The organism is Saccharothrix sabaoui (genome assembly GCF_051756985.1).
Lineage (GTDB): Bacteria > Actinomycetota > Actinomycetes > Mycobacteriales > Pseudonocardiaceae > Actinosynnema.
In genome coordinates, this window is sequence record NZ_JBPKJK010000028.1 from 1 (window position 1) to 57,671 (window position 57,671).

At 74.0% G+C, this 57,671-nt stretch carries 45 protein-coding genes (1 of these 45 running past the window's edge); 18 read left to right on the forward strand and 27 right to left on the reverse strand.

Annotation, left to right across the window (positions count from 1 at the left end; translation table 11 throughout):
* Nucleotides 1-69: 69 nt before the first annotated feature.
* The 11 genes from ACR807_RS11300 to ACR807_RS11350 all read left to right on the forward strand — a co-directional run bounded on the left by ACR807_RS11300 (nucleotide 70) and on the right by ACR807_RS11350 (nucleotide 19,738).
* Nucleotides 70-558 (forward strand): YbaK/EbsC family protein, encoded by a 489-nt coding sequence (locus tag ACR807_RS11300; RefSeq protein WP_438921202.1) that lies wholly within the window; start codon nucleotides 70-72, stop codon nucleotides 556-558.
* Nucleotides 559-921: 363 nt separating this feature from the next.
* The gene (locus ACR807_RS11305; protein WP_438921203.1) at nucleotides 922-8,637 is read left to right on the forward strand and encodes an alpha/beta fold hydrolase; all 7,716 of its coding nucleotides are present in this window, start codon (nucleotides 922-924) and stop codon (nucleotides 8,635-8,637) included.
* A gap of 37 nt (nucleotides 8,638-8,674) precedes the next feature.
* Nucleotides 8,675-9,898, forward strand: a complete 1,224-nt coding sequence (locus ACR807_RS11310; RefSeq protein ID WP_438921204.1) for a hypothetical protein — start codon at nucleotides 8,675-8,677, stop codon at nucleotides 9,896-9,898.
* A complete protein-coding gene (locus ACR807_RS11315) occupies nucleotides 9,895-11,772 on the forward strand; it encodes an FAD-dependent oxidoreductase (protein WP_438921205.1) in 1,878 nt (625 codons plus the stop codon). The genes ACR807_RS11310 and ACR807_RS11315 overlap by 4 nt, the downstream gene beginning before the upstream one ends.
* 9 nt (nucleotides 11,773-11,781) lie before the next feature.
* Nucleotides 11,782-12,762 carry an NAD(P)-binding domain-containing protein gene (locus ACR807_RS11320; RefSeq protein WP_438921206.1) on the forward strand — a complete coding sequence of 327 codons (981 nt, stop codon included), beginning with the start codon at nucleotides 11,782-11,784 and terminating at the stop codon, nucleotides 12,760-12,762.
* Between the two features lie 15 nt (nucleotides 12,763-12,777).
* On the forward strand, nucleotides 12,778-14,190 hold the full coding sequence (locus ACR807_RS11325; RefSeq protein ID WP_438921207.1) for an aminotransferase: 1,413 nt from the start codon (nucleotides 12,778-12,780) through the stop codon (nucleotides 14,188-14,190).
* A 47-nt stretch (nucleotides 14,191-14,237) separates the two neighbouring features.
* Complete coding sequence (locus ACR807_RS11330; RefSeq protein ID WP_438921208.1) at nucleotides 14,238-15,650, forward strand: diaminopimelate decarboxylase; 1,413 nt, start codon at nucleotides 14,238-14,240, stop codon at nucleotides 15,648-15,650.
* Nucleotides 15,651-15,697: 47 nt separating this feature from the next.
* On the forward strand, nucleotides 15,698-16,621 hold the full coding sequence (locus tag ACR807_RS11335; protein WP_438921209.1) for a hypothetical protein: 924 nt from the start codon (nucleotides 15,698-15,700) through the stop codon (nucleotides 16,619-16,621).
* 18 nt (nucleotides 16,622-16,639) lie between these two features.
* Entirely contained in the window at nucleotides 16,640-17,695 is a 1,056-nt protein-coding gene (locus ACR807_RS11340) for a TauD/TfdA family dioxygenase (RefSeq protein WP_438921210.1), read from the forward strand.
* A 79-nt stretch (nucleotides 17,696-17,774) separates the two neighbouring features.
* Nucleotides 17,775-18,965 carry a phosphoserine transaminase gene (locus tag ACR807_RS11345; protein WP_438921211.1) on the forward strand — a complete coding sequence of 397 codons (1,191 nt, stop codon included), beginning with the start codon at nucleotides 17,775-17,777 and terminating at the stop codon, nucleotides 18,963-18,965.
* Complete coding sequence (locus ACR807_RS11350) at nucleotides 18,962-19,738, forward strand: inositol monophosphatase family protein (protein WP_438921212.1); 777 nt, start codon at nucleotides 18,962-18,964, stop codon at nucleotides 19,736-19,738. The genes ACR807_RS11345 and ACR807_RS11350 overlap by 4 nt, the downstream gene beginning before the upstream one ends.
* Nucleotides 19,739-19,742: 4 nt before the next feature.
* Here ACR807_RS11350 and ACR807_RS11355 read toward each other — a convergent pair whose 3' ends face one another.
* The 8 genes from ACR807_RS11355 to ACR807_RS11390 all read right to left on the reverse strand — a co-directional run bounded on the left by ACR807_RS11355 (nucleotide 19,743) and on the right by ACR807_RS11390 (nucleotide 26,341).
* Nucleotides 19,743-20,207 (reverse strand): Lrp/AsnC family transcriptional regulator, encoded by a 465-nt coding sequence (locus ACR807_RS11355; RefSeq protein ID WP_438921213.1) that lies wholly within the window; start codon nucleotides 20,205-20,207, stop codon nucleotides 19,743-19,745.
* Between the two features lie 50 nt (nucleotides 20,208-20,257).
* Nucleotides 20,258-21,685 carry a gamma-aminobutyraldehyde dehydrogenase gene (locus tag ACR807_RS11360; protein WP_438921214.1) on the reverse strand — a complete coding sequence of 476 codons (1,428 nt, stop codon included), beginning with the start codon at nucleotides 21,683-21,685 and terminating at the stop codon, nucleotides 20,258-20,260.
* A 90-nt stretch (nucleotides 21,686-21,775) separates the two neighbouring features.
* Nucleotides 21,776-23,185, reverse strand: a complete 1,410-nt coding sequence (locus tag ACR807_RS11365) for an APC family permease (protein WP_438921215.1) — start codon at nucleotides 23,183-23,185, stop codon at nucleotides 21,776-21,778.
* Nucleotides 23,186-23,225: 40 nt separating this feature from the next.
* Nucleotides 23,226-23,609: an STAS domain-containing protein gene (locus ACR807_RS11370; RefSeq protein WP_438921216.1), complete on the reverse strand. Its 384-nt coding sequence runs from the start codon at nucleotides 23,607-23,609 to the stop codon at nucleotides 23,226-23,228.
* Between the two features lie 79 nt (nucleotides 23,610-23,688).
* Complete coding sequence (locus ACR807_RS11375) at nucleotides 23,689-24,075, reverse strand: response regulator (RefSeq protein WP_438921217.1); 387 nt, start codon at nucleotides 24,073-24,075, stop codon at nucleotides 23,689-23,691.
* Nucleotides 24,072-25,172, reverse strand: a complete 1,101-nt coding sequence (locus ACR807_RS11380) for a PAS domain-containing sensor histidine kinase (RefSeq protein WP_438921218.1) — start codon at nucleotides 25,170-25,172, stop codon at nucleotides 24,072-24,074. The genes ACR807_RS11375 and ACR807_RS11380 overlap by 4 nt, the downstream gene beginning before the upstream one ends.
* 46 nt (nucleotides 25,173-25,218) lie before the next feature.
* The gene (locus ACR807_RS11385; protein ID WP_438921219.1) at nucleotides 25,219-25,629 is read right to left on the reverse strand and encodes an ATP-binding protein; all 411 of its coding nucleotides are present in this window, start codon (nucleotides 25,627-25,629) and stop codon (nucleotides 25,219-25,221) included.
* A gap of 70 nt (nucleotides 25,630-25,699) precedes the next feature.
* The gene (locus ACR807_RS11390) at nucleotides 25,700-26,341 is read right to left on the reverse strand and encodes a response regulator transcription factor (RefSeq protein ID WP_438921220.1); all 642 of its coding nucleotides are present in this window, start codon (nucleotides 26,339-26,341) and stop codon (nucleotides 25,700-25,702) included.
* 291 nt (nucleotides 26,342-26,632) lie between these two features.
* Between ACR807_RS11390 and ACR807_RS11395 the strand changes: the two genes are divergently transcribed.
* Nucleotides 26,633-27,220: an Rv1733c family protein gene (locus ACR807_RS11395; RefSeq protein ID WP_438921221.1), complete on the forward strand. Its 588-nt coding sequence runs from the start codon at nucleotides 26,633-26,635 to the stop codon at nucleotides 27,218-27,220.
* A gap of 4 nt (nucleotides 27,221-27,224) precedes the next feature.
* Here the strand turns inward: ACR807_RS11395 and ACR807_RS11400 are convergent, their stop codons facing one another.
* The 3 genes from ACR807_RS11400 to ACR807_RS11410 form a co-directional block, all read right to left on the reverse strand.
* On the reverse strand, nucleotides 27,225-28,031 hold the full coding sequence (locus tag ACR807_RS11400; RefSeq protein ID WP_438921222.1) for an endonuclease/exonuclease/phosphatase family protein: 807 nt from the start codon (nucleotides 28,029-28,031) through the stop codon (nucleotides 27,225-27,227).
* Between the two features lie 58 nt (nucleotides 28,032-28,089).
* The gene (locus tag ACR807_RS11405; RefSeq protein WP_438921223.1) at nucleotides 28,090-29,889 is read right to left on the reverse strand and encodes a hypothetical protein; all 1,800 of its coding nucleotides are present in this window, start codon (nucleotides 29,887-29,889) and stop codon (nucleotides 28,090-28,092) included.
* Nucleotides 29,890-29,972: 83 nt separating this feature from the next.
* On the reverse strand, nucleotides 29,973-31,592 hold the full coding sequence (locus ACR807_RS11410; protein WP_438921224.1) for a hypothetical protein: 1,620 nt from the start codon (nucleotides 31,590-31,592) through the stop codon (nucleotides 29,973-29,975).
* Between the two features lie 331 nt (nucleotides 31,593-31,923).
* On the opposite strand from ACR807_RS11410, the gene ACR807_RS11415 reads away from it, so the two are divergent.
* Complete coding sequence (locus ACR807_RS11415) at nucleotides 31,924-32,451, forward strand: GrpB family protein (protein ID WP_438921225.1); 528 nt, start codon at nucleotides 31,924-31,926, stop codon at nucleotides 32,449-32,451.
* 25 nt (nucleotides 32,452-32,476) lie between these two features.
* Here the strand turns inward: ACR807_RS11415 and ACR807_RS11420 are convergent, their stop codons facing one another.
* The 3 genes from ACR807_RS11420 to ACR807_RS11430 all read right to left on the reverse strand — a co-directional run bounded on the left by ACR807_RS11420 (nucleotide 32,477) and on the right by ACR807_RS11430 (nucleotide 40,475).
* Nucleotides 32,477-33,748 (reverse strand): RICIN domain-containing protein, encoded by a 1,272-nt coding sequence (locus ACR807_RS11420; protein WP_438921226.1) that lies wholly within the window; start codon nucleotides 33,746-33,748, stop codon nucleotides 32,477-32,479.
* Nucleotides 33,749-34,005: 257 nt separating this feature from the next.
* The gene (locus tag ACR807_RS11425) at nucleotides 34,006-39,039 is read right to left on the reverse strand and encodes a PDDEXK-like endonuclease domain-containing protein (RefSeq protein ID WP_438921227.1); all 5,034 of its coding nucleotides are present in this window, start codon (nucleotides 39,037-39,039) and stop codon (nucleotides 34,006-34,008) included.
* Nucleotides 39,040-39,539: 500 nt separating this feature from the next.
* Nucleotides 39,540-40,475 carry an AraC family transcriptional regulator gene (locus tag ACR807_RS11430; RefSeq protein WP_438921228.1) on the reverse strand — a complete coding sequence of 312 codons (936 nt, stop codon included), beginning with the start codon at nucleotides 40,473-40,475 and terminating at the stop codon, nucleotides 39,540-39,542.
* Nucleotides 40,476-40,548: 73 nt separating this feature from the next.
* Between ACR807_RS11430 and ACR807_RS11435 the strand changes: the two genes are divergently transcribed.
* Nucleotides 40,549-41,568, forward strand: coding sequence for an SDR family NAD(P)-dependent oxidoreductase (locus ACR807_RS11435; RefSeq protein WP_438921229.1), 1,020 nt, complete (start codon nucleotides 40,549-40,551; stop codon nucleotides 41,566-41,568).
* Between the two features lie 16 nt (nucleotides 41,569-41,584).
* Here ACR807_RS11435 and ACR807_RS11440 read toward each other — a convergent pair whose 3' ends face one another.
* The 4 genes from ACR807_RS11440 to ACR807_RS11455 are packed head-to-tail and all read right to left on the reverse strand — an operon-like array spanning nucleotide 41,585 to nucleotide 45,628.
* Nucleotides 41,585-42,604: a LacI family DNA-binding transcriptional regulator gene (locus ACR807_RS11440; RefSeq protein ID WP_438921230.1), complete on the reverse strand. Its 1,020-nt coding sequence runs from the start codon at nucleotides 42,602-42,604 to the stop codon at nucleotides 41,585-41,587.
* 7 nt (nucleotides 42,605-42,611) lie between these two features.
* On the reverse strand, nucleotides 42,612-43,433 hold the full coding sequence (locus ACR807_RS11445) for a carbohydrate ABC transporter permease (protein WP_438921231.1): 822 nt from the start codon (nucleotides 43,431-43,433) through the stop codon (nucleotides 42,612-42,614).
* Nucleotides 43,430-44,308: a carbohydrate ABC transporter permease gene (locus ACR807_RS11450; RefSeq protein WP_438921232.1), complete on the reverse strand. Its 879-nt coding sequence runs from the start codon at nucleotides 44,306-44,308 to the stop codon at nucleotides 43,430-43,432. The genes ACR807_RS11445 and ACR807_RS11450 overlap by 4 nt, the downstream gene beginning before the upstream one ends.
* A gap of 36 nt (nucleotides 44,309-44,344) precedes the next feature.
* Complete coding sequence (locus tag ACR807_RS11455; RefSeq protein WP_438921233.1) at nucleotides 44,345-45,628, reverse strand: extracellular solute-binding protein; 1,284 nt, start codon at nucleotides 45,626-45,628, stop codon at nucleotides 44,345-44,347.
* 170 nt (nucleotides 45,629-45,798) lie between these two features.
* Here ACR807_RS11455 and ACR807_RS11460 point away from each other — a divergent pair, with 170 nt between their 5' ends.
* The 4 genes from ACR807_RS11460 (at nucleotide 45,799) to ACR807_RS11475 (ending at nucleotide 51,381) form a co-directional block, all read left to right on the forward strand.
* A complete protein-coding gene (locus ACR807_RS11460) occupies nucleotides 45,799-47,838 on the forward strand; it encodes a beta-galactosidase (protein ID WP_438921234.1) in 2,040 nt (679 codons plus the stop codon).
* Between the two features lie 41 nt (nucleotides 47,839-47,879).
* Nucleotides 47,880-49,394, forward strand: coding sequence for a glycoside hydrolase family 53 protein (locus tag ACR807_RS11465; protein ID WP_438921235.1), 1,515 nt, complete (start codon nucleotides 47,880-47,882; stop codon nucleotides 49,392-49,394).
* A 164-nt stretch (nucleotides 49,395-49,558) separates the two neighbouring features.
* The gene (locus ACR807_RS11470; protein WP_438921236.1) at nucleotides 49,559-50,233 is read left to right on the forward strand and encodes a GntR family transcriptional regulator; all 675 of its coding nucleotides are present in this window, start codon (nucleotides 49,559-49,561) and stop codon (nucleotides 50,231-50,233) included.
* Nucleotides 50,230-51,381 carry an MFS transporter gene (locus tag ACR807_RS11475; protein WP_438921237.1) on the forward strand — a complete coding sequence of 384 codons (1,152 nt, stop codon included), beginning with the start codon at nucleotides 50,230-50,232 and terminating at the stop codon, nucleotides 51,379-51,381. Before ACR807_RS11470 ends, ACR807_RS11475 begins: the two co-directional genes overlap by 4 nt.
* Before the next feature lie 54 nt (nucleotides 51,382-51,435).
* Here the strand turns inward: ACR807_RS11475 and ACR807_RS11480 are convergent, their stop codons facing one another.
* The 9 genes in view from ACR807_RS11480 to ACR807_RS11520 are tightly spaced (at most 2 nt apart) and all read right to left on the reverse strand, a layout consistent with a single transcriptional unit that may run on beyond the window.
* Nucleotides 51,436-52,956: an FAD-dependent monooxygenase gene (locus ACR807_RS11480; RefSeq protein WP_438921238.1), complete on the reverse strand. Its 1,521-nt coding sequence runs from the start codon at nucleotides 52,954-52,956 to the stop codon at nucleotides 51,436-51,438.
* A complete protein-coding gene (locus tag ACR807_RS11485; RefSeq protein WP_438921239.1) occupies nucleotides 52,949-53,278 on the reverse strand; it encodes a TcmI family type II polyketide cyclase in 330 nt (109 codons plus the stop codon). The genes ACR807_RS11480 and ACR807_RS11485 overlap by 8 nt, the downstream gene beginning before the upstream one ends.
* Complete coding sequence (locus tag ACR807_RS11490; RefSeq protein WP_438921240.1) at nucleotides 53,263-53,721, reverse strand: SRPBCC family protein; 459 nt, start codon at nucleotides 53,719-53,721, stop codon at nucleotides 53,263-53,265. The genes ACR807_RS11485 and ACR807_RS11490 overlap by 16 nt, the downstream gene beginning before the upstream one ends.
* 2 nt (nucleotides 53,722-53,723) lie before the next feature.
* Nucleotides 53,724-53,966 (reverse strand): phosphopantetheine-binding protein, encoded by a 243-nt coding sequence (locus tag ACR807_RS11495; protein ID WP_438921241.1) that lies wholly within the window; start codon nucleotides 53,964-53,966, stop codon nucleotides 53,724-53,726.
* Between the two features lies 1 nt (nucleotide 53,967).
* Nucleotides 53,968-55,194, reverse strand: coding sequence for a beta-ketoacyl synthase N-terminal-like domain-containing protein (locus ACR807_RS11500; RefSeq protein ID WP_438921242.1), 1,227 nt, complete (start codon nucleotides 55,192-55,194; stop codon nucleotides 53,968-53,970).
* Nucleotides 55,191-56,453, reverse strand: a complete 1,263-nt coding sequence (locus ACR807_RS11505; RefSeq protein ID WP_438921243.1) for a beta-ketoacyl-[acyl-carrier-protein] synthase family protein — start codon at nucleotides 56,451-56,453, stop codon at nucleotides 55,191-55,193. The genes ACR807_RS11500 and ACR807_RS11505 overlap by 4 nt, the downstream gene beginning before the upstream one ends.
* Nucleotides 56,450-56,839, reverse strand: coding sequence for a cupin domain-containing protein (locus ACR807_RS11510; RefSeq protein ID WP_438921244.1), 390 nt, complete (start codon nucleotides 56,837-56,839; stop codon nucleotides 56,450-56,452). Before ACR807_RS11510 ends, ACR807_RS11505 begins: the two co-directional genes overlap by 4 nt.
* Nucleotides 56,836-57,453 (reverse strand): SchA/CurD-like domain-containing protein, encoded by a 618-nt coding sequence (locus ACR807_RS11515; protein WP_438921245.1) that lies wholly within the window; start codon nucleotides 57,451-57,453, stop codon nucleotides 56,836-56,838. The genes ACR807_RS11510 and ACR807_RS11515 overlap by 4 nt, the downstream gene beginning before the upstream one ends.
* A protein-coding gene (locus ACR807_RS11520; RefSeq protein WP_438921246.1) for an antibiotic biosynthesis monooxygenase family protein crosses the window boundary here: on the reverse strand, nucleotides 57,450-57,671 show its 3' portion. Its footprint extends 120 nt past the window's final position; only the last 222 of its 342 coding nucleotides appear in the window; the start codon falls outside the window, past its right edge; the stop codon is at nucleotides 57,450-57,452. Before ACR807_RS11520 ends, ACR807_RS11515 begins: the two co-directional genes overlap by 4 nt.

Sequence of the window (57,671 nt, forward strand, 5' to 3'; positions counted from 1 at the left end):
CGGACCGACCACCGGGGTCTGGCATGATGCCGTGCACCCCCCGCGCCGCCGAGAGAAGTTGGCCGACAGATGAGTTCCGACAGCGCGCACGACAAGCTGATCGCCCTGCTGGACGAGCACGACGCCACCTACCGGGTGATCGAGCACGCGCCGGAGGCCGTGACCGAGGTCGTCAGTCAACTGGCGGGGTACGACCAGCGGCAGGCCGCGAAGTGCATCGTCGTGATGGTCAAGGTGGGCAAGAAGGTCACCCGCTACGCGGCGGCCGTCATCCCGGGCCACAAGCGCGTCGACTTCACCAGGGTGAAGGCGCTGTTCGGCGGGACCTACGCCGGGTTCGCCTCGCCGGAGGCCGCCGAGGAGCTGGCCGGCACCCCGGTCGGGACGATCCCCCCGTTCTCGTTCGACGAGCGGATGGAGCTGTTCGTGGACCCCGAGGTGCTCCAGCACCCCGAGGTGTTCTTCAACGCCGCCCGGTTCGACCGCTCGATCGCGCTGGCGACGAAGGACTACGAGTCCATCGCCAAGCCCCGGGTCGAGCCCATCGCCCAGGTCTGAGCCGGCGCGTCCCGGAGCATTCCCGCAGCTTCGGGATCACGCACGGTCATCGTGCCACCGCGTCACCGGTCGCCCTTGTCAAGGGCACCCCTATGGCGCCCCCAAGACTTCTTGAATGCGCCGGGGTCCGGACAGCCGCTTGACGCGGCCGGGGCACGCTGCTACTTTCATTTATCGCGACATATATTCACATTTAAATACCGCAAGAGCTTTCTGACAGACATTTGTCAGCAGTCGGCGGCACATCGGGACAGCGGTGTCCTGGCGATTAACGGACACCCGCTCCGGTGCAGTGACCTTGAATTCGGTGCCCGACTTTTCCGCACGGGAAGAGGCCCGTCGATTTCGCGAGGGAGCTGTTGCTTGCTGCACGCCACGACAGGACCCAGCGCCACGAGCGGCGTCGAGGCCGTCGTCCTCGCCCGGCGCGAGGGCGCGGCACTGCGCCTGTTCGCGTTCCCGCACGCCGGCGGCGGCCACCAGGGCTTCGCCGACTGGCCGGACGGGCTCGCCGAGGACGTCGAGGTCGTCTCGTACACCCTGCCCGGCCGCGGCCGTGACCAGGGCGGACGACCCCACACCTCGTGGGCTTCCCTGGTCGGGGACCTCGCCGACCTCGTGACCCGGCACCACGACGGCGCGCCGTTCGCGTTCTTCGGCCACAGCTTCGGCGCGCTGGTCGCGTTCGAGGTGTGCCGCCGCCTGGCCGACGAGGGCCTGCGCACGCCCGAGGTGCTGTTCCTGTCCGCGCACCGAGCGCCGCACCTGTCGTGGGCGGGCCCGGAACGGCATTCCTTACCCGAGGCCGCGTTCCCGGACCTCGTGCGGGAATGGGGACTCGTGCCGGCGGACCTCCTGGCCGACGACGACCTGCTCCGGCTGATCCTGCCGCCCCTGCGGGCCGACCTGCGGCTGGACGAGGAGCACGTCTGCGGGACCGGCGACGCGACCGGTCGCCGGCTGCCCGTCCGGTGCGTCGTGTACGGCGGTTCCGAGGACCGCACGGTGACCGCCGGAGAACTCCGGGCGTGGCGGCAGCACTTCGACGGCGCGGCCGACTTCGACGTCGAGGTCCTTCCCGGTGGTCATTTTTTCACGATTGACTCGCGGGCCGCCCTGCTGGGCAGCGTCAACGCGCATCTCGATCAGGTTAAAAACAACCTCGGCCCGTCGGTCGCCATCACGGGAACGGCCTACCCGAACCCCGATCGGACGATCTGGGCGCGTTTCCAAGAACACGTGGCGTCACGTCCGGACGCACTCGCCCTCATTGATCACCCGAGGCAGTGGTCCTACCGCGAACTCGACGCGGACGCGACCGCCCTCGCCGCCGACCTGCGCGCCGCCGGGATCACGCGCGGTGACGTCGTCGGCCTGCTCCTCCCCCACTCGGCGGAGTACTGCGTCGGCCTGCTCACCTGCTTCGGCCTCGGCGCGCCGGCCTGCCTGCTGGAGAAGAACTGGCCGGCCTCCCTGCTGGCGCAGTTCCTGGAGAGCGCCGACGTCCGGGTCGTGCTGACCACCCCGGAGCTGGTGGAGCTGCTGCCGGCCGCGTTCCGGGAACCCGGGCGGGTGCTCGTGCTCGACCGGGACCGCCCGCCCGCGCGCGAACCGGTCGCCCCGGTGGGGTTCCCCGACGTCGCGCCGTCCGACATCGCCCTGATCTCGATGACCTCCGGCACGTCCGGCACGCCGAAGGCCGTGCTCAACAACCACCTGGGCTGCCTGTACTGCTTCGACGCGCGCTACGAGCTGTACCCCTACCGGGAGGACTCGCGCGAGGGCCTGAACGCGTTCTTCGCCTGGGAGTGCCTCCGGCCGCTGCTGGAGGGCAGGTCGGCGGTCGTCGTCCCGGACGACCACATCTTCGACCCGGTGCGGCTCGTGGACACGCTGGAGGGCTTCGGCATCACCCGCGCCGTGGTGCCGCCCTCGCTGTTCGAGAGCCTGCTCGACCACCCCGTCGTGGGCCCGACGCTGGTGGACCGGTTGGCGCACATGGAAGCCTGGTTCCTGATGGGCGAGGTCGTGCCCGCCCGGGTCGTCGACAAGGCCGCCGCCCTGCTGCCGCCGCACGTGCGGCTGGTCAACTCCTACAGCACGTGGGAGTGCCTGGACGTCTCCTTCGCCGACCTGCTCCCCCGGCCGGCGGGTGCCGTCCCGCGCTCCGCGTTCGCGCCGGTCGGGCGCGTCCTCGACGGCAGCGCGGCGGTCCTGCTCGGCGCCGACGGCGAACCGGTGCCCCTCGGCGCGGTCGGCGAGCTGCACTTCGCCGGTCCCGGTGTCGCGGACGGCTACCTCGACGACCCGGTGAAGACCGCCGAGCGCTTCGTGCCGTGCCCGCCCGCGCTCGCCGGCACGGCCTTCGCCGGGAGCACCTTCTACCGCACGGGCGACCGCGCGCGGTTCCTGCCGACCGGCGACCTGGAGATCCTCGGCCGCACCGGCGACCAGGTGAAGGTGCGCGGGTTCAAGGTGTCGCTGCGCTCCGTGGAGCACGTCCTGGAGGGCGAGGACGGCGTCTCGCGGGTGATCGTGCGCCCCCTGCTGGACAGCCGCACGAACCAGCCGACGGGCCTGCTGGCCTACGTCCTGGGCGAGGGGGGCCGCCCCTCGGAGACCGTGCTGGCCCGGACCCGGCGCAGGGCCGGGCGCGACCTGCCCGAGTACGCGCGGCCCCGGCACTTCATCGGCCTCGACTCGCTGCCGATCGGCAAGGGCGACTCGCGCAAGCTCGACCTGTCCGCCCTGCCCCCGCCGCCGGCGGAGGAGGACGCCGGGCCCGCCACCGGTGCCGCGCCCACCTCGATGGAGCAGCGCGTCGCGCGGGCGTGGCAGGAGGTGCTGGGCGTGCCGCGGGCCGAGCCGGACGACAACTTCTTCGACCTGGGCGGCGACTCGCTCAGCGCGGCCCGGCTGTCGGGCGTGCTGGCCGAGCGGTTCGGCATCACCCTGCCCGTCATCGACGTCTTCCAGCACAGCACCGTGCGCGCCATGGCGGAGCACTGCTCGCGGAGCGCGGCCGGCGTCGCCACCGCGCCCCGGCGCGCACCCCGCCCGGAGACCACCAGGCTGGCCGTCGTGGGCGTGGCGGGGCGCTTCCCCGGCGCGGCGGACGTGGACGCGTTCTGGGAGAACCTCAAGAACGGCGTCGACTCGCTGACCACGTTCCCCGCGCGGCGGTTGCGGGACAAGGGCGTCCCGGAGGACGTCCTGGCGCACCCGGAGTGGGTGCCGGTCGGCCAGGTGATCGACGACGCGGACAAGTTCGACGCGGGCTTCTGGGGCATCGGGCGGCGCGAGGCCGTCGTGATGGACCCGCAGCACCGGGTGTTCGTCGAGACGGCGTGGGCCGCGCTCGAACAGGCGGGCTACGCGCGGCGCGGCAACCCCTACGCGCGGCGCACCGGCGTGTTCGCGGCGTGCGGCATCGACGGGTACCTCATCCACCACCTGGAGGGCGGCGGCCTCAAGGACCCGCTGGACCCGGCCGGGCTGTTCCTCACCGAGATCGGCAACGAGAAGGACTACATCGCCACCAGGGTGGCCTACCTGCTCGACCTCGGCGGCCCGGCGGTGACCGTGACGTCGGCGTGCAGCAGCGCGCTGGTCGCGGTGGCCCAGGCCGCGCAGTCGATCACGTCCGGCCAGTGCGACATGGCGGTGGCGGGCGGGTCGTCGATCACCTTCCCGAACTTCGGCTACCGCTACGAGGACGGCCTGGTGGGCAGCGCGGACGGCCGCGTCCGGCCGTTCGACGACGCGGCGAGCGGCACCCTCTTCGGCGACTCGGTCGGCGCGGTCGTGCTCAAGCGGCTCGACCTGGCCGTCGAGGACGGCGACCACGTCTGGGCCGTGCTCACCGGCTTCGGCGTGTCCAACGACGGCCGGATGAAGGCCGGGTACGCCGCGCCGAGCGCGCGGGCGCAGGCCCAGTGCATCTCGGACGCGATCACCATGGCGGGCATCGGCTCCGAGCAGGTCTCCTACGTGGAGTGCCACGCGACCGCCACGCACGTCGGCGACGCCATCGAGGTCAAAGGGCTGCACGACGCGTTCGCCGAGCACCGGGGCGCCGACGTGCCCCCGGGCGCGCGCACCGCGCTGGGCAGCGTCAAGGGCAACATCGGCCACGCGAACTGCGCGGCGGGCATCACCGGGTTCATCAAGGCGGTGCTGTGCCTGCACCACCGGACGCTGGTGCCCACCGTCAACCACGAGACGCTCAACCCGAAGCTGGTCGACTTCGTGGACGCCGACGGGTCGCCGTTCACCGTGCAGCGGGAGCTGGCGGAGTGGACCGTGGCCGACCCGGCGACGCAGCTGCCCCGGCGCGCCGGGGTGTCGAGCTTCGGCATCGGCGGCACGAACGCCCACGTCGTCCTGGAGGAGGCGCCGCCCACCGGACCGGCGGGGACGCCCGACCGGCGCGCTCTGCACCTGGTCACGGTGTCCGCGCAGGCCGAGGGCGCGTTCCGGCGCAACGCCGACGCGCTGGCGCGGTTCCTGGGCGGGCTGCCCGCCGACGAGGTGGGCCCCGCGGTCCGGTCCCTGCACCTGCGCCGCGAGTCGCACCCGCTGCGCGCCACCGCCGTGGTCGCGGCGGACGACCTCGGGGCGCTGCGCCGGCTGCGCGACGAGCCGCTCGGCGCGCCCGTGCCGCCGGGGCGCGCGGCCACCGTGGCGTTCACGTTCTCCGGCCAGGGGTCGCAGACCGCCGGGATGGCGCGCGGCCTGTACCGGGGCGGGGCGGACGGCGGGCGGTTCCGCCGCCACTTCGACGCGGCCTGCGCGGAGCTGGGGCGCCACCTGCCCGACGACCCGGCCGCGCTGGTCCTCGGCGCGGATGACGCGTCGGTGGCGCGGCCGACGACGACGCAGTGCGGCCTGTTCGCGGTGGAGTACGCGCTCGCGAGCACCCTGGTGGACGTCGGCGTCACGCCGGTCGCCGTCGCCGGGCACAGCATCGGCGAGTACGCGGCGGCGGTGGTGGCGGGCGTGCTGGCGCTGGAGGAGGCGGCCGAGCTGGTGGCCGTGCGGGCGCTGGCCACCGAGTCCCTCGTCGGCGCGGGCGGCGGGCGCCTCGGTGGGATGCTCAGCGCGGTCGGCGACGAGGAGCGGATGCTGGACCTGGTCGACAGCCGGGAGGGCGTGTGGCTCGCCGCGGTCAACGCGCCCGGTCGGATTGTTCTGTCGGGGACAGAGCCCGCCATCCGGGAGATCGCGGAAGCGCTTGCGCGAATCGGCGCGACGTGCAGGGCGGTGCCCGTGTCGCACCCCTTCCACAGCGACCTGATGACCCCGGTCGCCGACCGGGTCGCCGCCGCGGCGGAGCGGTTCGACGCGCGCGTGCCCGCCGTGCCGCTGGCCGCCAACCTGACCGGCACCTGGCTCGACCCCCGCTACCGGCCCGGCGCGCACTGGGGCGCGCACGTGACGTCGACCGTGCGGTGGCGCGACGACGTGGCCGCGCTGCTGAAGTGGGAGCCCGACGTCGTCCTGGAGATCGGTCCGGGCGCGGTGCTCACCTCGTTCACGCACAAGCTGCTCAAGCACCGCGGCGACGCGTCGACGACGCCCGTCGCGACCCTGCCGGGGGCGAAGGACCCCGACGCGGACGACGAGGTGGCGTTCCTGGAGGCCCTCGGGCAGCTGTGGCGGCACGGCGTCGAGCTGGACTTCGCCGCGTTCCACGACCACCCGGGGGCGGGGCGGCCGACGCACCGCCCGCTGCCGACCTACAGCTTCGAGCGGACCAGCTTCTGGGTGAAGCCGGAGGCGTCGATCCACGTCGACGCCGAGGTGCCCGCGGCGGTGGCCGGGGACGCGCCGGGTCCGCTCGTCCGGTACGCCGCCAAGCCGGACGCGCGGGTCACCCTGTACTGCTTCCCCTACGCGGGCGGGGGCGCGACCGCGTTCCGGTCGTGGGCGGGGTCCGCGCCGGCGTGGCTGGACGTGGTCGCGGTCGAGCCGCCCCGGTCGGGCGACGACACCGCGGACCTGGCCGGGCTGGCCGCCGCGCTGCGGGCGGACGCGGGCCCGCGCGCGGTCGCGTTCTGCGGCCTGAGCTTCGGCGCGTCGCTCGTGCTGGACCTGCTGGGCGGGCCGCTCGCCGACTGGCGCGACCGGGTGCTGGCCGTCTCCGTCGTCGGCCGCGCGCCGATCACCGGCGAGGCGGGCGGGACGGACGCGGTGGACTCGGCGGACGTCGGGTCGTTCCTGATGGTCCCCGACGAGCTGCGCGAGGACGCCCGGTGGCGGCGGGAGGTCCTGCCGCTGCTGCGCGCCGACCTGGGGGCCGACGCCCGCGCGGCGCGGCGGGTGGCCGGGCGGCCCGGTCCGGTGCTCGACTGCCCGCTCCAGGTGCAGTGCGGGACGGACGACCCGTCGTTCCCCGCCGCGTCGGCGCACGGGTGGGCGAGCGCCACGACCAGCCCGGTCGTGGACGTGCGCCTGCACGAGGGCTCGCACGACTTCATGCTGCACCGGCGCGACCGCGTCCTGGCGGCGCTCGTCGCCTTCCTGGACCGCCTCGACCCGGTGGACACCACCTCCGGCGGGCTGCACGAGGTGCGCTGGACGCCCGTCGCGCCGACGGCCACCCCGACGACGACCACCCCGACGACGATCCCGTGGACCGACCTCGACCGCACGGGGACGGCCGCGACCACCCGGTTCCTGCTCGACGCCCTGACCGGCCCCGACGCCGGGGCGGCCGTGCTGCTGCGGCTCGCGCCGGACGTGCCGGCGGGGCGGCACTGCGCGCGGCTGCTGGACCTCGCGCGATCCCTGGTCACCGGCGGGGCCCGCGGCCGGCTGGTCCTGGTCGTGCCCGCGGAGCCGCACAGCGGCCTGGTGGCCGGCCTGACCCGGTCGCTCGTGCTGGAGGAGCCCGGCCTGGTCGTGCAGCGGGTCCACGTGCGCGGGTGGCCGGGGGACGACGACGTCCCCGCGCTGCTGCGCGCCGCGAGCCGGCACCCGGCGGAGACCGACCTGCTCACGGGCGGCGGCCACCTCGGCGGCCCCCTGCTGGGCCGACGCCTGCTGCCCGCCCCGCTGCCGGACCTGCCGCGCGGCGCGCTGGGCGCGACCGGGGGCGGCTACCTGGTCACCGGCGGCTCGGGCGGCATCGGCCGGGTCGTCGTGGACTGGCTGCTGCACCACCAGGGCGTCAGCCCCGACCGGGTGGTCGTGACCGGCCGCGCGGAACCCGACGACCTGCGCCGGGGCGTCCGGTTCGTCGAGGCCGACCTCACCGGGCCGCTCGACGCGGTGGCCGACGCGGTCGGGCCGCTGGCCGGGGTCGTGCACCTCGCGGGAGCGCTGGACGACGGCGTGCTGACCAACCTGGACGCCTCCCGGTTCGACGCCGTGCTCGCGCCCAAGCTCGCGCTGTCCGCGCTGGTCGACCTGGGCCGCGCGTGCGGCGCGCCGTGGATCGCCGCGTTCTCGTCCACCAGCGCCCTGCTCGGCTCGGCCGGCCAGGCCAACTACGCGGCGGCCAACGCCTGGCTGGACGCCCGCGCCGCGTGGCCGCCACCGGACGGCGGTCCGACCGTCGTGTCCGTCGCCTGGGGCACCTGGGGCGAGGTCGGCATGGCCACGCGCAGCGCCAGGGCCCTCGACGCGGCCCGGGACGGCGGCGAGGCGCCGTTGGGCACGGGCAGCGCGCTGGCCCTGTTCGGCCGGGTCGTCGGCTCGCTGCTGTCCGGCGCGCCCGCCGGCCGCTGCTTCGCGGCCTGCGACGTGGACTGGGACCGCACGCCGTGGGCGGGCACGCCGCTGCTGTCCGCCCTGCCCGCCGCGCGACCGGCCGCCCGGCCGCGCGCGTCCGGGGTCGTGCTCGGCGCGCCGAAGTCGCCCGCGCCGGTCGACGACCCCGTGCACGCGTTCCTCACCGGCTACGTCCACCAGTGGGACGAGTCGAAGCAGCTCGTCGACCTGGGACTGGACTCGCTGGACTTCGTCCGGATGCGCGGCGACTTCGCCCGCCGGTTCGGCAAGGACGTGCCGCTGACCGCGATAGCCAAGCCCGACCAGCGCCTCGGCGAGCTGCGCTCGCTCCTCTCGGACTACTGATCACGCGTACCCGCTTGCTGGGGGAAGGGGGCAGTTCATGCCCGTGAGCGACACGGAGCACCGGACCACGACGCGCGCCGCCGACGTGGCCCGCGCCTACGACGCCGCCGTGCGCCGATTACCGGACGCGGAGTTCGAGCGCCTCGCGGCGGCCTCGGCGCGCTACCGGTCGGCCGTCGGGGAGCACCTGTCCCTCGCGCTGCGGGACCTCGCCACGGACGGGGCGGTGGACCCCCGGCGGTTGCGCGCGCTGGCCGCGACGACGGCCCTCGACCCGCTGCACCGGGCGTTCGCCCCGGCGGACCCGCCGGCCGCGGAGGACGACGTGCTGGAGCGGCTGCGGCTGGTGCAGCGCGTGTGGGAACCGTTCGCGGACTGGTGGAGCGGCTACTTCGCCGACCGCGACGGCGCGACCGTGCCGCTGGTGGACCTGTGGCAGCTCTACCTGCCGTTCGCCCGGTGGATCGTGCGGGAGAAGCGCGAGCGCCGCCCCGACGGGCTGTTCGTGGTCGGCTTCAACGGCAGCCCCGGCGCGGGCAAGACGGTGCTCACGACGGCCCTGTCGGTCGTGCTCAACCAGCTCCTGGACCCCCGCGCCGAGGGACGGGCGGTCGCCCGCAGCGGCGACGACTGGTACCTCCGCCGGGCCGACCGGGAACCGCTGCGCGCCCTCGGCTACGACGCGGGCGTGCCGGGCGTGTCGAACCGGTCCCTGCCCGGGACGCACGACCTCGACTGGTTCCTGCGCAACCTGGCGGAGATGGAGCGCAGCGGCCACGACTCGGTCATCCGGATGGGCAACTTCGACAAGGGGACCGATGACCAGCCCACCGGGCCGGACGGGTGCTTCGAGGTGTGCGGCAAGGTCGGCGTCTTCCTGTTCGACCTGTGGTTCGCCGGCGCCGCGACCGACGTGGACCCGCTGGAGCTGCCCGAGGGCCTGCGCCGCCGGGTCGCGGAGCACCTGCGGCGCTGGGCGCCCGCCTTCGACCGGGTGGACGCGCTGTGGGCCTACGGGTGGGACTCCTACGAGCGGCTGCTGGCCGACCGCGAGGCGCAGGAGCGCCTGGTCGAGCAGCGGCGCGGCAGGCGCGGCATGAGCCGCGAGGACGTGCGCACGTTCATGGCCTACATGGTCGAGCGGGCCTGGGACTGGCGGACGACGTCCCCGCTCCCGGCGGAGGACGGGATCACCTTTCGCGCCTGGCGCGACACCAACCACCGCGTGATCGCGGTGCACCGAGGAGGTCGGGCTTCGTGACGCAGTCGTCTTCGCACCCGCCGGCGGGGCGGACGTTCGCCATGCCGGACGTGGTCCGCCAGTTCCGCGAGCTGGTCGAGGAGCAGTCGCGCGGGGACCGCGTCCACGACACCGTCGTCATCGGCGGCGGGGCGGCCGGCGCGGGCGTGCTGCGCGACATCGCCTCCCGCGGCAACGGCAGCGCCGTGCTGGTCGACCGCGGCCCGTTCGGCGGCGAGACGTCGAGCAAGACGGGCAAGGCGATCCACCCCGGCATCCGCTACCTGCGGATGTGCTTCCACCGCCTGCTGCTGGCGTTCGGCCTGCGCCGCGACCCGAAGATCAAGCAGACGCCGGTGCAGAACCTCCGCTCGGCCTGGCTGGACCTCAAGCTGGTCTGGTACGGCACGCGGGAGCGCAAGATCCTGCTGGACACGACCCCGGACACCGTCCAGGAGATCCCCAACGTCGTGTTCGTGCTGCCGGACAGCCCGGAGAAGAAGTGGGCGGTCTTCTTCGGCATCTCGCTCTACGACCTGTTCACCGCGCTGTGGGCGTGGGTGGGCCGCACACCCCGGGGCAGCCGGGTGAAGCTGTTCTTCGACAAGCGCGCGCTGCACCGCGAGCTGCCGCACCTGGCGGCCGACTCCCCCGCCCTGGCGGGCATCCAGTACTGGGACGGCAAGGCCAGCAACGACAAGGTGCTGGTGCTCAAGGCGATCCGCGACGCCTACTACCGGGGCACGGCGGCCAACCCGATCCGGGCGCTGAGCTTCGTCGAGGTCGAGCACTACGAGTGGCGGCCGGACGGCGGGCACTTCCTGGTGACCCTCGTGCGGCGCTTCGAGCACGACGAGCTGCCCGAGCGGGTCACCGTGAAGGCGCACACGATCACCAACGCCGCCGGCCCGTGGCTGGACCGGGCGCGCAACCGGACGACGGAGCCCGACGGCCGCACGTCCGTCGTGTACTCCCGGGGCTCGCACCTGGAGGCGACGAACCGGTTCATCCACGAGAGCCTGTCGGCGGACCCGAAGCTCCAGGTGGGCCTGGTGCCGCTGAACGCCGAGCGCCAGCACTACCTGCGCCCGTTCCACCAGAACGGCATCTGGTACGTCCAGTGCACGACCACCGACCGGCCGCACGCGGACCCGGACCTGGTCGTGCCGATGGAGGACGAGATCGAGGAGCTGCTGCACTCCTACAACGAGCTGGTCGACGACCGCTGGAAGATCACCCGCCGCGACGTCTTCCACGTGTTCTGCGGCATCCGGCCGCTGGCGGCGGCGGCCGGCGGCGAGATCGCGGTCAAGGACCTGACGCGCATGTTCCGCATCACCCGGCACGACCGGGGCGGCCCGGTGTTCGACATGGTCAACATCAAGCTGACCGAGTTCCGCTGGGCCGGCCGCGAGGTGGTCGGGCTGATCGCGAAGGAGCTGCGCCGCAAGGGCGTCAAGGCGCTCGGCGCGTCCACCACGCACCGGCTGCCGTTCCTCACCCTGGAGGGCGAGGGCAGGTTCGCGATCCACCGCGCCGACCACCCGCGCGGCGACCGGGAGTTCCTGCGGGAGAAGGTCGCGCACCACGTGGACCACCAGATGGTCAACAGCTACGAGGACTACCTGATGAACTCCGGCGGCATCCGGGACGCGGTGGTGTTCGACGAGGACGGTCGCTGCGACCTGGACCTCGGCGTGCTCGACCTCGTGCTGGCGGAGATGGCGGACCGGCTCGGCTGGGGCGCCGCGCGGCGCGACCGCGAGTGGGACCGGTTCGCCGAGGTCTACACCCGCAACATGGCGCACTGCGACCTGCGGGTCCGCGTGCGCGACCACCGGCGTCCCCGGGACGTCGCCGAGATGCAGGACGCCAACGCCGGCGCGGTCGACTGAGGAGCGGGCATGTACTTCGAGAAGGACGCGAGTCTGCACCACGTCGAGGAGGAGGTCGTGGCCGTCGTCGGCTACGGCATCCAGGGCAAGGCGTTCGCCGCGAACCTCCGCGACAGCGGGGTGCGGGTCGTCGTCGGCAACCGGGAGGACGAGTACCGGGAGGCCGCGGTCGCGGACGGCTTCGACACGCGGTCGATCGCCGAGGCCGCCGCCGCCGCGTCGATCGTGCTGCTGCTGATCCCGGACGACGCGCACCCGGCGGTGTTCGCCGAGGACGTCGCGCCGAACCTGCGCGACGGCGACCTGTTCGTCCTCGCGCACGGCTTCTCCATCCGGTTCGGCCGGATCACGCCGCCGGCGGGCGTGGACGTGGCGCTGCTGGCGCCGAAGATGTTCGGCAAGCCCATCCGGCAGCACTACCTCGACGGCTCCGGCGTGCTGGCGTTCCTCGACGTCGTGCGGGACGTGACGGGGTCGGCGCTGGCGCGGACCCTGTCCGTGGCCAAGGCCGTCGGCTTCACCCGCTACGGCGTGATGCCGGTGTCGCTGGCCACCGAGACCGAGCTGGACCTGTTCCAGGAGCAGTTCCTCACGCCGCTGCTGATCGACGCGGTCCGGATCGCCTACGAGGTGCTGGTCGAGTCCGGGTGCGAGCGCGTGCCGTCGCTGCTGGACATGCACGCCTCGGGCGAGATGGCCGAGATGCTCGTGGAGGCGATGTCGGCGGGCCTGTACGAGGTGATCGAGCAGCAGGGGTCGCCGACGTGCCGGTTCGGCGTGCAGCGGTACCTGGGCAAGCTGGTCGGCGACGACCTCAAGGCCAAGGGCCGGGAGATCCTCGCCGACATCAGGGACGGCGGTTTCGTCGCGGCGCTGGACGAGGAGGCCGGGGCCGGCTACCCGAGCCTCGACGACTACCGGGCGGCCTACCTGGCGAGTGACGTGACCAAGGCGCACGACGAGCTGCGGGCGATGCTCCGCTCCTCCTGAGGGAAGGCCAGGGACTTGTTACCAGACGTCCAGCACATCGGGCACGCCCTGCCCGACCACGAATCACTGGTGGCGCGGGACACCCGCCACGTGCTGCACCCGTGGGCCGACCTGTCGACCCTGGGCACGCAGGAGTCGCTGATCATCACCGAGGCGCACGGCATCGAGGTGTCCGACAGCAAGGGGAAGACGTACCTCGACGCCATCGGCGGCATGTGGTGCGTCACGGTGGGCTACGGCCACCCGGAGCTGGTCGGGGCGATGGCCGCCCAGGCGCGGAAGATGGCGTACTTCACGCCGTTCGGGGACGTCTCCAGCGAACCCGCCGCGCGGCTGGCCGCGATGCTCGCGGACCTCTCCCCCGGCGACCTCAACCGGGTGCAGTTCACCACCGGCGGCTCGACCGCGGTGGAGTCCGCGGTCCGGATCGCGCACTACTACTTCGCCTCGCGCGGGCAGGCGTCCAAGCGGCACGTGCTGTCCCGGGTGAACGCCTACCACGGCGGCACGTACCTGACGGCGTCGCTGTCCGGGAAGTCCGCGGACCGCACGCTGTTCCACTACGAGAGCGACTGGGTGCACCACCTGGAGAGCCCCGGCTACGACCCGGACACCTCGCCGGTGTCCGCGGCGGAGCGGCTCGACGGCCTCGTCTCCGGCATGGAGCGGGCCATCGCCGAGATCGGCGCGGAGAACATCGCGTGCTTCGTCGCCGAGCCGGTCCTCGCCTCCGGCGGCGTGCTCGTGCCCCCGCCCGGCTATCACGAGGCGACGCTGGAGCTGTGCCGCCGCAACGACATCCTCTACGTCTCCGACGAGGTGGTCACCGGCTTCGGCCGGCTGGGGCACTTCTTCTCGTCCGAGGCGCGGTTCGGCGTCGTGCCGGACATGATCGTCACGGCGAAGGGCCTGACCTCCGGCTACCAGCCGCTGGGCGCGGTGCTCGTGTCCGACCGCGTCGCCGAGTCCCTGGCCGCGCACGCCGACCGGGACAAGCCCGTGTTCTCCAACGGGTTCACCTACTCCGGGCACCCGGTCGCCTGCGCCACGGCCGTCGCGAACATCGAGGTGATGCGGCGCGACGACGTGTGCGGCCACGTGCGCGAGGTGGGCCCGTACTTCATCCAGCGGCTGCGCGAGCTGCGCTCCTCCCCGATCGTCGCCGCCGTGCGGGGCGACCACCTGATGGCGTGCGTCGAGTGCCACGTGCCGGGCGAGGTCGGCCCCACCGCCCGCAACCAGGCGCTGGCGCGCCGCGTCGACGCGCACTGCGAGGAGGCGGGCCTGCTCGTGCGGCCCTACGAGAACCTCTGCATCATGTCGCCGCCGCTGGTCATCACCCGCGGCGAGGTCGACCGGATCGTGGACATCATGGCCGACTCGCTGGCCCGCGCCGAGCACGACCTGCGGACCGGCGCGGTCGAGTAGCACCGGAACTCCCCCGACGAGACACCGGAAGACCTGGAAGTGGTGCCATGGAAGCATCCTCACCGACCCTCGACTGCCGCGGCCTGACCCCGGCGCTGACGGTGCTGCGGATCAAGCAGGCCATCTCCTCGGGCCGCGACGCGCACGCGCCCGTGCGGGTCGTGCTCGACTCGGGGTGCGGGCGCGACCACGTGTCCGGGGCCCTCGGCGAAGCCGCCGGGCGCCTCCGGTACGCCGACGACGACCCGGTCGCCGACCCGGCGCGGCCGTGGTGGCAGCGGCCCGACCTGCGCTACCGGGACGGCCGCCTGCACCTGGGCGGCACCGACGTGGAGGAGCTGGCCGAGCAGGTGGGCACGCCCGCCTACGTGCTGCGGGCCGACCGCGTGCGGGAGAACGTCGAGCGCCTGTCCGGCGCGATGGCCGCCGCCGGCCTGGACCACCGCGTCTACTACGCGATCAAGGCCAACCGGTCGCCCGGCCTGCTGTCCTACCTGCGCACCACGGGGCTGGTGGGCGTCGACGTCTGCTCCACCGGCGAGCTGCTGCACGTGCTCGGCGCCGGGTTCCCGCCCGACGCGGTCTCGTTCACCGGCACGTCCCTGTCCCGCCAGGAGGTCGAGGCGCTGGCCCGCTTCCGCGGCCTGCGCGTCAACTTCGACTCCGTGTCCTCCTTGGACGCCTACGGCCGGCTGCGGCCCGGGTCCGCGGTCGGGCTGCGGATCAACCCCGGCATCGGCGTCGGCTACCAGGGCAACGAGCGGCTGAACTACAGCGGCGCCCCGACCACCAAGTTCGGGATCTACCGCGAGCACGTGGACGAGGCGAAGGCCGTCGCCCAGCGGTGGGGCCTGGACGTCGTCCGGCTGCACTTCCACGTCGGGTGCGGTTTCCTGGACGCGGAGCTGTCCCAGTTGGAGGAGGCGCTCGACGCCGCCGACGCGTTCACCGCGCACTTCCCCGGCCTGCGCGAGATCAACCTGGGCGGCGGGCTCGGCGTGCCGCACACCGCGACCGACCGCGCGCTCGACCTCGACCGGTGGGCGGGCGCGGTGGCCCGCAGGTTCGCCGGGCGCGGCCTGCGGGTCGCGGTCGAACCCGGCGACCACCTCGTGAAGGACGCGGGGCTGCTGCTCACCACCGTCACCTACGTGGAGCAGCGCCGCGACGTGCTGTTCGCCGGCCTCGACGCGGGCTTCAACCTCGCCGTGGAACCGGCTTTCTACGGGTTGCCCTGCGAACCGGTCGCGGTCGTGCCGCGCCGGGACGAGGGCACCGAGACCTACACCGTCGTGGGCAACGTGAACGAGGCCCTCGACAAGTGGGCGTCCGACCACCGGATGACGCGGCTGCGGGAGGGCGACCACGTGGCGCTCATCAACTCCGGCGGCTACGCGGCGTCGATGCGCTCGGACCACTGCCTCCGCGGACAGGCCCGCGAAGTGCTGCTGATCGACTGAATCCACGACGGTCCCGCCGGCCGTCCGGCTCACTTGGGGGTCTACCAATGCGATCAGAGAGCATGCTGTCGGCGCGGGCGCACACTCCCGACGCCGCCGGTGACGTCGTGCCCAGTTTCGCCTTCAACCCGACCGACCCGTGGACGACGACGTTCCAGGCGGCCCTCGAACGCGCCGACCTCGCCGGCCGCCGCGTCTACGAGGTCGGGGTGGGCACCGGCACGAACATCGCGTTCATGCTTCAGAAGTGCGGCGCGTCCATGGTGCTGGGCAGCGACCTGGACCCGCGGTTACCGCTGCTCGCCCAGCGCCTCATCGGGGAGATCGCCCCCGACCTGCTGGAGCGGTTCCGCCCGATCGAGGGCTCGGTCAACCTCATCGACACGCCCGACGCGCGGGCGGAGGTGGCCCTCGCCGACGTCGTCGTGGGCTGCCTCCCCCAGGTGCCCGACCCGGACGACGCGATGTACCTGGACTTCCACGACGCCCAGCTGAAGAGGGCGGCGCTGGTGGGCGGGCGCACGGACGACCACATCGCGCACTACTACCCGTGGTCGGCGTTCAACGACTACCCGTTCAACGCGGTGGGCCTCGGGCTGATCGAGGCGCTGCTGCGGCGGGTCAGGGCGGCCTCGCCGACCGCCCAGGTCGTGCTGACCTTCGGGTGCCGGATCGGCCGGGCGCCCATCCTCCAGCTGTTCCGGGCCAACGGGTACCGGCCCGAGGAGCTGGTCTCGCGCGTGGTGCGGCAGAACGAGCGCACCGACATCTCGTTCTTCGTCGCCCTGGAGGCCGCCCTGCGGGGCACCGCCTACGAGGGCGACTTCACCTGCGAGTTCTACGCCGACCCCGACGGCCGGGTGCCCCTGTCGGCCCGCGAGGCCAAGGAGCGGCTGGACACCGACCCCGCGCTGCCGGTGTTCCACGAGATCTGCGTCCTGCGGGGCCACCCGGGGCTCGCCGCGGACTGACCAGTTGGAGGTATAGCTGTGGACACCAGATCAGGTAGCGGCGCGCCGGCCTTCCGCCTCGTCGAGCCCGGCCCGGCCTTCACCGTCCCGGTGCGCGGGCGCGCGTTCCTGGCCGGCTCGGCGCACCGGAACTTCCCGGAGACCGTGCCCGACGTGGGCCCGGTGCTGCCGACGCTCGCCGCCGACGGCGCCGGCCACCCGCCCGACGCGCTCGCCGCGGCGGTGCGGGACGTGGTGGACGAGGCGCTGCCGAAGTCCGGCGGGGTGCTGCTGCGCGGCCTGCCGCTGACCGACAAGGCCGGTTTCGAGGGGCTCATCGGCGGCCTGGGCTACGACCGCGCCGGGTACGAGGGCGGCATCGCCGTGCGCAAGCAGGACTCGGGCGCGGCGCTCAACGCCAGCCAGGAGGACCGCCGGATCACGCTGTCCCCGCACAACGAGATGGCCTACCTGCCCACGTACCCGCGGAAGATCTTCTTCTTCTGCGAGAGCGAGGCCACGTCGGGCGGCGAGGTGCCGGTCAACGACGTCCGGGAGACGGCCGCGATCATCCCGGACGACGTGAAGGACGCGTTCCGGGAGAAGGGCGTGCGGTACCACCGCAACCTCGCGAAGGAGTCCGGCAACGGCGAGATGGGCTGGGTCGACACGTTCCGCACCGAGGACCGGGCGGCCGTCGAGGAGCACCTGGTCGCCTCGGGGTACGAGTTCGCCTGGGACGCCGACGAGGGGCTGCGGTACCACTACGCGCGCGACGCGTTCACCGCCCACCCCGACACCGGCGAGGAGCTGTGGTTCAACCAGGTCACCGAGCTGCACTGCTCGTACTGGCGCTCCCACCCCGGTTTCCCACCCGACCTGCCCGACGACGCGTACCCGGCGACGACCACCTACGGCGACGGGTCCCCGATCGACGAGGACCTGATCTCGTACCTGCGCGGCGCGCTGTGGCGCACGGCGCGGGCGGTGCGGATGCGGCGGGGCGACGTGCTGGTGCTGGACAACCAGGTCTACCAGCACGGCCGCTTCGCGTTCGAGGGCCCGCGGCGGCACTTCGTCAGCCTCGCGCGGTAGCCGTCACGGGGTGCGCCACCGGCGGTCGTCCGGCGGCGCACCCCCTCCCGACCGCGCACACGACACCCTGGGGAAGACCTTGCAGTTGGCGAAACCGGCGCTCAAGCCCGCCCGGCCGTGGTTCTCGGCCGGGCCCTGCGCGAAGCGACCCGGCTGGGACCTCGACGCCCTGAAGGGGGCGTTCGTCGGCCGTTCGTTCCGCGGCCCGGAGGGTCGGGCCAGGCTCGCCGAGGTGATCGGGAAGTCCAAGGAGGTGCTGCGCCTCCCGGCGGACTACGAGGTCGCGATCGTGCCCGGCTCGGACACCGGCGCGGTCGAGATGGCGATGTGGAACCTGCTGGGGCACACCGGGGTCGAGGTGTGCTGCTGGGAGAACTTCGGCTTCACCTGGCTCGCGGACGTCGTGGACCAGCTGCGGCTGCCCGACGTGACCGTGCACCGCGCGGACCGGTACGGCGCGCTGCCCGACCTGTCCCGGGTGGACTTCGACCACGACGTCGTCTTCACCTGGAACGGCACCACGTCCGGCGTGTGCGTGCCCGACGGCGACTGGATACCCGCCGACCGCCGGGGACTGACGATCTGCGACGCCACGTCCGCGGTGTTCGGCATGGACGTCGACGTGGCCAAGCTGGACGTGATCACCTGGTCCTGGCAGAAGGCGCTGGGCGGTGAGGGCGCGCACGGCATGATCGCCCTGTCGCCCGCCGCCGTCGAGCGCCTGGCGGTGTTCCGGCCCGACCGGCCGCTGCCCAAGGTGTTCCGGCTGGCCAGGGACGGCCGGCCGCTCGACGGGCTGTTCGGCGGCTTCACCATCAACACCCCGTCCATGCTGGCCGTGGAGGACGCGCTCGACGCGCTGGACTGGTGCGCCGGGGTGGGCGGGCTGCCCGAGCTGGTCGCCCGTTCGCGCCGCACGCTCGACGTCGTCGCGCGGTGGGTCGGGGCGAGCCCGCACGTGGAGTTCCTCGCCGAGGACCGCCGCTCGACCTCGTCGACGAGCATCTGCCTGCGGTTCACCGACCCGTTCCTGGACGGGCTGCCCCCGGCGCGCACGGCGGCGTTCGTGGCGCGCCTGCTGGCCAGGATCGAGGAGAACGGCGCCGGTCACGACCTGGCCGCGCACCGGGAGGCGCCGCCCGGCATCCGGATCTGGGGCGGGCCCACGGTCGACACCGAGGACGTGGCGGCGCTGCTGCCCTGGGTCGACTGGGCGTTCGCGGAGACCCTGCACGAGTTCACCACCACCACGAGCACGAGGACCGGATGACCGACGCGCTCACCTCCGAGCTGACCCGCTTCGCCGAGCACCTCGCCGACGAGGCGCGCCTGCTGCTCTCCCGCGCGGCTGCGGAGCCCACCTCGGTGGACGTCAAGGCCGACAACAGCTTCGTCACCGCCACCGACCGGGCCGTCGAGGCGCGGTTGCGCGACCTGATCGGCGCCGCCTACCCCGACCACGGGATCGTGGGCGAGGAGTACGGCTCGTCGAACGCGGACGCGGAGGTGGTCTGGGTGCTGGACCCGCTGGACGGCACCGCGCCGTTCATCGCGGGCATCCCGGTCTACGGCACGCTGATCGGCGTGAGCAGGCGCGGCAGGCCGTGGATCGGGGTGATGGACTACCCGGCGACCGACGACCGGTGGGTGGGCGTGAGCGGGGCGTTCGCCGAGCGGAACGGGGTGAAGGTGGGTGCGCGGCGCTGCGCCGACCTCGCCTCCGCGCTGCTGACCTGCTCGAACCCGGACTTCTTCGGCCCGGAGGACCACGCGGCGCTGACCCGCGTCCGCGACCGCGCCCGGTACACCCTCTACGGGGGCAGCTCGTTCGCCTTCGGGGCGCTGGCGAGCGGCCGGACGGACCTCGCCGTCGACAGCGGGCTCAAGGTCTACGACGTGTTCGCGCCGGCGGCCGTGATCAGCGGGGCGGGCGGTGTCGTGACCGAGTGGTCGGGCGCCGAGCTGACCCTGACCTCGGGGACCCGGGTCGTCGCGGCGGGCGACCCCGGGCTGCACGCGCTGGCGCTGGCGCTGCTGGCCTGAGCCGTCACCGCTGGGGGCCGCCCGGCACCGGGCGGCTCTCCACGACCTGCTTCATGACCAGGGTGGACGTCAGGCGCTGGATGCCGGGCAGCGCGGCCAGGTGGTCGTCCTCCAGGCGCTGGTAGGCGGCGAGGTCCGCGGTGAGCACGCGCAGCAGGTAGTCCGGGTCGCCGAACAGGCGCTGCGCCTGGACCACCTGCGGTATGCCCGCGACGGCCTCCTCGAAGCGCAGCAGCGTGTCGCGGTCCTCTTGGCGCATGGTGACGAACACCAGCGCCTCGAAGGTCAGGCCGACCGCCTCCGGGGCCACGATCGCCCGGTAGCCGCGGATCGTGCCGCTGCGCTCCAGCTCGCGCAGCCGGCGGTGGCAGGGCGACACGCTGAGCCCGACCCGCGACGCGAGGTCGGTGACGGTCAGCCGCCCGTCGGCCTGGAGCTCGGCAATGATTTTCCGGTCGATCACGTCCACGTGGAAGATACTTCTGGTCGGCGGTCGGGATCACAACCACCGGTGACCGATCAGGCGTCGTACGCGCTCATCACGTGCTTGATGCGGGTGTAGTCCTCGAAGCCGTACACCGACAGGTCCTTGCCGTACCCGGAGTGCTTGAAGCCCCCGTGCGGCATCTCGGCGGCGAACGGGATGTGCGTGTTGATCCAGACGGCCCCGAAGTCGAGCCGGGCGGACAGCCGCACCGCCCGGCCGTGGTCGCGGGTCCACACCGAGGAGGCCAGCCCGTAGCGCACGTCGTTGGCGCAGGTCAGCGCGTCGGCCTCGTCGGTGAAGGTCTGCACGGTGATCACCGGCCCGAAGATCTCGGTCTGGCTGGCCTCGTCGCGCTGGCGCAGGCCGGAGACGACGGTGGGCGCGTAGAAGTACCCGCGGTCGCCGACGCGGGTGCCGCCGTGGTGCACGGTGGCGTGCTCGGGCAGCCGGTCGACGAAGCCCGCCACCCGGGCGAGCTGCTCGGCGTTGTTGAGCGGGCCGTAGGCGACGTCGGGGTCGTCCGGGCCGCCGGTGCGGGTGGCCCGCGCCTCCTCGGTGAGCGCGGCGACGAACTCGTCGTGCACCTCGGCGGCGACCAGGACGCGGCTCGCGGCCGTGCAGTCCTGGCCCGCGTTGAAGTAGCCCGCGGCGGCGATGCCCCGGGCCGCGGCGGCGAGGTCGGCGTCGGCGAAGACGAGGACGGGCGCCTTGCCGCCCAGTTCGAGGTGGGTGCGCTTGAGGTCGGCCGCGGCGGCGCCGGCGACCTCCATGCCGGCGCGGACCGAGCCGGTGATGGACACCATGTCGGGCCGGGGGTGCGCGACCAGCGCGCGGCCGGTGCCGCGGTCGCCGCAGACCACGTTGAACACGCCGGGCGGGAGGAACTCGGCGCACAGCTCGGCCAGCAGGGCGGTCGAGGCGGGCGTGGTGTCGGACGGCTTGAGCACGACGGTGTTGCCCGCCGCCAGCGCCGGCGCGATCTTCCACACGGCCATCATCAGCGGGTAGTTCCAGGGCGTGACCTGCCCGCACACGCCGACCGGCTCGCGCCGCACGTACGAGGTGAGGCCGGGCAGGTACTCCCCCGCCGAACGCCCTTCGAGGACGCGCGCCGCACCGGCGAAGAACCGGATGTGGTCGGTGCACGGCGGGACCTCCTCGGCGGCGGTCAGCGCGCGCGGCTTGCCGGTGTCGAGGCACTCGGCGTCGACCAGGTCGCCGGCCCGCGCGTCCATCGCGTCGGCGATCCGCAGCAGGGCGCGCTGCCGCTCGGCGGGCGTGGTCCAGCGCCAGGTCTCGAAGGCCCGCGCCGCGGCGTCCACGGCGGCGTCCACGTCGACCTGCCCGGACAGCGGCGACGTCGCGTAGACCTCGCCCGTGGTGGGGTCGACGACGTCCAGCTCCCGCCCGTCGGCCGCCGGGCGCTGCTTGCCGTCCACGAAGTTGGCGAACGCGGTCATGGGTTCCCCCTGCTGCCTCGGGTCCTGCTGCCTCGGGTCCTGCGCCGCGTCCGATTCCACCAGAGCGCCCGGCCCGGCGGTATCCGCGGATCAGCTCCGACCCGAAGGCTCGGGCGCTTCGGGCGCCCCGGCAGCTCCCGGTGCCCCGGCCGCCTCGGGTTCGCCGGCCGCTCCCGGTTCCCCGGCCGCTCCTGGTTTCCCGGCCGACCGGCCGCCGCGCCGGGCGCGGACCGCGTTGGCCGCCGCGAGCAGCGCGCCCAGGCCGAGCAGGACCAGGCCGCGCACCCACACCGCGCCGTCGATCTGCGTGAACAGCAGCAGGCACGAGGCCAGCGCCAGCCACGGGACGACGACCGGCACCCGGAAGTGGTCGGCCTCGCCGCCCTCCCGGCGGCGCAGCACCAGCACGGCGGCGTTGACGGCGGTGAACACGATCAGCAGCAGGAGCACCAGCGTCTCGGCCAGCGCGGCGACCTCGCCGGTCAGCGCCAGCACCAGGGACAGCGCCGAGGTCGTCGCGATCGCCACCCACGGCGTGCGCCGGCGGGGCAGGACGCGCGCCAGCGGCGCGGGCAGCAGGCCGTCGCGGGCCATGCCGTAGGCCAGCCGCGAGGACATGATGCCGGTGAGCAGCGCGCCGTTCGCCACCGCCACCAGCGCGACCACGCCGAACAGCCAGTCCGGCACGCCGCCGGCCAGCCGCACCACCTCCAGCAGCGGCCCGCTGGACCCGGCCAGCTCCTCCGTCGGCACGGACGCGCTGGTCACCAGCCCGATCAGCAGGTAGACCGCGCCCGCCGTGAGCAGCGCGCCGAACAGCGCCCTCGGGTAGGAGCGGCGCGGGTCCTCGACCTCCTCGGCCAGGTTCACCGACGTCTCGAACCCGACGAACGAGTAGTAGGCCAGCACCGTGCCCGCGAGCGTCGCCCCGACCAGGCCGTGCTCGGCCGTGCCCACCTGGCCGAGCCTGCCCAGGTCGGCGTCGCCGCGCAGCACCACCCAGGCGCCCAGGCCGATGACCAGCAGCAGCCCGCCGACCTCGATCGCCGTGGCCACCGCGTTCGCGCCCAACGACTCCTTCACGCCGCGCGCGTTGAGCAGCGCGAGGACGGCCAGGAACACGACCACCACCAGCAGCGTCGGCAGGGACACCAGCGCGCGCAGGTAGTCGCCCGCGAACGCGAGCGCCAGCGCGCCCACCGACACCACGCCCGCCGCGAGCATGCAGAACCCGACCAGCGAGCCCGCCGCCGGGCCGAACGCCGTGGTCGCGTAGTGCGCCGAACCGCCCGCGCGCGGGTAGCGGGTGGCCAGCTCGGCGTACGCCCCGGCGGTGAGCGCGGCCAGCACGAGCGCGGTCAGCAGCGGCAGCCACACCGCGCCGCCGGACTGCGAGGCGACCTCCCCCACCAGCACGTAGACGCCCGCGCCGAGGATGTCGCCCAGGATGAAGAGGTAGAGCAGGGGCGTGCCCACCGCCCGCCGCAACGAGGTCGCCATGCCCGCCCCTGTACCCACCGGGGACGGCGGCGAAGCGCGATCAGGCGGGTTGGCCGACCCGGTCGGCGGAGGTCCAGGTCAGGGCCTCGGTGAGGGTCGGGAACACCCGCAGCACCTGGGACACGCCGGTGATCTCCAGCGGCCTGAGCACGGCGCGGCCGGTGGCCACGAGCACCAGCTCGCCGCCCGAGCGCCGGACGTGCCGGTCGGCCTCCAGCAGCAGCGCCAGGCCGGACGAGCCGAAGAACCGCACCGCGGTCAGGTCCAGGACGACCACGGGCGGGGGCGGCGCGAGCAGCGCCTCCCGCACGCGCGGGGCGGTATCCAGGTCCAGTTCACCCGAAACGGTGACAACGACAACCCCGTCGGCGTGAACCACGTCGACGTCCAGGACGGGTGACGGGTGCTCGATCGGCTCGGCCACGGCGGCTCCTCGAGGTGCGTGCGGTCGTACAAGGCATTTATACCAACATCGGCAGGCCACGACCGCCGCTCAAGCCCGGTCACCCCGTCGGTCGACCCAGTCGGCGGACGGCGGCCACGATGTCGCTGTTGGGCACCCCCTTGAGGAGGTACTCCACCACGCCCGCGCGCCGGACCTCGCCGACGGCCGCCGAGTCGGCGTGCGCCGACAGCGCGAGGATGCCGGTGCGCGGCGAGCGGAGCCCGATCTCCCGGGCGGCGCGGCCACCGCCGCCGCCGGGCATCCGCACGTCGAGCACCACGACGGCCGGCTCGTGCCGCGCGGTCAGCTCGATGGCCTCGTCCGCGTCCCGGGCGACGGCGACGACCTCCAGGTCGGGTTCGGCGTCGAGCACCTCGCGCAGCGCGTCGCGGATCATCGGGTCGTCGTCCGAGATCACCACGGCGATCCTCGGTGCCCCGGTCACGGTTCCACCCGGACGTCGGGCGTGGGCACCCAGAACCGCACGACCGCGCCGCCGCCGGGGCGCTCGCCCAGGGTCCACCAGCCGCCGGAGGTCTCCGCGCGCTCGCGCATCTCGATGGTGCCGAAGTGCTCGGACGCGCGCCGCCCGGCGGGCGCGACGCCGCCGATGTCGTCGGGCGCCACGCCGCCGAGGCCCACGCCGTCGTCCGCGACCTCGACCAGGGTGCCCCGGTCCGCGGTGGTCAGCGAGACCTCGACGGCGGTGGCGCGGGCGTGCTTGCGGACGTTGGTCAGCGCCTCCTGGCAGATGCGGAAGATCGTGATGGCCACGTCGGCGGGCAGCTCGTGCGCCAGGTCGTGCCGCAGCCGGTAGGTCATGCCCCACTGCGCGGTGACGTCGGTGAGGTAGTGCTCCAGGGCCTCGCCCAGGCCGTGCCGGTCCAGTTCGGGCGGGCGCAGCCGGAACACCAGGTCGCGCAGCCGGCCGATGGACGTGCGCACCGCGTCGTCCAGCATGCGCACGGTGCCCACGTGCTCGTCGGGCACGCGGCTCGCGAGCAGCTGCAACCTCATGCCGACCGCGACCATGGCCTGGATGGAGTCGTCGTGCACGTCCCAGGCGATGCGGCGCCGTTCCAGCTCCTGCGCCTCGACGAGGTGGCCGACGAGCCTGCGCTGCTCGACCAGGGTCCGCTCGACGCGCCGGTGCTCGGTCATGTCCCGGGTCACCTTCGCGAAGCCCCGCAGCTCACCCGACTCGCCGAACAGCGCCGTGATCACCACGTTCGCCCAGAACCGCGACCCGTCGGCCCGCAGGCGCCACCCCTCGTCCTCGAACCGGCCGACCTCCGCCGCCACCTCCAGCTCACGCCACGGCTTCCGCGCCGCCAGGTCCTCCGGCGGGTAGAACACCGAGAAGTGCCGCCCCACCACCTCGTCCGCCGAATAGCCCTTGATCCGCTCCGCACCCGCGTTCCAGCTGATCACGCGACCACCCGGGTCCAGCATGAAGATCGCGTAGTCCACGACGCTCTGGACGAGCAGGCGGTAGGCGTCCTCGGGGGGAGGCGCGACGCCGCTGGCGGGGTCGACGGGCATGGCGCCACTGTGCACCACGAGCCCGGACCGGGCCGTGGGCGGTCGGTCAGGCCGCCGGGTCATCCTCCGCGCCCACCTCGGCGTCCACCTCGCACCACACGACCTTGCCGCCCGGCAGCGCGTCGACGCCCCAGCGCGCGGCGAGCCGGTCCACGACGACCAGGCCCCAGCCGCCGGCCGGCCCCGACTCGCGGGCGCGCGGCAGCAGCGGGCTGGCGTCGGGGGCCTCGACGCGCACCCCGCGCGCGTCGCAGACCAGCCGGAGGACCGGGTCGGAGGCGGTGTGCCGCAGGACGTTGGCGACCAGTTCGGAGGCGAGGAGCACGACGGCCTCGTGGTCACCGCGGAAGAGCCACTCGACGAGGGTCGTGCGGACGAACTCGCGCGCCCTGGCCGCGGCCCCGCCCCCGCGGGGCACGCCGAAGCCGGCCACCCGCGAAGACAAGGAGAGGTCCACGGTCACACCGTGGCGGAAGCGGCGTCGTCTGCCCAGACGCACCCACACCGGTCGGGCTGGTGCAGGTGCATCAGTCGAGCAGCCCGTCGCGCCGGGCGATGGCCACGGCCTCCAGCTTGGACCGCGCGCCCAGCTTCTCCAGCACCCGCTGCACGTGGTTGCGCACGGTGTTGCGGGCGACACCCATCCGCTCGCCGATCTCGTCGGTGCCGGCGCCCTCCGCGAGCAGCCCCAACGCCTCGCGCTCGCGCGCGGTGAGCGCGCCCCGGCCGCCCGGCACGCGCCCGGTCAGCTTGCCCAGCACGCCCGCCAGCACCCCGCCGTCGTACACGACCTCCCCCGCGGCCACCCGCAGCACGGCGTCGGTCAGCTCGTCCAGCCGCGCGGACTTCGACACCAGGCCGGCCGCGCCGCACTCCGCCGCCCGCACCGCCACGGACACGGTGACCTCGCCGGTCAGCACGAGCACGCGCGCGCCCGACTCGCCGAACTCCCCGATGGCGTCCAGCCCGTCCCCGTCGGGCAGGTGCCGGTCCAGCAGCACCACGTCGGGCCGCAGCCGCCGCACGTCGGCCACCGCGTCGGCCACCGACCCGGCGGTGGCGACGACCTCCACGACCTCGGCGCCCGACCAGGCCAGGCCGAGCGCCTCGGCCACCAGCCGGTGGTCCTCGACGAGGACCACGCGGACGGGTGCGGGCGGGGGCGTCATGCCGGGTGGTTCCTCGTCTGTGGACAGGCCCTCAACCCTAGTCGCCGTTACCAGACCCCTTCACCCGACCGGCTCCCCGCGCTGGGCCGATCGGCCGCCCGCACCGCCCGCCCGCGCCGTCGGCACCGTTCGCTCACCCGGACCGGTGATCATCCCGAGCGCCGCCACCGCGTCCACGTGCGGCGATGTCGCGGTCGCCCCGGGCACGTCCCCCGAAGGGGTGACCGGTGCGCGTCGACCGTGTTGGAACGGGCACCGGGTCGGGTGGACCCTGGTGCGCGGAGGTGGGCCGTGCGGGCGGTGGTCACGAGGCTGGTCCGGGGCGCGTTCCACCCCGGCAACGAACTGGCCGGGCGCGGTGACCGGCTCGAAGGGCTGACGCTGCTCCTGCTGGTGCTCTGCGCGGTGCTGGCGGTGCCGGTCGCGGCGGCGATCGGGTCCGAGCGGTGGGCGTCGGGGCGGGCGGAGGCCGAACGGCAGCTCGACGAGCACCGGACAGTGCTCGCCACCCTGGTCGAGGACGCGCCCGCGCCGCGGGTGAGCGACCGGGGCGTGGCGGCGGAGCTGCGCGCACCCGTGCGCGCCACGTGGTCCGCGCCCGGCGGCGGCGCGCGCGAGGGGCTGGTGCCCGCGTCGGCGGGGGTGCGGGCGGGCGGCTCGGTGCCGGTCCGGGTGGACGCGGACGGCTCCGTCGTGCGGACCCCGCTGACCCGCGAGGGCGCGGCGGTCGACGCGGTGGCGCTCGCGCTGGGCGTGTGGACGGCGGTCGTCGCGGTCACCGGCCTGCCGCACCTGCTGGTCCGCGGCGCGCACCGCGCCCTGCGCCGCCGGCGCTGGGAGCGCGAGTGGGCGCAGGTCGCGGCCGAGTGGAAGACCTGACGCCTCAGAACGCGTAGGTGACGACGAACGCCGGGTGGTCCGTGCGGTACATGGCGTGGGACGCCGTGGAGACGAAGGTCAGCGAGCGCGCGGTGACGTGCTGCACGTCGCCGTCCCCCTTGCGGAACCAGCCGGACGGCACGCAGTTCTGTGCGCTGGTGGACGAACCGGGGCTGTAGCGCAGGTTCAGGTCGCCCGCGACGACGTGCCGGGTGGTCGCCGAGCCGGTCGGGTCGAACGACAGCGGCATGGCCGGCAGCAGTTCCCGGCACTGCGCCAGCGCGGTGGTCGCCGAGGTGCTCAGGTGCGTGGTGCACGCGGTGAAGCCGCGCACGGCGCTGAGCGCACACCCCCACGCGCGCATCTCGGTGCCGCCGTCCTGCGCCGAGTAGACCCCGTTGCCCCCGGCGGCGATGCCCTCCTCGACGATGATCCCGCTCCCGTACGCCCCGCGCCCCGCCGTGCACTGGTAGTCCGAGCCGGTGGACCGGTTGCGCGCGGGCGCGAACCGGAACCCCGCCGCCGCACCGACGGCGGCCGTGAGGCGGGACATGTCGGACAGGCACACCTCGTTGACGGAGACCACGTCCGGCACCCGCCGCCCGATCACCACCACCGCCTCGTCCACCGCCCGACCGCCCTGGTAGCACCCCGCGACCCCGCTGTTGCACAGGTTCATCTGCACCACGACGAACGGCGTGGCGGCAGCGGCCGTGCCGGTGCCGGTGCCGGTGCCGGTGCCGGTGCCGGTGAGCAGACCGCAGAACAACAACGCGGCCACGACGAGCGACGTTCGGCGCGGGGTCCCCATGCGGCCATCGTCACGGCGGCGGGGTGCCGGGACAACCCCGGCACCCCACTGCTCCCGCTCAGAGCACCCCGCGCCGAACCCCGAGCACGAGGAGCGCGCCGAGCACGAACGCGACCAACCCACCCAACGCGAGCCACGTGACGTCGACCCCGGTGGCGGCCAGCCCGGCAGCCGAACCACCCGCCGTCCCGCTGGCCGCCGGACCCACCGGCGGGTTCGGCGGCCCCGCCGCGGGCGGTAGCGGTGGGTCCGGGTCGGGCTGGTGCTCGCCGGCCTCGACGTGCACGTCTCGCGGCCAGTCCTCCCGCCAACCGGCGGTGACCGTGAACTCGTCGCCGCCGAACACCGGCACCCATGGTCCGACGACACCGAAGTCGTGCAGACCGACGGGCACGTCGTAGAACGCGAACCACCCCGACGCACCGGTCGTCGCCCGTGCGATGACCGCACCGGTCACCTGATCCCGCAGGTACACCTTCACCCACGGGATCGGTCTCGTCGGGAAGACGCCGCCCTTGTGCGGCCTCACCAGGTAGCTCACCAGGGTCCCGGCCGCTTTCGCCACCCTGAGGCCGGGCACGCGTGCGATGGCCTCGCCCGACGCTTGCCCGGTGGTCCCCGGGCTCACGGCCAGGATGCATTTCACCCGCATGTACCCCTGTCGGGCGATCATGGCGTCCACCGGGAACGGCACCCGGAAGACCCGCGTGGAGCCCGGCGGCAGGATCGCCCCCCGCCCCTCGGGCGACAGGTCGCCCAGGTCGAGCGGGACCTGGCCGGCGCAGAACGCCCTCACGTCGGAGAGCAGCCTCTCCCCACCGTTGGTCAGGGTGATCGTCAGGCGCGCGACGTCCCCCTGCCCGTAGGTGGCGCGGTCGAAGGCCACCGCGGCGGTGACCGAACGGCCGAACGGAGCGATGCCGCGGACGAGCACGTCGGGGTCGTCGACGCCGGCGAAGTACCACCGGACCGCGGAGGGGAAGTGCCACTGTTCGGAGTGGACGTCGAGGGCGTAATCCCCGCTCGGCGCCCTCTCGAACACGAATCGCCCGTTCGCGTCCGTCACGGTGCCCAGCCTCATGTACGGCAGGTCGCGCCTGCTCCACGTGACCGAGACGTAGATCCCGACGAGCCCTTCCCCGGCGTCGACCGCCCCGTTCCCATCGGCGTCCCCGTAGACGGTGCCCGCCAAGGTGCCGCGGACGATCGTCATCAGGACGGAGGCGGTGGCCGTGTTGTCAGCCGGGTTCGCGTCCTCCACCTCGGTGCCCACGGTGACGACGATGGTCTGCACGTCGTCGGGGGCGGACAGGCTGCCGACGAGGTGCCCCTCGGAGGTCTCCCCCGGACCGATCGGTACGCCGACGGGGTCCCAGGTGCCCGCGTTCCACGACAAGCTGCCGGACAGCTCCAGCCGCGCGGGGCTCGCGGTCGTGGCGCCGGCGTTGGTGATCGAAACGGATGCCGTGATCGTCTCGTCGAGCGTGTAGGAGGTCTTGTCGAACGCGACGGCGACCCGGAGGTCCACGCTCGGTCGGCCGGGTTCCGGCGCCGTCGACGTGGTGGGCACCGGGTCGGGCACGGGAGCGACCGGTTCGGCAACGGCGGTCCCGGTGGTCGTGGCCGTCGGCTCGGTGGATGTGGCCGGCTCGGTGGGTACGAGGACCGGCTCGGTGGGCTCGGCGGTGGGCTCGACTTCCGGCTCAGCACTCGGAGGAGTCGGTTCGGTGCTCGTGATCGCGGGCTCGGTGGTCGTGATGGGTCCGGTGTCGTCGGCGGTGGCCGGGCCGGTGGACGTCGTCAAGCACAGGACGGTGGTCAGCAGCAACGCACCGGCGGACCTCGGTAATCGGTACATGACATCGCTTCTCTCGGTCTCCGTTCACGGCAGGACTGCGATCGTGGAATGCCGGGACAACCCCGGCACACCACCGCTCCAGGTCAGACCACCCCGCGCCGCACTCCGAGCACGAGGACCGCGCCGAGCACGAACGCGGCCAACCCACCCAGCGCGAGCCACGTGACGTCGACCCCGGTGGCGGCCAGTTCACCGGCCGCCCCCGCCGGCGGGTCCACCCCGCCCGGCCCCGACGCGGGCGGTGGCGGCAGCGGGGTTCGGGGGTCGGGTTGGTAGGGGCCCGGTTCGACGAACACCATCCGCAGCGGCGGTTGGTCGTCGTTCGCGCTCACCTCGAAGGTGGTCGAGAACATGATCTTCCACGGTCCGACGACGCCGATGTCGTGCCGACCGACGGGTACGTCGTGGAACGAGAACCTGCCCGTGTCCGCGGTCGTGGCCCGCGCGAGGACCGCACCGGTCGTCCGGTCCCGCAGGTACACCTCGCCCCCTGGCACCGGGGGCAGCGGGGACACCGGCCACGGTGGTGAGACGAAGAGGTGCCGCAGGGCGATTCCGTCGACCTTCTCCACCCTCATCCCGGGAACGCGTGCGAAGGCCGACGCGAACGCCGACCCGTTGTGGTGGGGCGGCGACCCGAACGTGCAAGCCACCTCCGTGTAGCCGCGGTGGGACGTGGCGGAACCGATCACGTACGGCACCTCGAAGATCCGCGTCGTCCCCGGCGGCAGGGTCACACCGGGGCCACCGAGCGCGAGAGCGCCGAGTTCGGACCCCGTCGGGCCGAGGTGCCCGCAGTTCGACGTGACGGCGGTGATCTGCACGGCGCCGCTGTTGGTCAGGGACAGGGTGAGGTGCGCGAGGTCGCCCAAGCGGTAGGTCTGCCGGTCGAGCACCGCCGACGCCGTCAGCTCTTCGCGGATCGGGTGGGCTCCGCGCACCACGACGTCCGGGTCGTCCACGCCGTCGACGGCGGTGTACCCGGAGAGGAAGACCCAGGGTTCCAGCACCGACCGGGTCCAGTAGTCGCCGCGGGGCAGGTCGTCGAACCGGAAGCGACCGCTGCCGTCGGTCACGGCGGCATGCGTGGTGAGCGGCCGGCCACCCCCTGTGGACACCTGGACCCCGGCGAGGGCCTCGCCGGGGTCCATCACCGCGTTGCCGTTCCCGTCGCCGTACACCGTGCCCGCGTACGTGCCGAGGACGACCGTGATCGAGGCGGCGGCGGTGGCGGAGTTGTCGGCCGGGTTCGCGTCGACCACGTTCGCGTGAGCCGTGACGACGATGGTGAGAACGGCGTCGGTCGTCGTCACGTAGTCGTTGAAGGTGCCCTCGTGGGTCTGCCCCGGATCGATCGGTCCGGGCACCCGCGGCAGGTGGACCGGGAACCCCTGGACCTCCAGCCACGCGTGGTCCGCGGTCGCGGTCCCGGCGTTGGTCAGCGTGACGGACCCGGTGACCTGTTCGTCGGCGAAGTAACCGGCCTTGTCGAAGGCGACGGTGACCCGCAGGTCGACCGTGCCCTCGGCGGGTTCGGCCGCGGCCGAGGAGGAGGGCGACACCGGGGTTGAGGTCACCGAAGTCGGCTCGGTGCTGGTGGGCGGGGACTCGGTGGTGTCCGCTGCGGCCGGGCCGGTGGACGTCACCAGGCAGAGGGCCGCGGTCAGCAGCAGTGCGCCGGCCGACCGCTGTAATCGGGACATGGGTCGCTTCTCTCAGGTCTCCGTTCACGGAGGAGCTGTGCCCCTGCCATCGCGGTGACCTTGAGGTTCGTTTCCCCGAGCCCCTACCCCGGACGGCGACCGGCAGTCCGGTCCGGCCGGCGGCGGTCAGGGCGTACGCGGTGCGCTGGGGCCGCGAGCCCTCGTGCGAGGTGCCCGACCACCGTGCGGAGCGAGCCGTGGGTGGACTCGGCGCTGCGCGCGTCCCCGTGTTCGCGCGTCCCGGCTCGGCTCGCGGGGGTGCGGCGCCCGCCCGGCCCGCTGTCCGCACGAGTGCGGTTGACGAGCGGCCGATCTGCTTAACATGGGTGTGGTGACCTCGGTGCGCGGCCGTTACGACTACACCGTCGAGTTGGTGTTCCACGACGCCGAGGCGGTCGCGCAGTACCGCCGCGACCGGTCGACCGTCCGGGCGGCCCTCGGTGGCCTGGACCACGAGGTCGAGCCGATCGGCAGCCGGCTCGTCCCCGGCATCTGGTCGAAGCCGATCATGGACCTGATGGTCCGCGTCGAGGAGCACGACCTCCTCCGCGCCGCCGTCCTGATGGCCGCGGAGGGCTTCCAGGCCATCACCATCGCCGAGCTGTCGCGCACCATGCTGCGCCGCTGCCGCCCCGGCACGACCGCACCGGACCTGCACGTCCACCTGGTCACCCCGGACGCGTGGTCGTCCAGCCCGGAACGCGCCTTCCACCGGATGCTGCACGAGCGCCCGGCCGTCGCCACCGCCTACTCCGCGGTCAAGCACCTGGCCCTGGAGCTGAGCGGTGGCGACCCGCAGCGCTACGGCACCGTCAAGGGCCGGTTCATCGAGTGGCTGGCGGAGGCCGACCACCCCTGACCGGCCGGACGGCGCACGCGCGCCGCTAGCCGAGCAGGTCCCACACCTGGTGGTCCGAGGAACCGACGGGCTGCTGCACGACGGGCGCGCCCGCCTCCCCGTCCACCGACAGCGCGAGCCCCGAGTGGGCGAACACGAGCCGGTAGCCGGCGGCGGGCGTGCCGCGCAGCCGGAGCGACTGGTTGACGTTGCCGGTGCGCTGGAACTGGATGGCCTGCACGTCCGGGTCGAGGCTGGAGGACGGCAGGTCGACCGCCTTCCCGCTCAGCTCCGACACCAGCTCCCAGCCCTGCGGGTTGGCCTCGAACCGCCACAGGTGGTCCCCGGTCCCGCCCGGTGGCAGGCCGACCAGCGGCGCCTCGTCGGCGGTCGACGCGTCCAGCACGGCCAGCTCCAGGCCCGTGGCCCGGTTGCGGACGGCGTGGTGGCTGCCCATCACCGGCCACGCCTCGGGCGCGTCGGCCACCGGCAGCGGCACGGCCAGGTCGCCGCGCCACCGCCGGTCCGCGCGGTACTGGCGGCTGAGCAGCTCGTCGTAGAACCCGCCCGGCGGCGGGCAGTCGACGCCACCGCCGGGGCAGATGTCCACGTCGTGCGCGGCGTAGGCGCGGAACGCGCGCCGCTTCAGGGCCGCGTCGCGGGGCCCGAGGTTCGGCGGCTCGTCGCGGATCGTGTAGTCGCGGTAGGCCACCAGCTCCGGTGCGGGCGAGTGCCCGACCAGGGCGGCCCTGGTCAGGCGCGCGGCGGCGACGTGGTCGCGGTGGAAGTAGAAGTCCTCCAGCGGCAGGTCGGCGGTGTGCTGCCGCTGGAGGTCGGCGGTCGGGTCGGTGGTGCGCACGACGTCCGGCGCGAAGTCCGCGACCACGGCGCGCAGGTGGTCGACGAGCAGTTCGCGGTCGACGGTCTGCGCGGGCGCGTGGTCGAGCGGCCGGCCGGTGACGGCCGCGTCGCGCGCGTAGAGCCGCCACAGGCGGTTGGCGGGCGCGGTCGCGTTGTCCGGTAACCGGTTCTCCAGGATCGACACCCGGTCGCCCAGCGTCCACAGCGTCGACGCGACCCCGCCGAACGACACCGCCCACGACCGCCACGGCGTGCCCGCCAGACCCGCCGCCTGCGCGTACGCCTCGCGCACGCCCAGCTCCCGGGCCAGCATGTAGTCCGGGTAGCCGTGGTAGTCCGACGCGACGAGGAAGACCGTGCGCACGACGGCCCGGTCGCGCAGGTCTCTCAGCAGGTCCGGGCTCAGGAACAGCAGGTCGTCGTCGTGGTGCGCGACGACGTTGAGCACCCTGGTCATCTCATCCCCCTCGGAAGTCCCCCAGTGCGGATGTCGTCCGCACGGCGCCCGACGTTAAGGGCCCGCGGCCCGCGGCGCGGGGGTGTTGGCGATGTCCACGCGGATGGTGTCCGTACCCCGCAGCGGGGTGGAGGTCAGCCGTCCGACCGGTGATCACCGATCACCGGTCGTCGGCGCAGGCGAACAGCCGCAGCGCGTCGTAGCGGTAGTGCGTACCGTTCACCCCTCGTCCACCGCGCTGCGCGGCAACCCACGTGTCAGGACCGAAGTGCCTGGACAGCGGCGAAGCGGTTCTTGACGTTGTCGGTGAGCCGCTTCAGGCCGAGCAGTTCCAGCACGGCACGCTGCAACGCCTCCTCACCGGTGCTGCCGTTCCGCCGCGCGACGTGGTCGAGGAGTGCGGCCAACTCGCTCGGGGGCACTTCTTCGAAAGATCGCGGTCCCAACTGGCGCATCCGCACCTCCGCCTGGTCGGGCAGACGGTACGTGCGCGGCTTGACCCCGCTCTCGCCGAGCGGGTTGTCCTCGACGAGCCGGCCTTCGCGCACCGCTTGGGCGATCGCCTTGTTCAACTCGCCCGCGATCGACTTGGTGACCCTGATGGAGCCCGAAGTCCGGACGTAGGCGGTGTGCAGCCGGCCGCCCAGCACAGGTCCCTCGGCCTCGACGAGGCGCACCAGGCCGTCGAGCAGCTCCCGCCGCGACGCCTCGGAGACCTGGACCACGGTTCCGTTGAACTGGCCGTACGCACCGAGCACGGAGGCCGGGGCGGGTGACGCCTGCTCCACGACCACCGCGGGAGACGGCTCGTCGAGGTGCTCCGCGACCACCGGCGCGTGCACGACCTGCTCCGGGACGACCGGCCCGGTGACGACCGGTTCGGGCGTCACCGGTTCGGGCACGACCGGTTCGGGCACCACGATCACCGGCGCAGGCTCGACGACGGGCACCACCCGGCCCTCCGCTGCTGTCGGCCGGTCGTCGACCTCCGACGTCCACCCGGAGGGGTGAACCTCCAGTTCGTGCAACGCGTCCCACAACCGAGCCATGACTGCGGGCCGGTCGGCGTAGAACTCCGACTCGCGGATGCGGAAGAACCTCCAGCCGCACCGCTCCAGGTCGCGCTGCCGTGCCATGTCGCGCTCGTACGCGTCGGGTCCGTGCCACGCGTCACCGTCGCACTCCACCGCGAGCCTGGCCTTGGCGCCCACGACCACCAGGTCGATCCGGTAGCCCTCGGCCGGGAACTGCGGCACGACGCTGTAGCCGCGGTCGACGAGGCGGTTGAACACCCGCTGCTCGAACAGCGAGTCGAAGGGCTCGACACGACGGTCCTCGGGCACGGCCGTGTGCCTGGCGTCGTCCACGCCGTCCACGCGCCCGGACAGCGCGTAGCAGTAGTCGAGCAATTGGAACCGCATGTCCTCGGGGTTGCCGAGGTCGGACAGGCGCAGGGAGTGGAACACCCACATCTGGTCCTTGGCGCGGGACGCGGCGACGTTGAAGCGCTGGACGTACAGGTCCTGGGTCAGCGCACCGATCCGCTTGCCGGGTTCAGCGGCCTTGACCATGGACAGGAACATCACGTCGCGCTCGGAGCCCTGGAAGTCCGCCGAATCGCCGCACCGCAGGTCGCGCGCCTTCCACTCCTCTGGCGGGATGCGCTCCAGCAGGCGCTTCTCGATCCTCTTCGCCTGGGCACGCCCGAGCAGCGACACGACGCCGAACGTCAGGCCGTCGTACCGCGGATCGGCGATGCACTTCTCGATCTGGTCGACGACGGCGTCCGCCTCGACCGGGTTGACCTTGTCGGTCACGCCGCGCTCGTAGCCGTTGTCGAGGAACACCGGCTTGATGGGCTCCAAGCGGTCCGCGCCGTACTGGCGCACGGGCACCAGCCGGATGCCGTCGGGCTCGTAGGCGATCCGGTTCGAGAAGCCGATGATCTCGGGCACGCAGCGCCGGTGCTCGACGAGCGTGGTCATGCCCTCGAAGCGCATCTTCGCCTCGTCGAACAGGCTGCGCTTGGGGTCCTGCCACGACGCGCGGTACGGGTCGTCCCACAGGTACTGCTCGGCGAGGTCGCGCAACTGCTGCTGGTCGGTACCCACAGCCGTGGGCGAGACCTGCTTGTCGTCGCCGATGACCACGATCTTGGGCGCGAGGTACTGGAGGAACGTCGCCTCCAGCCCCGCCTGGGACGCCTCGTCGACGATCACGACGTCGAACATGTCCGGCTGGACGCGGAACTGCTCGGCGATCCGGTAGACGGGCATGATCCACACCGGCACCGCCGGGCGGCAACGGTCCATGGCCGCCTTGATGTCGGCCCTGCGCTGGTTCGCGTAGACGCCGGTGCCCTTGCCGAGCAGCTTGACCAGCTGGGCGTACTGGAGCAGGTCGGCGCGGGCCTTGCCGGACAGCCGCTCCGGCGACACGGCGTGGCCCCAGGCGCGTTCGGCGGCCAGTCGTTCGACACGGCCGCGCACCTGCTCCTCGACGTGCAGCACCTCGGCTTGGAGGGCGTTGACGTCCTCGTGACCACGCCCGAGCACCCACGCCCGCACCACGGCCCACGCCCACGCGGCGTCCCAGTCGGCCAGCCGGGTCGCCCAGACCGGGTCGCGCGGGTTCGCGGACACCGCCTCGTGCACGCCGGGCAGCGCTTGGACCAGCGTCGCCGCGATCTCGTCCCGGCGACGCGCCAGCGCGGCAACCCCGGTCAGGCGAACCAACCTGTGGTGGGCTACCGCGTACGACTCGTGGTCGCGCTCCTCGGCGGCCCGGGCCAGGTGCTTCACGCACGGCGCGGCGTCCGCCCACCGCGCCACCTCGGCGATGGTCCCCACGACCTCCAGCAGCGGCACGGTCGCGGCGGTGCGCGCGTCGGACGCGGCGGCGGCGTCGACGAGCCGGGCGTAGGTCTGGACGGCGTCGAGGTCGGTCCAGTTCGGACGTGGGAGGCCGAGCCCCGCCAGGCCGCGCTCCTCCCCTTCGAGGGCCTCGCCCAACGCCAGCACGCGGCGCAGCTGCTCCAACTCGGTCACGTGCCACTGGAGCCGTTCGCTCAGCGTGTCCTCGGCCGGGACGTGCACGGAGTCGGGCCACGCCCGGTCCAGCGCGTCCAGCGTCCTGGTGGCGTCGGCCCACATGAGGAACGCGTCGAGCTGGTCGGCGCCGGTGGGCGGGACGCCGTTGACCCGCACCGCCTGGAACAGGGGGTGGGCCTGCTTCACGGCCTTCGGGGCGAACGCCCCCGTCTTGGGCGAGCCGTCCGGGTTGGTCTTGAGCTTGCCGCCGTCGCCGACGTGCGCGCGGAGCGCCCCGGCCAGGGCGACGAGCGCGCCCATGTCGGCCGGGCCGACGCGCACCTCGGTGAGCGGGCCGAGGCGATCGACGAGAGGACTGACGCGCCCGATGAGCCGGCCGATCTGCTGCCCGCGCGACCGCCAGTGGTTCGCCCGCCCGGCGAGCACGTCGGACAGCGCGTCGTTCATCCACTGCTCGCGCCGCCGCGACAGGTCCTCGGCCTCCCGCGCGAACTTGTTGAGCCGCTGCCGCAGCACCGTGCGCGTGGACTGGTCCAAGCGCCGGACGGCGTCGAAAGCTGTGTGCCGGGTCAGGCTGCTGTGCCCCTCCTCGGCCGCGATGGCTTGGCGCTCCGCGGTCACGAGGGCGAAGAACACCTCGGGAGCGGGCACGTCGGCGAGCGGCACGAGCTTGAGCCGCGATTCGGGCTCGTCGGCGTTCAACGCGTCGTCCACGACGCTCCGGTGCCACTCGACGATGTCACCAGCGGGCACCGGGGACGGGGCGACACCGATCACGGTGCTCAGGTCGGCCACCCAACCGAAGCGCTCCCGCTCCGCTTCCACGCGCTGCGCGAGGACGGCGAGCGTGCCCCGGTAGTCACCGACCGCGTGCTCGGCCACCTCTTCGCCACGCGCGTCGAGCAGGCGCCGGTACAGCCCCGCCCGTCGTAGGCGGAGTCCTTCGATCGCCGTGACGTGGTCCTCGACGGCCCGCCGCGCGGCCTCGGCGTCGTACTCACTGGCCACATGGCTGATCCGCTCCACGGCGACCTTGAGGTCGGCCAGGTCCGAGCGCGAGGAGCCGACGACCGAGACGGCCAGCGGCGCGATGGCCTCGGGCAGCTTCGCCCGCACCTCCTTCAGTGCCCGGTCGGTGTGCGCGGTGACGAGCACGCGCTTGCCCTGCGCGAGGAGGTGGGACAGCAGGGCTGCGACGGTGTGGGTCTTGCCCGTTCCGGGCGGACCTTGGACGAGGGTCTGGGCCTTCGCGTCGACCTGCGTGAGCACGCGCAACTGCCGGTCGTTGACCGGCAGTGGCAGGAAGAGGTCGTCGTCGAGCTCGACCAGGGCGCCGGCCTCGGGCGAGCGTTCCGCGGTCGGCCGGTGGTCCGGGTCGACGAGCGGGAGCAGCCCGTCCGGGACGACACCGGACTCGCCGAGTTGCACGGCGACCGAATCGAGGATGTCGACGATCCCCTGCCGCGAACGCCTGCGCAGGACGACGGCCGGTGCGAACGCCGCCACGGCGTGCGCACCGGGCTTCTGCGCGTTGTCCTCGTCCAGGTAGGCGGCCTCGCCGTCCAGGGCGTGCACCAGGCGGCGCAGCACGCCGCCCACCACGTCGCGGTCCAGGACGGCGGAGGTGACCTCGCGAGCCTCGTTCCTGATCTGCACGACGTGCTGCGGGTTGGCCACGCGACCCGGGTCGAGCATGTCCAGTTCGACGTTCAGACCATCCGCGACCTCGGCCTGCTGAAGGGTCAGCCGCCCGGTGGCGTCGTCGAAGTGGATCACGGCGGGCACGGTGGCGAGGTGCCGGCGCACGACGTAGTGGCCGGGCGGTGACCACGACAGGCAACCGACGCCGACGACGAGTTCGAGTTCCTCGGCGTGCCCGGCCGCGGTGACGTAGGCGGAGAACAACTCGTTGTAGACGTTCCGCGCCGGTCGATCGCGCAGTTCGCGCTCGGCCCACTCCGACCAGCGCGCCTCCCACCCGACGTGGGCCTCACGGATCTCGGGCGCGTCGTCGAGTGCGGTGCGCTGCTCACCCTCGCCGATCGACTCGCGCAGACGCGGAGGAACGCTCGGGTCGTCCCACTCCCCCTCCAGCCAGGGCCGCAGTTCGGCCTCCGGGTCGGGGGCCTCTTGGTGCGCGACCCGTTCGACCGTGAGCAGGGCCGTGCCGGGCTCAGGCGCGTCCTCTCGGTGCGCGGACCGGATGAAGGGGTGTTCGGGCAGCTGCCCGAACCACAGCACCGAGTCGTAGCTGTCGGTGGTGCGGGGTGGGTTCGACTTGAGCTGCTGGCTCCGCGCGAGGAACTCGAAAAGCCGTACCGCTCGATCAACCGCCGTACCCCGCGGATTCGGAGCAGCGCTGTTGTCCGCCACAGCCGTCCCCCCTTCTTCGCCACCACCGAACTGATCACGATGCTCATCGCCGGCGGGGCGTGCGGCGATACAGCCGACACCACACCGTTACGAAACCAGTCCGCACTTTTGCGGACAACTATCTTCGATGAGGGCCCGGACGCCAGGGAAACTGGTCCCACCGGCCTACCCGAAGAGCCCTTCGGCGTAGGGCGGGCACGACCTGATGCGGTGCCGAAAATATCGACGAACCATTTCACGACGGTCAACGCACGAATCACCCGACATTTCCCGCCGTACTCGTTCCCGAAGGGCAGGACCACGATCGGCCCACCGGGGCGGCAAGGATTTCCCCCGCCCGTGGTGACCTGTTCGCGCAGGACGACCGATCAGGCGTCCGCCGCCGACGCCTGCGCGCGCAGGCCCTGTCGGTAGCGCAGGGGGGACAGGCCGACCTCGCGCTTGAACGCGGTGCTGAACGCGCTCTCGGACGAGTACCCGAGCCTCGCGGCGAGGGCGCCGACCCGGACGTCGTCGTCGCGCAGCGCCCGTTGCGCGAGCAGCATCCGCCAGCGGCCGAGGTAGGTCAGGGGCGGGACGCCGGCCGCGGTCCGGAAGCGCTCGGCGAACGAGGTGCGCGACATCGCCGCGGCGCGGGCCAGTTCGTCCAGGCCCCAGGACCTGCCGGGGTCGGCGTGCATGAGCCCGATCGCCGGGCGCAGCCGCTCGTCGGTCAGCACCCGGAGCCACCCCGGGGGCGGTTCGGCCTGGTCGACGTAGGCGCGCACCACCTCCAGCACCAGGAGCTGCACCTGTTGGCGGATGGCGAACGCCGCGCCGATCCGGCGCGACCTCACCTCCTCGAACACCCGGTGGACGGTGCCGCGCAGGGCGCTCGTCCTGGCGGCCGACCCCCGGACGTGCGCGACCGGCGGGAGCGCCCGCGCCAGCAGCGCCCGGCCGGCCGGGTTGAGGTCGACCCGGCCGCCGACCAGGACGTCGTCGGTGGCGAAGTCGACGCCGGCGAGGTCGACGGCGGGGTCGTCGCCGGGCACGACCTCCCGGCGCGGCCCGTCGCCCGTGCCGCCCTCCAGCTCCAACCACGACCGGTCGTTCAGCACGACCACGTCGCCCGGTTCGAGTTCGACGGGCCGGTCGAGGCCGTCCGCGCTCAACCGCGCGCGACCGCTGACCAGGGCGAAGAACTTCAGCGGGGTGGTGACCTCCCCGCGCGAGACCCATGGGCCGCGCACCGCGAACCCGCCGGAGAGCACGCCGCGGACCTCGACGAGGTCGAACACCTCGGAAAGCTGGTCACCGTCCACCTCCGTACTATCGCGAAGGAAAAGCGGACTGACAACTATTCAGAGTCCGCACGGCGCGGAGCAGGCTGGACGCATGACGCCAAGCACCACGCACCGCCAACACCCCGTCGGGTCCGGCTTCACCGCCGCGTCGACGGTCGACGACGTCCTGGAGGGCATCGACCTCACCGGCCGGAACGTGGTCGTCACCGGCGGCCACTCCGGCCTCGGGCTGGTGACCACCCGCGCGCTGGCCGGGGCCGGGGCCTCGGTCACCGTCGGCTCCCGCGACACCGACCGCGCCGAACGGGCCCTCGCCGGGATCGAGGGGGTCGAGGTGCACCGGCTGGACCTGCTCGACCCGGCGTCCGTCGACGCCTTCGCCGACCACTACCTCGACACCGGCCGACCGCTGCACGTCCTGGTCAACAACGCGGCCTTCGCCTCCCCCGGCGGGCTCACCCGCGACGCGCGCGGCTACGAGGCGCAGTTCGCGGCCAACCACCTCGGCCACTTCCAGCTGACCCTGCGCCTGCACCCCGCCCTGCGCGCGGCGGGCGGCGCCCGGGTCGTCACCACCACCTCGGGCGCGCAGCGGGCGACCGACATCCTGTGGGACGACCCGCACTTCACCACCGGCCGGCACGACCCCGGCCTCGCCTACGCCCAGTCCAAGACCGCGAACGTGCTGTTCAGCGTCGAGCTGGACCGCCGCTGGGCCGCCGACGGCATCCGCGCCTACGCGCCGCACCCCGGCATCGTGCCCGCCACGGCGTTCAACAGGTCGGTGGGCGTGGAGGCTCAGCGGGCCATGGGCCTCGTCGACGAGGCGGGCCGGCCGGTCATCGACCCCCGCCGCGGGCAGAAGACGCCGGAGCAGGGTGCCGCGACGATCGTGTTCGCGGCCACCAGCCCGCTGCTCGCCGACGTCGGTGGCGTGTACCTCAACAACAGCGACGTCACGCCGCTGGACGAGGACCCGGCGCCGCTCGACCCGTTCGACCCCGGTCCGGACGGGATGCCGGTCGACGCCGTGCCGCACTCCGTCGACCCCGCGTCGGCCCGGCGGCTGTGGGAGCTGAGCGAGCGGCTGATCGGCGGGTCCGCGGGCTGACCCGCCGGGGCGGGGGTCAGGTCGAGTCGCGGACCACCAGCTCGGTCGGCAGGATCGCCGCCGCCGGCGGCTCGCCGTTCATCTGGTCCAGCAGCAGCCGGACCATCTCCCGGGTGATCCGGTCGAACGGCTGGCGCACGGTGGTCAGGGTGGGGCGGGTGGAGGTGGCGATGGCGGAGTCGTCGAACCCGCCCACCGCCACGTCCTCCGGTACCCGCCTGCCCGCGTCCTGGAGGGCGGTGAGCGCGCCCGCCGCCATCAGGTCCGAGGCCACGAACACGGCGTCCAGGTCCGGCGCCCTGGCCAGCAGCTCCGCCATGGCCGCCTCGCCGCCCGCCCGGCTGTAGTCGCCGTGCGCGATCAGCGCGGGGTCGGCGTCGTGGCCGACCACGTCGCGGTAGCCGGCCAGCCGCTCCACGCCGCCGGGGGTGTCGGTCGGGCCGGTGATGGTGGCGATCCGGGTCCGGCCCCGGGAGCGGAGGTGCTCGACGACCACCCGCGCGCCGGAGCGGTCGTCGGCCGCCGCATAGGCCACCGCGTTCTCGTGGCCCAGGGGCTTGCCGCAGGTCACCACCGGCACGCCCGACTCGCGCAGCTCCTCCAGCAGCGGGTTGCCGCTGTGCGAGGACACCAGCAGCACGCCGCCCACGTGGCCGGCCGCGATGAACCGGCTCGTCCGCTTGCGCTCCACGTCGGTGCCCGCGGTCATGAGCAGCAGCGGCACGTCGTGCTCGGCCAGCTCCTGCGTGCAGCCCTGGAGCAGGATGCTGAAGTTGGGGTCCTCGAACAGGCGGCTCTGCGGCTCGGTGAGCACGAACGCCACCGACGACGTGCGCTGGGTGACCAGGCTGCGGGCCGCCGGGTTGGCGACGTAGCCGGTCGTGCGCACCGCCTTGAGCACCGCCTCCAGCGCCGACGGGCTGACGTTGCGCCCGCCGTTGAGGGCGCGCGACACCGTGCCCCGGGACACCCCGGCCACGGCCGCCACGTCGTGGATGGTCGGCCGGGGTCGGGGCTTGCCGCGTTCGGTGCTCATAGGCCCTTCATGCTTTCACGGCCCCGGAGAGCAGGTCGATCCGCCAGTACCGCTGGAGGGTGAGGAAGAGCACGACCAGCGGCACCACGGACACCAGCGACCCGGTGATCGCCAGCGAGTACAGCGCCGGGACGGTGTTGCCCTGGTTGAGCAGCGTGTAGAGGCCGAGCGTGACCGGGAACTTCGTGTCGTCGCCGAGCATGATGAACGGCAGCAGGAAGTTGTTCCAGATGGAGACGAACTGGAACAGGAACACGGTGACCAGGCCGGGCAGCATCATCGGCAGGGCGATCGAGCCGAGGATGCGCCCCTCCCCCGCGCCGTCGGTGCGGGCGGCCTCCACCACGTCGTCGGGCACGGCCGCCGCCGCGTAGACGCGGGCCAGGTAGATGCCGTACGGGCTGACCACGCTGGGGATCAGCACGGACAGGTAGCCGTCGGTCAGCCCCACCTCCGACAGCAGCAGGTACTGCGGCACGGCCAGCACCACGGCGGGCACGAGCACGCCCGCGATGAGCGCGTTGAACAGCACCGACTTGCCGCGGAACTCGTACTTGGCCAGCGCGTACCCGGTAACGCCGGACAGCGCCGCCGACAGCAGCGCGCCGACGCCCGCGTACAGCGCGGAGTTGGCCATCCACGTCCAGAACAGGCCGTCGCGGTGGGCGAACAGCTCGCCGAGGTTGTCCGGGAGCGACCCGCCGACGGAGAACGTCGAGGTGGAGAACAGCTCGTCGCTGCTCTTGGTCGCCGCGACCAGCACCCACGCCACGGGGAACAGGCAGTAGGCCGCGCCGAGCAGCAGCACGGCGGTGGGGGCGCGCCTCACCGCAGCCCCCCGAACCGGCGGGTGACCCGCAGCAGGCCGAACGAGATCGCGAACATCACGGCGGCGATCACCACGGACGTGGCCGCCGCCGAGTGCGTGTCGCCGCGCGCGAACGCGTCCTGGTAGACCTTCATCAGCGGCGTCCACGTCCTCGACAGCGAGTTGGTCAGCGGCGCGAGCGTCGTCGGCTCGGCGAACACCTGGAGCGTCGCGATCACCGAGAACAGCCCGGTGAGCACGAGCGCGGGCGCGAGCAGCGGGACCTTGATGCGCACCGCCACCTGCCACGGCGAGCAGCCGTCGATGCGCGCCGCCTCGTACAGCTCGCGCGGGATGGACCGCAGCGCCGTGTGCAGGACGACCGCGTTGTAGCCGACCCCGCCCCAGACGGCGATGTTGGCCAGCGCGAAGTAGATGCCGGTCGGCGACAGGAGGTCCACGCCGGGCAGCGACAGCTCGCGCAGCAGCTGGTTGAGCGGGCTGGTGGCGGGCAGGTACAGGAAGCCCCACAGCAGGGTCGCGATGACGCCGGGGACCGCGTACGGCAGGAAGATCGCGAGGCGGGAGAACCCGCGCGCCCGCACCCGCTCCTCGTCCAGCAGCAGCGCGAACACCAGGGCCAGGCCGAGCATGGTGGGCACGAGCAGCGCGCCGTAGGCGAGCACCCGCAACGCGCCCGCGCCCAGCTCGGGGTCGGTGAGCGCGCGGGCGTAGTTGTCCAGCCCGGCGAAGACCTCGCCGCGGCTGCCCCTGCCCAGCCCGAGGCCCTTCACCTCGGTGCGGAACAGGCTCGTCCAGACCGTGTAGCCGATCGGCAGGGCGAAGACCAGCAGGAACAGCACGACGGCGGGCGCGACGAAGGCGTACGGCGCCACCCGGGGCGCCGTGCGTCGACCGGTCGGGGCCATGCCTCAGCCCACGACCGCGAAGCCGTTGGCCTTCAGGTCGCCCACGGTGGCCTCCTGCATCGCCGCCAGGGCGGGCACGAGGTCGCCGCCCGCCGTGATGGCCTCGCCGAAGGCGTTCTTGTAGGCGGTGTAGGCGACGTTGACGTTCGGGCCCCAGCTGAAGCCCGACGAGGTGGCCGCGATGTCGGCGGCGGTGGCGTAGAAGTCCGGCTGGTTGGGGAAGAACGCGGGCGGGGCGGCCAGCGCGGTCTGCGCGGCCTTCGACGCCGGGTAGACGCCGCTGGTGCCGACCAGGTCGGCCACCGCCGCCGGGTCGGTGTTGAGCCACAGGGCGAACTCGGTGGCCGCGTCCCGCTTGGCGGAACCGGCGGTCACGGCGGTGGTGGAGCCGCCCCAGTTGCCGGTCCTCGGCGAGGACGCGTCCCACTGCGGCAGCGGCGCCATGGCCCACTTGCCCCGCGTGGCCGCCGCGTTGCCCGCGAGCACGCCGGGCGCCCACACGGCGCTGACCCAGCCGATCTGGGTGCCGTCGTTGAGGGCCTTGTTCCACTCCGGGGTGTACATCGGGGACTTGTCGACCGCGCCCTCGGCGACCAGGCCGCTCCAGTACCCGGCGACCTTCCTGGTGGCCTCGTCGTCGATGGCGACCTTCCACGCCTCGCCCTCGACGGACCACCACTGGCCGCCGGCCTGCTGCACGAGGCCCGCGAACCAGCCCGGGTCGTTGGAGGAGAACGTGCCGAGGTACCTGTCCGGCGCCTTGGCGCGCAGGTCGCGGGCGGTCCGCGCGTACTCGTCCCAGGTCGTCGGCACGGTCAGGCCGTACTGCTCGAACAGGTCGGCGCGGTAGTAGAACATCATCGGTCCGGAGTCCTGGGGCACCGCGTACACGCCGCTGCCGCCCAGCGTGACCTGGTCCCACACGCCCGGCGCGAACTGGTCGCGCACGCCGGCGGCGGCCCCGGAGACGTCGGCCAGCACGTCGTTGCCGACCAGGGTGGGCAGCGCCTGGTACTCGACCTGCGCGAGGTCCGGTGGGTTGCCGCCCTTCGCGCTGGTCAGCAACTTGGTGACCAGGTCGTCGCCCTGCGCCTGCCCGCTCACCACGACCCTGGTGTCGGGGTGGGTCGCGTTCCACTTTTCCACTACCCGGTCGATGTTCGGCGCCCACGCCCAGAAGGACAGCTCGACGGGGCCGCCCTCCTCCTCCGCGCCGCTGCCGCAGCCGGCGAGCAGGGCGAGACCGAGTCCGACCGCAAGGGCTTTCCTGGCCAGGTCGAGTCGCATTGGTATCTCCGGGGGGGGTTCGCGTCGCTGACGCCGCTGCCAGCGGTAACCGCACTGTGAACGTGCACAGTAGTTGTGCGCATCAGTCGGCTGTCAACCACTTGATACCTGCTTTTATCTGCGCCGTAATCTCCATCGAGACCGTGCACGTTCACAGCGCAGGAGCTTCCATGACCTTCGTGGCACCACAGCCCGCCGACCTGGCCGATCCGTTCTGGCCGGTCGGCGTGGCCGGGGTGGTCTACGGCGGGGACTACAACCCCGAGCAGTGGCCCGAAGAGGTGTGGGCGGAGGACGCGGAGCTGATGCGGCGGGCCGGGGTGAACCTGGTCAGCGTCGCCATCCACTCGTGGGTGCTGCTGGAACCCCGGCCGGGCGGGTTCGACTTCGGCTGGCTGGACCGCCTGCTCGACCTGCTGCACGCCCACGGCGTCGCGGTCAACCTGGCCACGCCCACCGTCGTGCCGCCCGCCTGGCTGTACCGGGCGCACCCGGAGATCCGGCCCGTCACGCGCGAGGGCGTGGTGCTCGAACGCGGTTCGCGGGCCACGTTCTGCCCGTCGGCCCCCGCCTACCGCGAGGCCGCCGCGCGCATCGCCCGCGCGATCGGCGAGCGCTACGCCGCGCACCCGGCGCTGGCGATGTGGCACGTGCACAACGAGTACGGCGCGCCGGTCGGCGCGTGCTACTGCCCCGAGTCGGCCAGGGCGTTCCGCGACTGGCTGCGCGAGCGGCACGGGTCGCCGGAGGCGCTCAACGCGGCGTGGGGCACCAGCTTCTGGGGCCAGCGCTACGGCGACTGGGACGAGGTCGAACCGCCGCGCGCCACCGGCACGGCGGGCAACCCGGCGCAGGAGCTGGACTTCCTGCGGTTCTGCTCCGACGAGCTGCTGGCCTGCTACCGGGCCGAGCGGGACGTGCTGCGCGCCCGCTCGTCCGCGCCGGTGACCACGAACTTCATGACCACCAACTGCCGGTCCATCGACTACTGGCGCTGGGGCCGCGAGGTGGACGTGGTCGCCAACGACCACTACCTGACCGCCGAGGCGGACCGGAACCACATCGACCTGGCCATGTCGGCCGACCTGACCCGCGCGGTGGCGGGCGGGCGGCCGTGGATGCTCATGGAGCACTCGACGGGCGCGGTGAACTGGCAGCCCCGCAACATCGCCAAGCGGCCCGGCGAGCTGGCCCGCAACAGCCTCGCGCACGTGGCGCGCGGCGCGGACGCGGTGATGTTCTTCCAGTGGCGGGCCTCGCGCTTCGGCGCGGAGAAGTTCCACTCGGCGATGCTGCCGCACTCGGGCACCCGCAGCCGGGTGTGGCGCGACGTCGTGCGGCTGGGCGCGGACCTCGGGTCGCTGGCGGAGCTGCGCGGCAGCCTGGTGCGCGCGGACGTGGCCGTGGTGTGGGACTGGGAGTCGTGGTGGGCGCTGGAGCTGGCGTGGCGCCCGTCGGTGGACCTGGACTACCGCGAACGCGTCGCCGCGTTCTACGAGCAGCTCTGGGACGCCCACTTGACCTGCGACTTCGTCGCGCCCGGCCAGGACCTCGCCGGGTACCGGCTGGTCGTCGTGCCCTCGCTGTACCTGACCGCGCCCGGCACGGCGGCGGTGTTCGAGCGGTACGTGCGCGACGGCGGCACGCTCGTCGTGTCGTACTTCTCCGGCATCGTCGACGGCAACGACACCGTGCACCCGGGCGGTCACCCCGGCGCGCTGCGCGCGGTGCTCGGCCTGGAGGTCGAGGAGTTCCTGCCGCTGCGCGCCGACCAGCGCGTGACGCTGACCGGGGGTGCGACGCCGACCGGGGGCGCGACGGGCGACGTGTGGGCGGAGGACGTCCGCCTGCACGGCGCGGGGACCGTGCTGTCCTACGCCGACGGCCCGGCCGCGGGCGGTCCCGCCGTGACCAGGCACGCGTTCGGCGGCGGCAGCGCCTGGTACCTGTCGACCCGGCTGCGCGGCGACGACCTGGCGGGCGTGCTGCGCGAGGTCTACCGGGACGCGGGCGTCGAACCCGCCGACCTGCCCCGCGACGTGGAGGTCGTGCGGCGGCACGGCCCCGACGCCGAGTACCTGTTCGTGCTCAACCACACCGACGCCGACGCGCGGGTCGAGGCGTCGGGCACCGAACTGCTCACCGGCGAGCGCTGCGACGGGTGGCTGACCGTGCCCGCGGGCGCGGTGGCCGTGCTGCGCACCGGCTGAGCGGACCCACCCATCGCGTTCTCGACGAGGAGGACGAACGAATGTCCGCATCCCCCAAGCTGTTCGCCGTCGCGGTGCTCGCCGCGGCGGCGGTGGCCCTGCCACCCCAGGCGGTCGCCGCGAGCACGCTCACCAACCCCGGGTTCGAGTCCGGCGCGTCCGGCTGGACCAGCACCGGCGGCGCGTCGTTCACCGAGGCGGGCGGGCGCGGCGGCGGCACCCGGCTGACCCACTGGGCGTCCGGCGCCTACCAGGTCGAGACCAGGCAGACCCTGACCGGCCTGGGCAACGGCTGGTACACCGCGCGCGCCTGGGTGCGGTCGTCCGGGTGGCAGAACACCGCGCACCTGGCCCTGCGCGACTGCGGCGGCGCGGAGCAGCGCGTGCCGCTGCCGGTCAGCGCGGACGGCCTGTGGACGCGGGTCGCGGTGTCCGCCCAGGTGTCCGGCGGCCGGTGCACGGTCGCGGTGGTGTCCGACGCGCGGGCGGGCAACTGGGTCAACGTCGACGACCTGGAGTTCGTCGGTGGGCGGGCCGCCGTGGCGGTGCGCGGCGGCGACACCTCGACGTTGCCCAGGGCGGAGGCCAACGGCGGCGTGTACCGCACCACGTCCGGGCAGGCGCAGGACGCGTTGCAGGTCCTGAAGGCCAACGGCATGAACCTGGTGCGGCTCAAGGTGTGGGTCGACCCGGCCGACGGCTGGAACACCAAGGCCCGCGTGCTGGCCATGGCCAAGCGGGTCAAGGCGCTGGGCCTCCAGCTGATGATCGACTTCCACTACTCCGACGCGTGGGCCGACCCCGGTCAGCAGCGCAAGCCGGCCGCGTGGGCGGGGTACTCGTTCGCGCAGCTCACGAAAGCGGTCTACGACCACACCTACGACGTGCTCAACGCGCTCAAGGCGCAGGGCACGACGGCCGACTACGCGCAGGTCGGCAACGAGACCAACCCCGGGATGCTGCTGCCCGACGGGTCGTCGGACAACTGGGCCAACCTGTCCGCGCTGCTCAAGAGCGGGGTGTCGGCGGTGCGGGCGGTGTCGTCGTCGACCAGGGTGATGCTGCACCTGGCCAACGGCGCGGACCAGGGCACGGTGCGCTGGTGGTTCGACAACGCGGTGAGCCGCGGCGTGCCGTTCGACGTCGTGGGCCTGTCCTTCTACGGCTACTGGCACGGCACGCTCGGCGAGCTGCAACGCACCCTCTTCGACGTGCCCGCGCGGTACGGCAAGGACGTGATGGTGGTGGAGACCGCCTACCCGTTCACGATGGCCGACGCGGACTTCGAGCCGAACGCGTTCAGCGACCCCTCGAAGCTGCTGCCCGGCTACCCGGCGACCTCGGAGGGCCAACTGGCGCACTTCCGCGACGTGATCAGCGTCGTGCAGGCCGTGCCGCGCGCGCTGGGCGTCGTGTACTGGGAGCCCACCTGGTACGCGGTGCCCGGCAACGGCTGGGACCCGGACAACCCGGACTCGGGTGACGGCTGGGACAACCAGGCGCTGTTCGACTGGTCGGGCAGGGCGCTCCCGGCGATCACCGCGTTCCACCGCTGAGGCGGTGCCGCCGGTCCACGGGCGTGGACCGGCGGCCCGTTCGACACCGTGTCGTGCGCAGGACCCGATCACCGCGCGGGAGTGCGGTCCAGGTCACGCCGCCTTCCGGCACACAGGTTATAAGCTATGACCTGTCGTCGTCCGACCGGGAGGAGCGCCACCCCGTGCTGCCGGAACCAGCGCCCGTGTTCCAGACCAAGGCCGAGTTCGCCTACAACGAGGTGCGCCGGCGCGTGCTCTCCGGCGAGCTGGCGCCGGGTTCGGTGATCAACCAGGGGCCGCTCGCGCAGGAGATCGGGATCAGCACCACGCCGCTGCGCGAGGCGTTGAAGCGGCTCAAGGCCGAGGGCCTCGTGGAGCTGGGCGCGCACCGCGACGCGCGGGTGGCGGAGCTGCGCGCCGAGGAGGCGCGCGACCTGGTGGAGCTGCGCCGGGCGCTCGACCCGGTGGCCGTCGACCTGGCCGCGCGGCGGCGCACCGCCGACGACGTCCGCGAGATGCGCGAGGCGGCCGAGGGGCTGCGCGCGCTCACCGCCGACTCCGGCCTCGACGAGCTGGCCGTGCACCGGCGGTTCCACGCGGCGCTCTACCGCGCCTCGCACAACGCGCTGCTGGTCGAGGCGCTCGACGGGCTCTGGGACAAGACCGACCGCTACCGGCGGCTCGCGCTGGAGGTCGAGCGCGCCGAGGACGAGCGGGCCCGGAAGGACCGCGAGCACGCGGCGCTGCTGGAACTGGTGATCGCGGGCGACGGCGACGGCGCGGCGGCCGCGATGCGGGAGCACGTCGACACCAGCCTGACCGCGCACGCGGCGTGGCGGCTGTCGAAGCGGCCGTGAGGCGCACCGCGACCGTCGCCCTGTTCGGCCACGCGGTCCTCACCCAGGTCGTCACGTTCGTGCTGCGGCCCACCGCGTCCTACCGGGCGCTGGAGCTGGACGTGCCCGCGTCGTGGCTGGGCGCGCTGTCGGCGTGCTTCGCGCTCGTGCCGCTGGTGCTGGCGCTGCCCGCCGGGCACCTGGTGGACCGGGTCGGCGAACGGCGCGTGCTGGTCGCGGGCAGCGTGCTGATGACCGGGGCCACGGCGGTGTTCGTGCTCCTCGACGACGGCCTGCCCGGTCTGCTGGCGGGCAGCGTCCTGCTCGGCACGGCGCACCTGTGCTGCGTGGTGGGCCAGCAGGCGCTGGTGGCCAACGCCGCCTCGGGCGGCAGCCTGGACTCCGCGTTCGGCTACTACACGTTCGCCGCCTCGCTCGGCCAGCTGCTCGGGCCGCTGCTGATCCCGCTGTTCGGCGGCGGCGGGTCCATCCCGGACACCGGGCCGATCTTCCTGGGCACGTGCCTGGTCAGCACGCTGCTGGTGGTGTGCGCGGTGCCGCTGCGGAGCAGCCGGACCACCCGCGACCGGTCGTCGGGCGAGGCGGTGGGCCTCGGGGCGCTGCTGCGCCTGCCGGGCCTGGCCAGGGCGCTGACCACGAGCTGCGTGGTGATCGCCGCGGTGGACATCTCGCTGGTCTACCTGCCGGCGCTGGGCGCGGAGCGCGAGCTGTCCGCGGGCCTGGTCAGCGCGCTGCTGGCGCTGCGGGCCGCCGCGTCGATGGTGTCGCGCGTCCTGCTGGGCAGGCTCAGCGCGGCCCTGGGCCGCAAGCGGCTGCTGATCGGCGGCGTCGCGACGGCCGCGGTGGGCCTGGCGTGCTGCGCCGCGCCCGTGCCGGTGTGGGCGCTGGTGGCGGCGGTGACGGTGGCCGGGCTCGGCCTGGGCGTCGGCCAGCCGCTGACGATGTCGTGGCTGGCGGGATCGGCCCCGCCGGGCGCGCGCGGCCGGGCGATGTCGCTGCGCCTGACCGGCAACCGCGCGGGGCAGGTCGTGGTGCCCGCCGCGGTGGGCGCGGTGGCCGCGGGCCTGGGTGCGGCGGGCGTGCTGGGCCTGACCGCCGTCACCCTGGCCTGGACCGGTTACCTGGCCCGCAAACTGTCCGTCGACTGACAGCGGCGGGCCAGGTCCCCCGGGATCGGCGCCTTCCCCGGCGCGGTCGGACCACTACCCGACCGGCATGCCGACCACGTCCTCCACCCCGGGACCCGCCACCCCGGCGATGTCCGCCCCGGCGGCGTCCGGCCCGGTCCGGCACAGCACGCGGTCGAGCGCGGCGTGCAGCGAGCCCGGGTCCGTGCCCCGCCACGCGGCGAACCCGTCCGGCCGCACCAGCACCGCCCCGTCCGCCGCGACGAGGTCCGGCGCGGACCGGCAGGTGATCGGCACGACGGCCCGCGCCGCGGCCTCCTCCCAGCCCCGCGCCGCCGCGCCGGTCAGCAGCGCCCAGCCGCCGAGCAGGTCCGCCGCCCCGGCCACCCGGGTCGAGCGGGGGTGGTCCGGGTCCGGGACGAACGCGCCCTCGGCGTAGGCGCACTCGAACATCAGCCGCCCGCGCCGGGCGCCGTTCGCCGCGGCGTCGCCGGGACCGCCGTTGAGCACCCGGTACCGCTCGACGCACAGCGTCGTCGTCGCCCACGCCACGGGCAGCCGCTCGGCCTCGTAGCTGGCCATCAGCTCCTCCCCCGCCACGCCGCGGTGCACCAGGCCGAGCTTCCAGGCCAGGTTGAACGCGTCCTGCACGCCCGTGGCCACGCCGAACGACCCGACCGGCGGCATGGTGTGCGCCGCGTCCCCGGCCAGCAGCACGCGGCCCACGCGCATCCGGTCCGCGACGCGGCCAGCGACGTCCCACGTGGTGCCGGCGACGCGGTCCACGGTCACCGGCAGCCCGTCCACGCCGATCGCGGCCCGCACCAGGTCGGCGCACCGCCGCTCGGTGAAGTCCGCGGCGGTCTGACCCGGTTCGAGGGAGATCGCGAACCGCCACCGCCGCGCGCCGTCCACCGAGGTGAGGAAGCCGCGCACGGCCGCGTTGGCGACGGTCAGCGCGACGACCCTGCGCCCGGCCAGCGGTGCGCTCAGGTCGGCGGTGAAGCGCACGTCGAGCTTGCGCGCGACCGTGCCGGGCCCGCTGTGCCCGATGTCGAGCAGGCGGCGCAGCGGGCTGTGCGCCCCGTCCGCGACCACCAGGTGCCCGGCGTGCACCCGCACGTCGCCATCGCCGTCGCCGCCCGAGCGCAGCGTCACGAGCACCCCGTCGGGCACCTGCTCGACCGCGACGACCTCGGTGCCGTAGCGCACGTCCGCGCCGCTCGCGCGGGCGTGGTCGCGCAGCACCGGTTCGAGCTGGTCCTGGTCGATGGGCGCCCACTCGCCGGGGCCGCCCGCCGTGCCCCGCTCGGGCAGCCGCACCCGCTCGGGCCCGGCCACGCTCTCCGCGTGCGCGACGACGGTGTGGTCGGCGATGGGCGAGCGGACGGCGCGGATCGCCCGCTCCAGGCCGACCGCCCGGTACAGCTCCACCGTGGGCGGGTTGAGGGAGCGGGCCCGGGGCTCGGCGAGCGGCCCGGACCGGCGTTCGGCGAGCAGGCAGGGCACGCCGGCGTGGGCGAGGAACACCGCGGCGGACAGGCCGACCACGCCGCCGCCCGCGATCAGCGCCGGGACGCGCAGCGGCTCAGGCACGACGCTCCCAGTGGTAGAACTCCTCCGCCATCGCGTCCTTCGGCTCCCGCCACGCCTGCGGGTCGTAGGGCGAGACGAACGGCCGCAGGTCCTCGCTGATCCGCCGGAACTCCGGGTGGTAGCGGTGCGCGGACACGGCCTCCTCCAGCGGGCGCTCGCCCTCGATGAGGTGCAGGTACAGCTCGCCGAACCGGAACAGGGTGCGGGAGCGGACGCCGATCACCTCGGCGAGGTCCGTGCGGTGGTCGGACTCGGAGAACACGCGCGCCACCTGGTCGGCGGCGTCGGGGGCCATCCTGGCCACGATCAGGGTGCGGTGCACGCGACCTCCTCGACCTTCCGCTTGATCAGGGCCATCTGCACGGGCGTGTTCTCGTCGATGCGCCGCGCCATCCCGGCGTCGTCGAGGGGCGCGCCCGGTTTCATCGCGAAGTCCTGCACCCACCGCATGAGCACGCCGCCGTCGACCTGCTCGTAGGTCCAGCGGATGTCCATGCGCTCGAACGGCCCGGTCTCGACGCGGCGCGCGGTGACGGTCCGGGTGACCGGGTCGGCGACCCGCTCGGACACCCAGCTCCAGACCTTCCCGTCCGGGTCGGGGTGCGTGGTGAGGCGGAACAGCACGCGGTCGCCGTCGCGCTCCAGCACCTCCGCCGACGCGTACTCGCTGAACAGCCCGGGCCAGCGCTCGACGTCGTTGGTGCGCTCCCACACCACGTCCATCGGCGCGTCGATCAGGACCTCGTTCTCGGTGTGCCCGGCCATGCTCACGCCCTCCCGGTCAGCGCCGTCAGCAGCTCGCCGGTCGGCTGCTCGGCGTCCAGGTCCACGTCCTGGGGCAGGCCGTGGTGGCGCTTGAGCTCGGCGAGCACGCCCATCAGGCCCAGCGAGTCCACGCCGAGGTCGGCGAACGTCGCGCGCCCGTCGGTGAGCTGGTCCCCGGTGACGGCCACCCCCGTGCAGCGGCTGATCAGCGCCGCCAGGTCGGTGGGCGAAGGTGTGGTGTCCACGTCAACTGCCTCCTCGGGTCGGTTCGGGACGTCGCAGGACCAGGGCCGAGTTGCCGCCGTGCAGACCTCGGGCCAGGACCAGCGCGGTGCGGGTGTCGAGCGGGCGGGCCTCGCCGGTGACCAGGTCGAGGTCGAACCGCCAGTCGCGGACGCCGGGCGTGGGCGGCACGGCGCCGTGCTCGACGGCCAGGACGGCGGTCGCGACGTCGAGCGGCGCGGCGCCCGCGTAGCAGCGGCCGTACCCGGTCTTGGGCGCGGTGACCGGGACGGCGCGGTCACCGAAGAGCAGGTGCAGCGCCCGCGCCTCGGCCTCGTCGGCGCGCGGGTCGCCCAGCGCGTCGAGGAACACCGCGTCGACCTCCGCCGGGTCGACACCGGCCTGCGCCAGCGCGGTCCGGGCCGCCCGCGCCAGGCCCTCGGCGGAGTCGCCGAAGCGCTGCGGGCCGGTGAACGTCGCGCCGTGCCCGGCGATGACGGCCCGCGCGGCGGCACCCCGGTCGCGGGCGGCGTCGGCGTCCTCGACGACGAGCACCGCGCCGCCCTCGCCGGGCGCGAACCCGGCGGCCCGCGCGGTGAAGGGCAGGTAGGCCGTGCCGGGGTCCTCGCCGGTGCTGAGCAGGCCCAGGCCGAGCTGGCAGCACATCGCGTAGGGGCAGAACGGCGCCTCCGCGCCGCCCGCGAGCATCGCCCGCGCGCCCCGGGCCAGCTCGTCGCGCGCGGTGGCGAACGCGTCCAGGCCGCCCGCCTCGTCCGCGACCAGCACGCACGACGGGCCGCGCAGGCCGCGGCCGATGGACACCTGGCCGGTGCTCGCCGCGTAGAACCAGGCGATCGACTGGTAGGGGCCGACGTGCTGGGGGCCGTGCCGCCACAGCGCCTCGATCTCGCGCTGGCCGAACTCGACGCCGCCGGAGTAGCTCGCGGTCACCACGCCGAACCCGAAGTCGGGCACGGTCGCCGGGTCCAGGTCGGCGTCGCGCAGCGCCAGGTCGGCGGCGGCGAGCGCGAAGTGCGTGAACCGGTCGGTCTGCACGGCGACGCGCGGGTCGACCCACCCGTCCGGCCCGAACCCGTCGACCTCGCCCGCCACGACCACCGGGTACGGGTGGGGCCCGAAGCGGCGCAGCGGGCCCAGCGCGCGGCGGCCCGCGCGCACGGCGGGCCAGAAGTCCGCGCCGGTGCCGCTCGGGGCGACCGCGCCGACGCCCGTCACCACGGCGGTGCTCACGACCGCCCTCGCGCGGCGTGGGTGAGCACGACCGCGGACTGGAACCCGCCGAACCCGCTGCCCACCGACAGCACGGCGCGCAGGTCGAGCTCCCGGGCGGTGTGCGGCACGTAGTCCAGGTCGCACTCCGGGTCGGGGGTGTCGAGGTTGGCCGTGGGCGGCACGACGCCGTGGACGAGCGCGAGCACGCAGGCGGCCAGCTCGATCGAGCCGATCGCGCCCAGCGAGTGGCCGACCATGGACTTGATGGAGCTGACCGGCACCGCGCGCGCGTGCTCGCCCAGGACCCGCTTGAACGCGGCCGTCTCGTGCCGGTCGTTCTGCCTCGTGCCGGAGCCGTGGGCGTTGACGTAGTCGACGTCGGCGGGCGCGACGCGGGCCTGGTCCAGGGCGAGGCGGGCGGCCTCCGCCATCTCCACGCCGTCGGGGCGCAGGCCGGTCATGTGGAAGGCGTTGCTGCGGGTCGCGAAGCCCGCGACCTCGGCGAGCACCACGGCGCCCCGGCGGCGGGCGTGCTCGCGCTCCTCCAGCACCAGCACGGCGGCGCCCTCGCCGAGCACGAACCCGTCCCGGTCCAGGTCGAACGGCCGCGCGGCGTGCTCCGGGTCGTCGTTGCGGGCCGTGGTGGCGCGGATGGCGTCGAAGCAGGACACCGCGATCGGCGAGATCGGCGACTCCGCCCCGCCCGCGAGCACCACGTCGACCACGCCGTCCTCGACCAGCCGGGCGGCGTGCCCGACCGCGTCGAGACCGGCCGTGCAGCCGGTGGAGACGGTGCGCACCGGTCCGCGCGCCCCCACCCGGTCAGCGACCTCGGCGGCCAGCATCGCGGGCGACAGGGCGTGGTGCAGGAACGGCGACGCGGCGGCCGGGTCGACCAGCCACCGCGCGCCCCGGTCGGAGGTGGCCGCGTAGTCGCGTTCCAGCAGGGTCGTGCCGCCGACGGCCGAGCCCATCGACACGCCCACCCGCCACGGGTCGGCGACGTCCAGCTGGGCCTGCGCCCACGCCTCGTCGGCGGCCACCGCGGCGAACTGGGCGTAGCGGTCCATCCGGGCGACCTCGGCCGCGCTCAGCCCGGCCTCGGCGGGGTCGAAGTCGCACTCGGCGGCCACCCGCGACCGGAACCCCGACGCGTCGAACAGCGAGATCGCGCGGGTGGCGGTGCGGCCCGCGGTCAGCAGCTCCCAGAACGCCTTCACGCCGGTGCCGCCGGGCGCCACCACGCCGATGCCGGTCACCGCCACCCGGCGGGTCACGGCGTCGGCTCCGTGTCCACGTGGCCCAGTTCGGGGCGGGGCGCGAGCGGGCACAGGTGGAAGACCAGGCGCGCGGGCGCGGCGGAGGTGTTGCGGACCCGGTGCCGCACGCCCTTCGGGACCAGGATCGCCCGGTCGGCGGCCAACGGGTGCGGCACGTCGTCGAGGTCCAGCTCCACCTCGCCCTCGACCACGTACAGGTACTCGTCGGAGTAGGGGTGGTAGTGCTCGGTGACCCGCTCGCCGGGCGCGAGCGCCAGCACGCCGAGGAACCCGCTGGTCGAGCCGACGGTCGCCGGGCCGAGCAGGACGCGGACGTCGCCGCCGCGGTGCAGCAGGGGCGTGACGTCGGCCGGGCCCACCGCCCGGTGCAGCTGCCCGGTCACGCCACCGCCTCCGCCACCCGGTCGGTCACCAGCGCCATCGGCCGCGCGAGCCGCACGAGCGGGGCGAGCAGGCCCGCCAGCGGCACCGGCGGCGAGTCGGCCGCCCCCGGCCCGGACTCGGCCAGCCGCACCACGAGGTCGTGCCGGCGGAACACGGTGGCGCCGCCGTCGGTGGGCGCCGCGGCGAGCAGCCTGGCCACCTCGCGGCCCCTTCCCGGCAGCGCCAGGTAGAGCGCCGCGGTCCGGGGCGCGCCGCGCTCGACCGCACCGCGCCGACCGGCCACCCGCATCGCGGACGTGGCCAGGAAGCGGCGGCGGTCGCCCTCGTCGGACAGGTCGCGGGGGTGCGCGAGGTACGGCCGCAACCGATCCTCCACGGCCCTGACCTGCGGTTGACCGGCCAGGTGCCGGACGGCCTCGGCGGGCGGGCAGGTGATGTCGACGACCCGGACGACGGTCGCGCCGGCCATGAACACCGAGGTGCGGTCGAGCAGGGTGCGCGGCGGGCCGCCGGCCGACGTGCCCGGCGGGGGCCGGTGGTAGTCGGACAGGATGGCGGCGACGGCGTCCTCGGACCCCGGCCGCACGGCGAACGTCAAGGCGTAGCGGTTCACGGCGTGCCTCCCACTTCCTGTCGTCGTGGTGCGCGGGTGGTCGCCCGGACGAGGTAGCGCCGGGACTCGCGCTCGGTCACGCAGGCCATCAGCGGCGCGGCGAGGGCGCGGTGCCCGGCGGTGGCCTCCCAGGTGGCGAAGTGCCCGGGGCTCTCCCACTCGCTGGTGATGACCCACTCGTCCGGGTCGTGCGCGGACTGGCACAGCTGGTCGCCGAG

Coding starts and splice junctions, on each gene's coding strand:
- ACR807_RS11460 (WP_438921234.1), top strand. CDS start 45,799: ATGACCTTCGTGGCACCACAGCCCGCCGACCTGGCCGATCCGTTCTGG.
- ACR807_RS11310 (WP_438921204.1), top strand. CDS start 8,675: ATGCCCGTGAGCGACACGGAGCACCGGACCACGACGCGCGCCGCCGAC.
- ACR807_RS11300 (WP_438921202.1), top strand. CDS start 70: ATGAGTTCCGACAGCGCGCACGACAAGCTGATCGCCCTGCTGGACGAG.
- ACR807_RS11405 (WP_438921223.1), bottom strand. CDS start 29,889: ATGTACCGATTACCGAGGTCCGCCGGTGCGTTGCTGCTGACCACCGTC.
- ACR807_RS11435 (WP_438921229.1), top strand. CDS start 40,549: ATGACGCCAAGCACCACGCACCGCCAACACCCCGTCGGGTCCGGCTTC.
- ACR807_RS11490 (WP_438921240.1), bottom strand. CDS start 53,721: ATGGCCGGGCACACCGAGAACGAGGTCCTGATCGACGCGCCGATGGAC.
- ACR807_RS11400 (WP_438921222.1), bottom strand. CDS start 28,031: ATGGGGACCCCGCGCCGAACGTCGCTCGTCGTGGCCGCGTTGTTGTTC.
- ACR807_RS11380 (WP_438921218.1), bottom strand. CDS start 25,172: ATGCCCGTCGACCCCGCCAGCGGCGTCGCGCCTCCCCCCGAGGACGCC.
- ACR807_RS11420 (WP_438921226.1), bottom strand. CDS start 33,748: ATGACCAGGGTGCTCAACGTCGTCGCGCACCACGACGACGACCTGCTG.
- ACR807_RS11350 (WP_438921212.1), top strand. CDS start 18,962: ATGACCGACGCGCTCACCTCCGAGCTGACCCGCTTCGCCGAGCACCTC.
- ACR807_RS11440 (WP_438921230.1), bottom strand. CDS start 42,604: ATGAGCACCGAACGCGGCAAGCCCCGACCCCGGCCGACCATCCACGAC.
- ACR807_RS11455 (WP_438921233.1), bottom strand. CDS start 45,628: ATGCGACTCGACCTGGCCAGGAAAGCCCTTGCGGTCGGACTCGGTCTC.
- ACR807_RS11335 (WP_438921209.1), top strand. CDS start 15,698: ATGCGATCAGAGAGCATGCTGTCGGCGCGGGCGCACACTCCCGACGCC.
- ACR807_RS11330 (WP_438921208.1), top strand. CDS start 14,238: ATGGAAGCATCCTCACCGACCCTCGACTGCCGCGGCCTGACCCCGGCG.
- ACR807_RS11365 (WP_438921215.1), bottom strand. CDS start 23,185: ATGGCGACCTCGTTGCGGCGGGCGGTGGGCACGCCCCTGCTCTACCTC.
- ACR807_RS11360 (WP_438921214.1), bottom strand. CDS start 21,685: ATGACCGCGTTCGCCAACTTCGTGGACGGCAAGCAGCGCCCGGCGGCC.
- ACR807_RS11390 (WP_438921220.1), bottom strand. CDS start 26,341: ATGACGCCCCCGCCCGCACCCGTCCGCGTGGTCCTCGTCGAGGACCAC.
- ACR807_RS11410 (WP_438921224.1), bottom strand. CDS start 31,592: ATGTCCCGATTACAGCGGTCGGCCGGCGCACTGCTGCTGACCGCGGCC.
- ACR807_RS11320 (WP_438921206.1), top strand. CDS start 11,782: ATGTACTTCGAGAAGGACGCGAGTCTGCACCACGTCGAGGAGGAGGTC.
- ACR807_RS11465 (WP_438921235.1), top strand. CDS start 47,880: ATGTCCGCATCCCCCAAGCTGTTCGCCGTCGCGGTGCTCGCCGCGGCG.